The sequence below is a fragment of the Rhodococcus sp. UFZ-B548 genome (assembly GCF_903819475.1).
Taxonomy (GTDB): Bacteria; Actinomycetota; Actinomycetes; order Mycobacteriales; family Mycobacteriaceae; genus Rhodococcus_F; species Rhodococcus_F erythropolis.
Window position 1 is genome coordinate 1 of sequence record NZ_CAIJDS010000025.1, and the last position, 55,186, is coordinate 55,186.

At 61.8% G+C, this 55,186-nt stretch carries 62 protein-coding genes, 1 pseudogene and 1 riboswitch (1 of these 64 cut by a window edge); of the genes and pseudogenes, 20 read left to right on the top strand and 43 right to left on the bottom strand.

Annotation, left to right across the window (positions count from 1 at the left end):
* The 8 genes and pseudogenes from H7C86_RS36965 to H7C86_RS20775 all read right to left on the bottom strand — a co-directional run.
* Positions 1–311 (bottom strand): annotated as a pseudogene (locus H7C86_RS36965) (hypothetical protein); the annotation flags it as partial.
* Positions 308–598, bottom strand: a complete 291-nt coding sequence (locus tag H7C86_RS20745; protein WP_064445016.1) for a hypothetical protein — start codon at positions 596–598, stop codon at positions 308–310. The pseudogene H7C86_RS36965 and the gene H7C86_RS20745, both read right to left, overlap by 4 nt.
* A 323-nt stretch (positions 599–921) precedes the next feature.
* Positions 922–1,089 carry a hypothetical protein gene (locus H7C86_RS20750; RefSeq protein ID WP_156423061.1) on the bottom strand — a complete coding sequence of 56 codons (168 nt, stop codon included), beginning with the start codon at positions 1,087–1,089 and terminating at the stop codon, positions 922–924.
* Positions 1,086–1,985: a hypothetical protein gene (locus H7C86_RS20755; RefSeq protein WP_125053226.1), complete on the bottom strand. Its 900-nt coding sequence runs from the start codon at positions 1,983–1,985 to the stop codon at positions 1,086–1,088. Before H7C86_RS20755 ends, H7C86_RS20750 begins: the two co-directional genes overlap by 4 nt.
* A complete protein-coding gene (locus H7C86_RS20760) occupies positions 1,985–3,031 on the bottom strand; it encodes a hypothetical protein (protein ID WP_064445014.1) in 1,047 nt (348 codons plus the stop codon). Before H7C86_RS20760 ends, H7C86_RS20755 begins: the two co-directional genes overlap by 1 nt.
* Before the next feature lies 1 nt (position 3,032).
* Complete coding sequence (locus H7C86_RS20765; RefSeq protein WP_125053228.1) at positions 3,033–3,974, bottom strand: alpha/beta fold hydrolase; 942 nt, start codon at positions 3,972–3,974, stop codon at positions 3,033–3,035.
* Positions 3,971–4,510 (bottom strand): hypothetical protein, encoded by a 540-nt coding sequence (locus H7C86_RS20770; protein ID WP_238592780.1) that lies wholly within the window; start codon positions 4,508–4,510, stop codon positions 3,971–3,973. Before H7C86_RS20770 ends, H7C86_RS20765 begins: the two co-directional genes overlap by 4 nt.
* Before the next feature lie 282 nt (positions 4,511–4,792).
* Positions 4,793–5,545 carry a HEPN domain-containing protein gene (locus H7C86_RS20775; protein WP_182262162.1) on the bottom strand — a complete coding sequence of 251 codons (753 nt, stop codon included), beginning with the start codon at positions 5,543–5,545 and terminating at the stop codon, positions 4,793–4,795.
* A 212-nt stretch (positions 5,546–5,757) separates the two neighbouring features.
* Between H7C86_RS20775 and H7C86_RS20780 the strand changes: the two genes are divergently transcribed.
* Together H7C86_RS20780 and H7C86_RS20785 are read left to right on the top strand one after the other, a co-directional pair.
* A complete protein-coding gene (locus tag H7C86_RS20780; protein WP_064445010.1) occupies positions 5,758–5,976 on the top strand; it encodes a hypothetical protein in 219 nt (72 codons plus the stop codon).
* Positions 5,973–6,647 carry a DUF6338 family protein gene (locus H7C86_RS20785; protein WP_064445009.1) on the top strand — a complete coding sequence of 225 codons (675 nt, stop codon included), beginning with the start codon at positions 5,973–5,975 and terminating at the stop codon, positions 6,645–6,647. The genes H7C86_RS20780 and H7C86_RS20785 overlap by 4 nt, the downstream gene beginning before the upstream one ends.
* 135 nt (positions 6,648–6,782) lie before the next feature.
* Here the strand turns inward: H7C86_RS20785 and H7C86_RS20790 are convergent, their stop codons facing one another.
* Entirely contained in the window at positions 6,783–7,307 is a 525-nt protein-coding gene (locus H7C86_RS20790; protein ID WP_241199216.1) for a hypothetical protein, read from the bottom strand.
* Between the two features lie 255 nt (positions 7,308–7,562).
* Here H7C86_RS20790 and H7C86_RS37305 point away from each other — a divergent pair, with 255 nt between their 5' ends.
* Positions 7,563–7,688 carry a hypothetical protein gene (locus H7C86_RS37305; RefSeq protein ID WP_259349259.1) on the top strand — a complete coding sequence of 42 codons (126 nt, stop codon included), beginning with the start codon at positions 7,563–7,565 and terminating at the stop codon, positions 7,686–7,688.
* Between the two features lie 83 nt (positions 7,689–7,771).
* On the opposite strand, the gene H7C86_RS20795 is transcribed toward H7C86_RS37305, so the two are convergent.
* Both H7C86_RS20795 and H7C86_RS20800 read right to left on the bottom strand, forming a co-directional pair.
* A complete protein-coding gene (locus H7C86_RS20795) occupies positions 7,772–8,503 on the bottom strand; it encodes a hypothetical protein (RefSeq protein ID WP_238592781.1) in 732 nt (243 codons plus the stop codon).
* A 90-nt stretch (positions 8,504–8,593) separates the two neighbouring features.
* Positions 8,594–9,493 carry a hypothetical protein gene (locus H7C86_RS20800; protein WP_164490672.1) on the bottom strand — a complete coding sequence of 300 codons (900 nt, stop codon included), beginning with the start codon at positions 9,491–9,493 and terminating at the stop codon, positions 8,594–8,596.
* 268 nt (positions 9,494–9,761) lie between these two features.
* Between H7C86_RS20800 and H7C86_RS20805 the strand changes: the two genes are divergently transcribed.
* Complete coding sequence (locus H7C86_RS20805) at positions 9,762–10,367, top strand: hypothetical protein (RefSeq protein WP_125053236.1); 606 nt, start codon at positions 9,762–9,764, stop codon at positions 10,365–10,367.
* Between the two features lie 31 nt (positions 10,368–10,398).
* On the opposite strand, the gene H7C86_RS20810 is transcribed toward H7C86_RS20805, so the two are convergent.
* From H7C86_RS20810 to H7C86_RS20910, 21 genes are all read right to left on the bottom strand, one after another.
* A complete protein-coding gene (locus H7C86_RS20810; protein ID WP_064445006.1) occupies positions 10,399–10,701 on the bottom strand; it encodes a hypothetical protein in 303 nt (100 codons plus the stop codon).
* Entirely contained in the window at positions 10,702–11,556 is an 855-nt protein-coding gene (locus tag H7C86_RS20815; RefSeq protein ID WP_259349260.1) for a hypothetical protein, read from the bottom strand.
* Between the two features lie 33 nt (positions 11,557–11,589).
* The gene (locus tag H7C86_RS20820) at positions 11,590–12,327 is read right to left on the bottom strand and encodes a hypothetical protein (protein WP_241199218.1); all 738 of its coding nucleotides are present in this window, start codon (positions 12,325–12,327) and stop codon (positions 11,590–11,592) included.
* A gap of 135 nt (positions 12,328–12,462) precedes the next feature.
* Positions 12,463–13,269 (bottom strand): CPBP family intramembrane glutamic endopeptidase, encoded by an 807-nt coding sequence (locus tag H7C86_RS20825; RefSeq protein ID WP_182262163.1) that lies wholly within the window; start codon positions 13,267–13,269, stop codon positions 12,463–12,465.
* Between the two features lie 267 nt (positions 13,270–13,536).
* Positions 13,537–14,388: a hypothetical protein gene (locus H7C86_RS20830; protein WP_256933101.1), complete on the bottom strand. Its 852-nt coding sequence runs from the start codon at positions 14,386–14,388 to the stop codon at positions 13,537–13,539.
* 39 nt (positions 14,389–14,427) lie between these two features.
* Positions 14,428–14,778 (bottom strand): hypothetical protein, encoded by a 351-nt coding sequence (locus H7C86_RS20835; RefSeq protein WP_064445003.1) that lies wholly within the window; start codon positions 14,776–14,778, stop codon positions 14,428–14,430.
* 89 nt (positions 14,779–14,867) lie between these two features.
* The gene (locus H7C86_RS20840) at positions 14,868–15,827 is read right to left on the bottom strand and encodes a hypothetical protein (protein WP_259349261.1); all 960 of its coding nucleotides are present in this window, start codon (positions 15,825–15,827) and stop codon (positions 14,868–14,870) included.
* Positions 15,818–16,444, bottom strand: a complete 627-nt coding sequence (locus tag H7C86_RS20845; RefSeq protein WP_064445002.1) for a hypothetical protein — start codon at positions 16,442–16,444, stop codon at positions 15,818–15,820. The genes H7C86_RS20840 and H7C86_RS20845 overlap by 10 nt, the downstream gene beginning before the upstream one ends.
* 11 nt (positions 16,445–16,455) lie before the next feature.
* Entirely contained in the window at positions 16,456–17,022 is a 567-nt protein-coding gene (locus H7C86_RS20850; protein WP_064445001.1) for a hypothetical protein, read from the bottom strand.
* Complete coding sequence (locus H7C86_RS20855) at positions 17,019–20,210, bottom strand: LysM peptidoglycan-binding domain-containing protein (RefSeq protein ID WP_125053246.1); 3,192 nt, start codon at positions 20,208–20,210, stop codon at positions 17,019–17,021. Before H7C86_RS20855 ends, H7C86_RS20850 begins: the two co-directional genes overlap by 4 nt.
* Complete coding sequence (locus H7C86_RS20860; protein ID WP_125053248.1) at positions 20,207–20,662, bottom strand: TadE/TadG family type IV pilus assembly protein; 456 nt, start codon at positions 20,660–20,662, stop codon at positions 20,207–20,209. The genes H7C86_RS20855 and H7C86_RS20860 overlap by 4 nt, the downstream gene beginning before the upstream one ends.
* The gene (locus tag H7C86_RS20865; RefSeq protein ID WP_125053250.1) at positions 20,659–21,111 is read right to left on the bottom strand and encodes a pilus assembly protein TadG-related protein; all 453 of its coding nucleotides are present in this window, start codon (positions 21,109–21,111) and stop codon (positions 20,659–20,661) included. The genes H7C86_RS20860 and H7C86_RS20865 overlap by 4 nt, the downstream gene beginning before the upstream one ends.
* Positions 21,108–21,521, bottom strand: coding sequence for a hypothetical protein (locus H7C86_RS20870; protein WP_125053252.1), 414 nt, complete (start codon positions 21,519–21,521; stop codon positions 21,108–21,110). The genes H7C86_RS20865 and H7C86_RS20870 overlap by 4 nt, the downstream gene beginning before the upstream one ends.
* 39 nt (positions 21,522–21,560) lie before the next feature.
* The gene (locus H7C86_RS20875) at positions 21,561–21,875 is read right to left on the bottom strand and encodes a hypothetical protein (protein ID WP_125053254.1); all 315 of its coding nucleotides are present in this window, start codon (positions 21,873–21,875) and stop codon (positions 21,561–21,563) included.
* Between the two features lie 67 nt (positions 21,876–21,942).
* Positions 21,943–22,200 (bottom strand): hypothetical protein, encoded by a 258-nt coding sequence (locus H7C86_RS20880; protein ID WP_241199220.1) that lies wholly within the window; start codon positions 22,198–22,200, stop codon positions 21,943–21,945.
* 154 nt (positions 22,201–22,354) lie between these two features.
* A complete protein-coding gene (locus H7C86_RS20885; protein ID WP_125053257.1) occupies positions 22,355–22,609 on the bottom strand; it encodes a hypothetical protein in 255 nt (84 codons plus the stop codon).
* A gap of 116 nt (positions 22,610–22,725) precedes the next feature.
* On the bottom strand, positions 22,726–23,625 hold the full coding sequence (locus H7C86_RS20890) for a type II secretion system F family protein (RefSeq protein ID WP_182262165.1): 900 nt from the start codon (positions 23,623–23,625) through the stop codon (positions 22,726–22,728).
* The gene (locus tag H7C86_RS20895; protein WP_225320446.1) at positions 23,622–24,503 is read right to left on the bottom strand and encodes a type II secretion system F family protein; all 882 of its coding nucleotides are present in this window, start codon (positions 24,501–24,503) and stop codon (positions 23,622–23,624) included. The genes H7C86_RS20890 and H7C86_RS20895 overlap by 4 nt, the downstream gene beginning before the upstream one ends.
* Positions 24,500–26,146, bottom strand: coding sequence for an ATPase, T2SS/T4P/T4SS family (locus H7C86_RS20900; protein WP_125053261.1), 1,647 nt, complete (start codon positions 26,144–26,146; stop codon positions 24,500–24,502). The genes H7C86_RS20895 and H7C86_RS20900 overlap by 4 nt, the downstream gene beginning before the upstream one ends.
* On the bottom strand, positions 26,143–26,940 hold the full coding sequence (locus H7C86_RS20905; RefSeq protein ID WP_011331693.1) for a hypothetical protein: 798 nt from the start codon (positions 26,938–26,940) through the stop codon (positions 26,143–26,145). The genes H7C86_RS20900 and H7C86_RS20905 overlap by 4 nt, the downstream gene beginning before the upstream one ends.
* Positions 26,941–26,946: 6 nt before the next feature.
* Positions 26,947–27,651 carry an SAF domain-containing protein gene (locus H7C86_RS20910; RefSeq protein WP_125053263.1) on the bottom strand — a complete coding sequence of 235 codons (705 nt, stop codon included), beginning with the start codon at positions 27,649–27,651 and terminating at the stop codon, positions 26,947–26,949.
* 206 nt (positions 27,652–27,857) lie between these two features.
* Here H7C86_RS20910 and H7C86_RS20915 point away from each other — a divergent pair, with 206 nt between their 5' ends.
* Both H7C86_RS20915 and H7C86_RS20920 read left to right on the top strand, forming a co-directional pair.
* Positions 27,858–28,334, top strand: a complete 477-nt coding sequence (locus tag H7C86_RS20915) for a helix-turn-helix transcriptional regulator (protein WP_125053265.1) — start codon at positions 27,858–27,860, stop codon at positions 28,332–28,334.
* 266 nt (positions 28,335–28,600) lie between these two features.
* The gene (locus H7C86_RS20920; protein WP_125053267.1) at positions 28,601–29,383 is read left to right on the top strand and encodes a helix-turn-helix domain-containing protein; all 783 of its coding nucleotides are present in this window, start codon (positions 28,601–28,603) and stop codon (positions 29,381–29,383) included.
* A gap of 12 nt (positions 29,384–29,395) precedes the next feature.
* Here H7C86_RS20920 and H7C86_RS20925 read toward each other — a convergent pair whose 3' ends face one another.
* From H7C86_RS20925 to H7C86_RS20940, 4 genes are all read right to left on the bottom strand, one after another.
* On the bottom strand, positions 29,396–30,199 hold the full coding sequence (locus H7C86_RS20925; protein WP_125053269.1) for an alpha/beta fold hydrolase: 804 nt from the start codon (positions 30,197–30,199) through the stop codon (positions 29,396–29,398).
* A 139-nt stretch (positions 30,200–30,338) separates the two neighbouring features.
* A complete protein-coding gene (locus H7C86_RS20930) occupies positions 30,339–31,007 on the bottom strand; it encodes a TetR/AcrR family transcriptional regulator (RefSeq protein WP_256933098.1) in 669 nt (222 codons plus the stop codon).
* Entirely contained in the window at positions 31,000–31,638 is a 639-nt protein-coding gene (locus H7C86_RS20935) for a hypothetical protein (RefSeq protein WP_182262187.1), read from the bottom strand. Before H7C86_RS20935 ends, H7C86_RS20930 begins: the two co-directional genes overlap by 8 nt.
* 131 nt (positions 31,639–31,769) lie before the next feature.
* Complete coding sequence (locus tag H7C86_RS20940; protein WP_182262166.1) at positions 31,770–33,311, bottom strand: hypothetical protein; 1,542 nt, start codon at positions 33,309–33,311, stop codon at positions 31,770–31,772.
* A gap of 200 nt (positions 33,312–33,511) precedes the next feature.
* On the opposite strand from H7C86_RS20940, the gene H7C86_RS20945 reads away from it, so the two are divergent.
* Positions 33,512–33,964 carry a helix-turn-helix transcriptional regulator gene (locus tag H7C86_RS20945; protein WP_041814230.1) on the top strand — a complete coding sequence of 151 codons (453 nt, stop codon included), beginning with the start codon at positions 33,512–33,514 and terminating at the stop codon, positions 33,962–33,964.
* Positions 33,965–33,990: 26 nt separating this feature from the next.
* On the opposite strand, the gene H7C86_RS20950 is transcribed toward H7C86_RS20945, so the two are convergent.
* On the bottom strand, positions 33,991–34,356 hold the full coding sequence (locus tag H7C86_RS20950) for a hypothetical protein (protein ID WP_182262167.1): 366 nt from the start codon (positions 34,354–34,356) through the stop codon (positions 33,991–33,993).
* A 222-nt stretch (positions 34,357–34,578) separates the two neighbouring features.
* Between H7C86_RS20950 and H7C86_RS20955 the strand changes: the two genes are divergently transcribed.
* Together H7C86_RS20955 and H7C86_RS20960 are read left to right on the top strand one after the other, a co-directional pair.
* Entirely contained in the window at positions 34,579–35,376 is a 798-nt protein-coding gene (locus tag H7C86_RS20955) for a type IV toxin-antitoxin system AbiEi family antitoxin domain-containing protein (protein WP_125053277.1), read from the top strand.
* Positions 35,376–36,290: a nucleotidyl transferase AbiEii/AbiGii toxin family protein gene (locus H7C86_RS20960; protein WP_182262168.1), complete on the top strand. Its 915-nt coding sequence runs from the start codon at positions 35,376–35,378 to the stop codon at positions 36,288–36,290. The genes H7C86_RS20955 and H7C86_RS20960 overlap by 1 nt, the downstream gene beginning before the upstream one ends.
* 2 nt (positions 36,291–36,292) lie before the next feature.
* Here the strand turns inward: H7C86_RS20960 and H7C86_RS20965 are convergent, their stop codons facing one another.
* Positions 36,293–38,650 (bottom strand): FtsK/SpoIIIE domain-containing protein, encoded by a 2,358-nt coding sequence (locus H7C86_RS20965; RefSeq protein ID WP_225320448.1) that lies wholly within the window; start codon positions 38,648–38,650, stop codon positions 36,293–36,295.
* A 645-nt stretch (positions 38,651–39,295) separates the two neighbouring features.
* Between H7C86_RS20965 and H7C86_RS20970 the strand changes: the two genes are divergently transcribed.
* The 4 genes from H7C86_RS20970 (at position 39,296) to H7C86_RS20985 (ending at position 44,051) form a co-directional block, all read left to right on the top strand.
* Positions 39,296–39,541, top strand: a complete 246-nt coding sequence (locus H7C86_RS20970) for a hypothetical protein (RefSeq protein ID WP_064074688.1) — start codon at positions 39,296–39,298, stop codon at positions 39,539–39,541.
* A 138-nt stretch (positions 39,542–39,679) separates the two neighbouring features.
* The gene (locus H7C86_RS20975; RefSeq protein ID WP_064074689.1) at positions 39,680–40,555 is read left to right on the top strand and encodes a metallophosphoesterase; all 876 of its coding nucleotides are present in this window, start codon (positions 39,680–39,682) and stop codon (positions 40,553–40,555) included.
* A gap of 368 nt (positions 40,556–40,923) precedes the next feature.
* Positions 40,924–42,540 (top strand): MutS-related protein, encoded by a 1,617-nt coding sequence (locus H7C86_RS20980; protein WP_197486185.1) that lies wholly within the window; start codon positions 40,924–40,926, stop codon positions 42,538–42,540.
* Entirely contained in the window at positions 42,537–44,051 is a 1,515-nt protein-coding gene (locus H7C86_RS20985; RefSeq protein WP_064074690.1) for a MutS-related protein, read from the top strand. The genes H7C86_RS20980 and H7C86_RS20985 overlap by 4 nt, the downstream gene beginning before the upstream one ends.
* Before the next feature lie 82 nt (positions 44,052–44,133).
* On the opposite strand, the gene H7C86_RS20990 is transcribed toward H7C86_RS20985, so the two are convergent.
* The 3 genes from H7C86_RS20990 to eno form a co-directional block, all read right to left on the bottom strand.
* Positions 44,134–44,829, bottom strand: coding sequence for a phosphatase PAP2 family protein (locus H7C86_RS20990; RefSeq protein WP_064074691.1), 696 nt, complete (start codon positions 44,827–44,829; stop codon positions 44,134–44,136).
* A 356-nt stretch (positions 44,830–45,185) separates the two neighbouring features.
* A complete protein-coding gene (locus tag H7C86_RS20995) occupies positions 45,186–46,445 on the bottom strand; it encodes an MFS transporter (RefSeq protein WP_064074692.1) in 1,260 nt (419 codons plus the stop codon).
* Complete coding sequence (gene eno / locus H7C86_RS21000) at positions 46,442–47,707, bottom strand: phosphopyruvate hydratase (RefSeq protein ID WP_064074693.1); 1,266 nt, start codon at positions 47,705–47,707, stop codon at positions 46,442–46,444. The genes H7C86_RS20995 and eno overlap by 4 nt, the downstream gene beginning before the upstream one ends.
* Positions 47,708–48,004: 297 nt before the next feature.
* Positions 48,005–48,096: riboswitch (Fluoride riboswitch) on the top strand.
* On the opposite strand from eno, the gene H7C86_RS21005 reads away from it, so the two are divergent.
* The 7 genes from H7C86_RS21005 to H7C86_RS21035 all read left to right on the top strand — a co-directional run bounded on the left by H7C86_RS21005 (position 48,080) and on the right by H7C86_RS21035 (position 52,853).
* Positions 48,080–48,604 carry a CrcB family protein gene (locus H7C86_RS21005; RefSeq protein ID WP_064074694.1) on the top strand — a complete coding sequence of 175 codons (525 nt, stop codon included), beginning with the start codon at positions 48,080–48,082 and terminating at the stop codon, positions 48,602–48,604. It overlaps the preceding riboswitch by 17 nt.
* Positions 48,601–48,966 carry a fluoride efflux transporter CrcB gene (crcB, locus tag H7C86_RS21010; protein WP_064074695.1) on the top strand — a complete coding sequence of 122 codons (366 nt, stop codon included), beginning with the start codon at positions 48,601–48,603 and terminating at the stop codon, positions 48,964–48,966. The genes H7C86_RS21005 and crcB overlap by 4 nt, the downstream gene beginning before the upstream one ends.
* Before the next feature lie 10 nt (positions 48,967–48,976).
* Complete coding sequence (locus tag H7C86_RS21015) at positions 48,977–49,525, top strand: universal stress protein (RefSeq protein WP_064074696.1); 549 nt, start codon at positions 48,977–48,979, stop codon at positions 49,523–49,525.
* A 49-nt stretch (positions 49,526–49,574) separates the two neighbouring features.
* Positions 49,575–50,849: an MFS transporter gene (locus H7C86_RS21020; protein ID WP_371736607.1), complete on the top strand. Its 1,275-nt coding sequence runs from the start codon at positions 49,575–49,577 to the stop codon at positions 50,847–50,849.
* A 29-nt stretch (positions 50,850–50,878) separates the two neighbouring features.
* Positions 50,879–51,607: a phosphatase PAP2 family protein gene (locus H7C86_RS21025; RefSeq protein WP_064074697.1), complete on the top strand. Its 729-nt coding sequence runs from the start codon at positions 50,879–50,881 to the stop codon at positions 51,605–51,607.
* The gene (locus H7C86_RS21030) at positions 51,604–52,167 is read left to right on the top strand and encodes a histidine phosphatase family protein (protein WP_064074698.1); all 564 of its coding nucleotides are present in this window, start codon (positions 51,604–51,606) and stop codon (positions 52,165–52,167) included. Before H7C86_RS21025 ends, H7C86_RS21030 begins: the two co-directional genes overlap by 4 nt.
* Before the next feature lie 140 nt (positions 52,168–52,307).
* Entirely contained in the window at positions 52,308–52,853 is a 546-nt protein-coding gene (locus H7C86_RS21035; RefSeq protein WP_064074703.1) for a universal stress protein, read from the top strand.
* A gap of 625 nt (positions 52,854–53,478) precedes the next feature.
* Here the strand turns inward: H7C86_RS21035 and H7C86_RS21045 are convergent.
* Together H7C86_RS21045 and H7C86_RS21050 are read right to left on the bottom strand one after the other, a co-directional pair.
* Positions 53,479–54,351: a TniQ family protein gene (locus tag H7C86_RS21045; RefSeq protein ID WP_064074700.1), complete on the bottom strand. Its 873-nt coding sequence runs from the start codon at positions 54,349–54,351 to the stop codon at positions 53,479–53,481.
* A protein-coding gene (locus H7C86_RS21050) for a TniB family NTP-binding protein (protein WP_064233800.1) crosses the window boundary here: on the bottom strand, positions 54,348–55,186 show its 3' portion. The gene runs 202 nt beyond the window's last position; the window shows 839 of its 1,041 coding nt (coding positions 203–1,041); its start codon lies beyond the right edge, outside the window; the stop codon is at positions 54,348–54,350. Before H7C86_RS21050 ends, H7C86_RS21045 begins: the two co-directional genes overlap by 4 nt.

The window sequence follows — 55,186 nt, forward strand, 5'->3', positions numbered from 1 at the left end:
ATCTCGGGAAGGACTTCCACATGATTACCAAGCTTGAATTCTTGTTCAGAGAAGCAACTTTCTCCTGTGCCGCAACCTCTTTCGTAACCAGGGATGTTCGGCAACTTGTCGACGACAGTCACCGATCCGAGCAATTCGTCGAGGCGAGGTGTCGACTCGTCGGCCAGTTGTGCGACCACGAGAGGTGCAGCAGGTGCACTCGTCTCCATTCCCGTCCAGGGGCCGCCCTGAGCAACCGCCGCGCACCCCGAGACCGCGGCCATAAGCCCCGCTGCGGCAACACACGTAGCGACCTTGCGCCTCATCATCATTTCGCCTCTGCTGACGGCCACATCAATTCGGCGGCGTTAGGTGCGACGGACGAAAGGCTGACTCTGCGGGAGAAATTCGAGGCCACCTCGCTCGGATCCGCAGCAGGAGCAAACGCGGGGTATTCGTCGAGCATCACAATCAGTCGTCCACTGTCTTCGTCACCTTGAGTTTCGGAGCTGCCCTGCTCGTCCTTTTCGGCCGCGTTTCGTGCTGCGGTGGCAGCTTCCCTGGCTCGTGCGGCGAGCGTGGCGACAGTTGTATCGGGGGGTTCGATCGGCGTGGTCATGGTTCTCCCTTTCCTGGCGAGCCGATGCGGTGCGTCCGGCATCGCCGCACGCTAACTCCGGACCTGGACTGGATGACGCCGTGCACGCACCTCCGTACAGAACCTGCAGCTCAGGCTCCTTTCATTTCGTCGTCAGCCCGGGAAATTCAGCCGGCGCTCTGGTACACAAGTTTCAAGAGCCTGCCCCGATTCGGCACCGGCGAATGGCAGGACTGGCCGAGTTGGTCGATCGCGTGGGGTAGTGTCGGCGGCACTGAGAATGCACCGGGTGAGTCGGGGGCACACCATGTGGTGGCCTCCGACTTTTCTTTTGTGTGCGCCCTTCAGTTCTCTTGCGCGCCGATATCGCGGACTGCGTCACCGGCTGTGTCGGGGCCAGCTTCTTCCGCTCGGCGGGTGTCTACGACTCGGAACTGTGCCGGGATCCCGAGAATGTCAGGATGAAATGTCAGGTCCGGCCGGCGACGGCGCGACGTCTGGTCTTTGCTCATCGTTGTTCTCTTTCGGGTCTGTGGTCAGTCAGTTGCACGATCAGGCGTTCGCCAGGTTGTTGTCCAGGTCGCTCGTACGGCGCGAAATGTGCACCCACCACGTCCAATTGGATTCCTCTCGGAAGCAAATGATGTGAGTTGTTCATCCGTGAAGACTGCCCGTAGTACATTCCCCGTTCTGTCGAGATCTCGAAGACGACATCTGTCGGGCGAGTGGTGGAATCGAGCTCGTGTAAGGAGTGCGTCGCTGCAGTGAACCGGTCGAAGGACAGCACCGTGCCGGGTTGAAGCGTGGCAGGCAAGTCCGCCGGGTTGACCACAGCATTGGGAACGCTGACGGAGGTGTAGACGAGATGTCCGCGGCCGGATTCACGTTCGTACCTCTGGATGGCGCGGTCGATACGTTGCACCTGCTTACGCCGGTTGTCGTCGAGTTCAACGGCATCGCCGGCAACCGCAGAAAGCGCGTTGTTCGTTTCCTTCCAAGTGTTCGGGTCCGACGTCAATGCCGACAGGGCGTTGTACTGCGCCTGCGGCATCGAATCGAGCACCTGCCGTTTGGTGGCAGAGCGTGCGTTTTTCTGCCGCGCGGACAGCGAGCGACGCAGTTCGATCGCGGCCGGCAGTTCTCGGCGCAACCTGTGGTTCTCGATCGGTGCCGGCGTCGGGCGTGGATAGGCCCGGTTGAGATCTCGACTTGCACGGGTGAGGCCGGGCAAGTTCTCTGTCGCATGGTCGAGTTCGCGTGCTCCGCTGCGAATGTCGCCGCGAGTGTTATACGCGTGTTCCGAGATCAAGGCACCTTCTTTGCGGGTGGCGATGTCGCTCTCTCCCCGATCTGGGTCGAAGACGCCGTTACCGCGGTCCGGACTGATCCTGTCGTGACTTCTCCCCATCAGTCCCGCTCCTCGAATTCGGAGAGCTCTCCGCGTAGCTCCGCCAACGCGGACTCTCGTGCGCGCCGAAGGTCTGTGAGGTCGATCGCCAACTGACCTATCGCCGAAGCTGCCAAATCATCGCCGGCCGAGTTGACCAGAAGGCCCTCGATGGCCTGGTCCCCGTCGTGAATCCTGTCGAGAGATTCACCGGCAGCGATCGATTCCTGCAGCTCGAGCAGATGGCGACGATAGCTCCACAACGCAGCTACACGTGTGAGCAGCGAACGCTCGACCCGCTCGAGCCATCGGCTGCTCACCAGGTGAGCTTCCCTCGCTGAGAGGGCTTGCGGGCTGCTACCCGCCGCCGGGGTTCCCAAAGTTGCTCGCACTGTGGCGAGTTCACCGGCATGCGCGAGAATTTCGGCCAGTTGCTCGTCGAGATTCAGGCGTATGCGGCCTATGTCGAGATCCTCACTGGCCCATACAGGGACGGTGCGGATCTCGTCGACGAGTGCCGATGCCGCCAACGCCAACCGCAGCTCGACATGCGCTCCGCCCGCTGAGATCAACGTCTGCAGAGCTGTCACAGCGACGCCGATCTCGGTTTTGTCCTCCTCACTCAGACGGAGTGGATCGCGGCGGGTCCACCACCACAACCCCACCGCCTCTATCCCTGCGGCGAGACCAATGCAGACAAGTAATGCGACGAATGGGTTAGCCGGCGCAGTCACGCCCGCAAGAACCGGGACAAGTCCGATCAGAACCGGCGCGAGAAGAGCGAGCGGAATCTTCACCTCCTCACCGCCGGCGGTGCGACCGGTATGTACCGTCGTGCGCCACACATCGCGCCGAGGGTAGTAGTCGAGCGACGAATTTCCTTCCCATCCAGGCTCGTCAGCACTCCACGTCTGCTCACGCCTGAGCCCGACGATCTCCGCCACGCGCTCGCTGAGCATCTGCTCCCACAACCGGTCGAGCGCGCACAAGAATTCTTCGCTCTCTGGATCCACGTCGATGTCGGCGATCATGGACCGCACTGCGGTTACTGCACTATCTACGCTCACGTCACGCTCCGACCAGATCCGTTGTAGGTGAATGCTCCCGGTGATAGGTCTGCGCACGGACAAGCAGCCGATCGAGCGCTTCTCCGACGACCTGTGGCTGTTCCAGACCCACCATGTGGCGGCCACCGGCGACGGCAACGAGTTCGGCGTTCGGCAAAAGCGCGGCCAGCTGCTGTGAATGCAGGATCGGAGTGACCCGATCTCTGGTTCCGCACATGATCGATACCGGGATTCGCCCGAGCGCTCCCACCGCGGCAGACGCGTCGTAGAGACGCAGGTCCCGCAAGAATGCCGCCACCGTCGCAATCGGTGTCGAGTGGACCATCTCGTACGACGTCGCTGCGGCTCGGAGGCCCGAGCCGGGAGCCATGGGACAGGTCGCGCCGATGACGGGCGTCAGCAGCCGTCGCGAGAGACTCCAGCTGCGCCCCACCAACCTTGGTGCATGCGCGCACGCACCGCCGAGCAGTGAGACTGCCGGGGTATTCAACGCGCGCCCGATGCCGGCGCCAGCGACGTTGCTCAGGGCTGTCGAGATCAACCCCACCCCGACCACACGAGATGTCGAATCGGCGTGTTGTGCGAGGTACGACAACACCGCCATACCTCCCATCGAATGACCTACGAGGACAACGGGTCCGGTGGGCGCTACCGCACCAATGATTTCCTCGACGTCGCGCCCGAGCTGGCTGATCGTGTAGGTGCCGGCATCGGCACCCCCTGAGCCACCGTGACCTCGGTGATCGAAGAACACCAACCTCGCCCGCTCGCCCCACTGCCTACTCACAGAGCGTTGCTGAGGCTCCCAAGCACCGCCGTGTAGGCAGAAGCCGTGCACGAAGACCACCGTCAGCGGCGCCGTTCGGGATCCGACCTCGCGGACCGCGAGTCTGGTTCCGTCCGCGACAACCAGCGTCCGCGAGCGGCCCTCCTCGCGGTTCACAGCGGCCCGCCCAAAGTCCTGGTGAACTGTCTGCAGCCGGGGCTTTCACCGCTGTATCGCAATGTGCGGCACCCCGGATGTTCCCACGTCGGAGTATTCGGCTCTCTCACCTCGAAGCCCAACTCGCGCCCGAACTGCACCCGTTCCGGAAGGTCCTCCGTCGAGCCGTACAAGCGACCGTTGCCTGCCGTGTCGTCGGTGAGCTCGGCGATCAACCGCTCGATCAGCGCGGCCCGGACAGTGGTCGCGTCGGGAACATCCGGGTTGACGACGAGAGCTTCGACGATGCGGGTTTGTGCAGCAAGCCGCTCACAACCCTCCGGAGACCAACCTGCTTCACGCGCGGTACGAACCAGCCCATGAGGCGCTGATGCCAGCGCGTACCCGAGCTGCCGATATTCCGACGATGCGACAATGCCCACCGTTCCTGCGCCCCCAAGCCCCGCGGGAACGTCGGTGCCCGGCGACCAGTGCCGGTGGAGCCGGCGCATCTTCTTCGCTTCCGTCGGATGAATACGAACAATCTCGACAGTCATCAGGTTCACTCCTCGTCGTCCAAACGGCATGTGGGAGGACCATAGGTTCGAACCTGGACAGGACAGCGCCAACCACCGCGCTGTCCCTTTCCGAACCGTCCTTCTTTCAAGCCCGGTCTAGTGGGAAAGCGCGCTCGACGGGTTGGCTGTCGAAAGGAATCGGTCCGAGATGGCGGATCCCTCGGCCGGGCCGTCGGTGAGCAGTTCTAATGAACTCGCCCACAGGCGAGGGGGAATCCTCGTCTCTGAACGAAGCCTCGCACGACATGAAGAGGAGTTATATCAATCTATTTCGGCAGGATCGAGATCCTCCGCAAGCGTGTAACGCGCGGTAGGCGAATTTGGGCCGAATCGAGCCTCCGAGCTGTCGATCATCTGTTGAACCAGAGTGCACATCTTCTTGAAGCGTCCAGGTTTGAGTCTGGGCGTTTCAGCTCCGTAACGGACAGTTTTGCGCTTGGAAGCCAAGTCAGCAACGAGGTCAGCGTGTTCCTTGGGACTGTTTTCATGGTCCGTCCATTGCTTGAGCCACGCGCGCCTTTCTTGGTGACTTTGGGTGGTGTTTCCTTCTAGAAGCATTAGGGCCTGAACGGTCAATTCCGCTGCCGAGTGCAGATTGTCGAGCGCCACCGAAAGGTGGGCTTCGCTGGCGATCGCGACATCGAGGAACTGCTGCGCTTTGACGAGAAGACCTTGGGCACGGGGTTTGTACCGGCGGAAGTCGAAGTGCAGAACGAAACCTTCCTCGACTCGCAGATAGCAAACCCACCCACTGTCGGGATGGACGGCTTGTTCTTGAGGTCTGATGTTGACGATGTGAGTCTCTACCTCGTCGCGGTCGCAAATAACGTCTACGTATGCTTCCTCGCCCAGCCGAACAATCGCATCTGGTTGGCCCGGTTGGATTTCCACGAGGAATCGGTCGATCGAAGTGGGGTCTGTGTCGAGATCGCGCTTTTTGAGTTCGGGCGCAATGAAGCTGTCCAACATGCTCTTGAGGACGTTCTGGCTGAACTGTCTGCGCTGCGCAACCAAGTCGGGAGTCTCTGACATTCGCACCACATTAGACACAACACAGGACAGTCCTTGCCCTCTCGGAACTTCGACCTGCCGCGAAGAAACAATTCCCTGCCCACGCGACATCCGACTCCACATCGGCGGTCGCCGTCTGTGTCGGCCTTGTGGTGCACACTGAAACTCACAGCGACCGGTAAAGACGCCGGTACGCGAGCGATTGGACACAATCCATGACTGACCAAGAGAAGACATCGTCTCCCGATTTCACTTCCAAACCCGAACCACTCTCGACCGCCGACCAATCAGGTGCCGATTACGTCGAAAAGTCCCTCGATTCGTTGCCTGTGCCCGCTGCAGAGGTAACCGTTCAGCAGCAGGAAACGCCAGAGGACGGGACGCCCCGTCGGCCACTGTCGGACATTGTGGGCGATTTTGACGACTACTCATGACGCTTAACACGTGGTTCAGCATCCTGGCGTTCTTTGTATTCGCGGCGCCAGGCTTGCTGTACGACCAGCTCACCGCGAGAAAGGCTGTTCGGCGCCGGGAATCAACATTCACCGAAATCGGTCGAATCGCTTTGGTCTCAACCGTGTGCAGTGCCGTGGCCTTCGTCGTATTGCTTGCGCTCGCTGGGCTGGCCAGGTGCGTCAACTGGCATCCGATGCCAGACTTGTCCGCCATGATTCGAGGTGGAAGTAGCTACATCACAGGACACATTATCGCCGTTTCCATCGCCGCGGTGCTGGGTCTGACAGTGTCGATGTTGGCCGCGTGGGGCGCGTTCGCGTACGTCAACCGGAAGAACCCGGCCAAGATTACGTACACCTCTGCCTGGGCGAAGTTGATGCGCGAAGAACTACCGTCGCCGACGACGGCTGTCCATGTTCGGGCCACATTGGAGAGCGGAGCCATTTGGTACGGGAGAGTGGGCGCCTTCTCCCCGGATATGGAAGTCGCTGACCGTGAGATCGTGCTCTGCCCACCGCTCTCCGTGCAGAATCCTCGCGGGGAGTTGAGCGATTTGCCAGCGCAGTGGCAGCGGGTGGTACTCCGAGGATCGGAGATCGCCAGCTTGGCAGTCCACTACGAAAATCCGCCTGCCGCCAGTAACGGGTAGTCAAGAGAACACGAGAATGGGGCTGTACCCGCACGGGATGCAGCCCCATTTTGTTCTGCTTGGTCGACACCGCGTTCAGTCTCCGGGTCGGGTGCGAAATGCTGTTCATTCGGGCTCCGCCAAATCCGTTCGCAGTCAGTGTTGCAACGCCCGTTGATCAAACTGCGCCAGCGTGTTGCTGAACGTATACGGCAACGACGCCTTTGCTTGGATGATCATTCCGAACGTGTCCCGGTGTGGTCTCGCAATGCCTTCCTCGTCAGCGAGCATCCAGTGGGGGCCAAGCGAACCCGTAAACTTGGACATCTCCAAGTGCGCATCCTCCAGCCCCAATATCTGCAGTTTCAACGTCGCAGAAACACATGCGTAGTAGCGATTGTCGCGGTCACGGTAGGCATCAGAGTCCCGCTCCATGGTCGGGTTATCACTCGACACCAACTCAGCAGCCCGGTTCATAGCCTCCAGTGCGGACAAGAGAGCTTCAGTGACCTGCTGTCGGCGCTGAACTGCGCGATCCTCACCGAGTGTGGCCTGATGCAACGCTCTGTCGGATCGGGCCTTCACGAAGATCCCCAAGAACGCGATGCTCGCCGCACCCAATGCGATCGCCGCCGCGATGATCGTTGCCTGCCCCTGCGTCAGACCTTCTCCGAGCGCCATGATCAACACGCTGCTTTTTCTACCCTTCACAAAGTCTGTCGCGGGACCCATTCAACTGAATCGAGGAACAGGGATGTTACGTCCTACCAACGGCCACACGCCCTCAGCGGTCCGGCCGAGTGGAATCTCGGTGCTGACGATATCGGCTACCGAATAGGCGATACGCCCACATCGGCGGCATTGGCCGGGCAACTGCTGAAATCGGATCATGGCCCAATGTTCGTCGCAGAGTAAGTAGTCCACGGGGGCGTTGCCATGACAACAGTCTTTGACGACCGCTGCCCACCGCGCTGCGCGCACGAAACCGACAGGATCATCGGCAAAGTACTGCGGGTGCTCGGCGCAGAACTCACACGGAAGTTCGGTGTGAACGATGCCTGACTTCACGTCCCTAGCTCTCTCGTCCATCCTCTTCCTCTCCTCCACTTCCCCATTCGATATTCATCCCGGTTCAAGACGACTTACTACCGCCGGATGCTTCTGACTCGATAGAGATGCCACGTTGCGCGCTCGGCCAATTCACACACTGTCGCGTGTTCGAGGACATGCGGCGCCGGCAACGCGTCCTGCCCAGTCTTGGTCAGTCTGGCTGCGTACCGCTCGAAGAACGCGACCAACACACGGGCACGCACCACCGGCATCCGCAGCCCGATCGGGCCCGACGACTTGCCCGCCACGCGTTCGAAGTGCGCGACCAGCCCGCGAATGTCCCGATCAGGGACAGGGACGTCAAGAAGTGCACCGAATCTCCCGACCTCACGCACATTCTCGACATGCGCCGGCGTCATGTCGCCGCTGTGAGCTCGTCGTACCAACTCCGTCAGAACCTTGATCCCTTCCGGAGAAGTAGGCATCCGGTGAACGTCGACGGTGATCCCGGTGGCTGCTTGAACAGCATGAAATTCATCCAATGCGGCAAGTCTTTCGTCATCGCGCTCCGGAGTGTCTTCCGCATCGAGATCCGCAGCGAGGCGTGTTGCGCATCCGTGTGCGGTCATCACGTAGAACTGTCCCAAACTGACCGACTCGACTGTCGTGCTTCCGATGGCGTTGTCAGTGCGCATGTCCTCCTCCAGCTCACGGATCATCGTCGACACCACATGCAGACGCCGCACACCGGCCGATCCCGGAGCATCCGATGCCGGCAGAGTGCGTTCGGCGACCTGGTGAACGTGATCGAGTAACTCATCCACCATTTCCACCCGGTTCGGCGAGTGAAAACGATTCCGCCGGCGCCAGCGCATTGTCCAGTTCCTCTCCTCGGTACGGCCGCATTTGCGTCAGATTCACAACATCCACCAGCCCGCGGGCAAGGCAATAGCGAGTGCTGTGCCGACAACGAGGTACGGAGCGAACCCGAACTCCACACCCCGGACCTTTCTGCCTCCGAACACCTTGGCTACCGCCACCCCTATTACCGCCAGGATATTCGGCAGCAGCACTGCCGAAGCCACGTTCATCCAACCGACCCATCCGACAGCTGCAGTGAGAATGAAGCTCAACCTCACATCCGCCAAACCGGGGTGACCGCGCGTAATGATCGCGAATACCAGGTAACTGGCGAATATCGCGGCGCCGGCCACCACAGCACGAAGACCCGCGGCAGGGTCCTGATCGATCACCACTGCCATCGCGCCGAGCAGCAGACCCGCCGCGGTGACTGCACGGATCAACGGCAAGGGGAACCGCAAGGTGAAGTGGTCAATCCACGCGGCCCAGACAGACAAAGCCGCCACCGTGAGCCATGCCGGCAAGATCGCGTCGCCTCCGGCGGCCATCACCGCCCCGAACCACAATCCTGCTGTTGCCACTGCCGGGACGATTGGGCGACTGGTCGGCCTCACGGGAATCTGCACGAGTGCACACAAACTTGCCATCATCGGACGCACCGCCACGCTCACCACCGCCCCAGCCAGAGCAGCCAACGCGGCGACCGACCACAGACCAGCCTGCTCGTGACGACCGAACGCCCAGCGAGCAGCGATCCACACCGCCACACTCACAGCAATGACACCCAGGATCGGCAGATACGTCGAGAGAGGGGGTTTCCGCCTTCCTGCGTCGGCGGCGGTGACAAGCCCCGGTCGATGACCAGGGCCGGACGCTGTGGGCTCGGCCTCCTCCGCGGAGAGAGAAGTCGAAGCACCGTCGGCAGTATTCTCCGACTCCACATTCGATTCGGCCATCTCAGAAAAGCTCCTTCAGCGCGTCCATCACCCGTGGTCACAGGCAGAACCCGACCCTAACCGCTCTACCGGACAGCGCGGGCTTCCGAACTCATCGGTTAGCCGCTGGGGCGTGCGCTGTCCATGCCATGGACTATCACTGACCGCACATCTCAGATGCCTGAAAACCCGCTCGCGCTGCTCTCGAACGACGATGTTCCCGCATCGTGACCGGACTCGCCGCCGCCAAAACCACTCGAAAACTCACCAGTAGAGGCAACATCACCCTATGAACGCCCCCATCGGAAAAGCTGCCCACCACCGCGCTCGACTCCAGCCGGCACGTTCCTCCCGTCCAGCATTGATCGTTCACACCTTCAGCGAATACACCCACCACATCCGCAGCGGCGCCAAACGACTGATCATCGACGCCGACCCTGACCTGTGGTTCGACCTCGGCCATGTCCCGCACGGAGTCGATGTGAAGATCATCGGTCAATCGTGTGCCGGAATCAGCGGAGGATCCATCGCTGCCGCCGGTCGATGCTTCCTACAGGCCTCCCACCGCGCCCGTGTCACCGCCTACGAATTCGCGCACGTCGAAGCATTCGATGGCGTCACCATCGAAGCACGCGGGAAAAGCCACATTGTCGGTACCGATCACGCCAAGATTCGCGCCGAAGATCAGGCTGTCGTCTTCGCCCACTCCCAGTGCCACGTCCAAGCGGCCGGCCACACTCTCGTCGCAGCGACAGACACTTCCTCTGTCTCCATCAACGGCGACGCACACGTCCGCGCCAGCGCCGGAGTGCACATCATCGGAGTTCCTCAGTCGAAGAATCTGAGCATCGAACCGCGCCCGATCAGTCGACTGGCCAACCAGCTCAACATGTAAGGCCCCGCAAGCGGCAGTTAATCGCAGAGCCTCAGCCAGCCGACGACCGATACACCGTGAGATCAATCGACTCCTGATCGCGGAAACTCGACGCCAACAATTCCACCGCCGGCACAATCACTTCACTCTCGATCTTCCACACCACCGACGTCGTCCACCCCACCAACCCGCCAGGCCCCGGCGTCGCTTCACCGAACAAACCTTCCAAGGCGTCCCGCCGGTAACCGAAGATATCCACCAGGTCATCAGCGGTGTACCAGTACTGCCGCAACGGATCCGGGTCATCGGCGTGCAGAGCGCTGCCTTCGCTGATTCGACATGGTTCAGTACTCATCTACATGCCCTCTCTGTGGTGCGGTCCGCCCTGCGCCGTCTTCACGTCGACAATCCGCACGTGTGCATAATCCGGGTTCTCCACAACGTATTTCGAACGCTCGATGCGCCAACGAGCGACAAGCATCTCCAGCTCCTGAACCTCCCGTGGATCCTCGAGATACTCACACGCGAAGTCGAGCCACGGCACATAATGCCGCAGGCTTTGACCGATCCGTCCGGACTGGCCACCGATCACGCTCTCGAGCACGATCAGTTGTCGCTCGTCCTTCATTCGTCGGCGCAACGCTTTCTGATTCACTTCGACCAGCGCGAGCTCCGCCGCAGCCACCGACTCGCCTACCCCATCGACGCGGGAGCCCATCTCGTTGCGATGGACGACCGCATCGACGAACTCGCGACAGACCGACGCTTCAGCCCCTTCCGGGAGCATCGCCATAAGGGCAAAGCCGCGTTCCTCAAGGAGCTCGAAACCGTGTCGATTACCTCGGCCATACCAACAACTCATGACCAGCGACCGCTCCCACGCCAACGCCAAGCGCCTCTCGAGAAAGGGAAGCGCCCGGGCGGCCGCCACGAACTGAAAATCACACTTCCCAGCGATCTCACGCGCCGATTCCCAGTCCACACTTCCTGCAGGAGAACTCATCTCACGTACAGCGCGCATTCGCCCACGAAGATCCGCAGCCGCGGCGGCGGTGTCTACTCTTACCGCGTACTTGTTGGATCGAGAGCGCAAGAACCAGAGGGTCATGCGGCTGAGCCTAATCTCCGCATCTCCAAGCAGGGGTGCAGTAGCATCGTCAGCGGCGCATTGCTGGCGTAGTGTGCTCCGGCTCACCGCATCGATGTCCATCGTCGATGCGGTGAGCCACCTTCAAAGAATGGCTCAGACGCGAACGGCTCCATCGCCGACAACCCGTTGATCCTGTTGGCGACTCCGCATTCGTTCCGCGTGCCGTTTCTGCCACCGCGCGTGTTTGACCTTGAACCGCTCGTCGAATTCCTCCCACAGCGGCAAAGCCTCTGTCTTCCTCGCGGCGAGAACATCGACGGGTTCCGGTCCGGACGCAAGCGCTGGAACCACATCGCCGACTTTGAGGCGATCGACGAGCTCCGAGAACAACCACGCCGGGCAACCCTCCCCCCGAAGCGCGTCGACTGCGTCTGGTTCGTCGTCGATCCAGGCAACTATCGGGCTCGTCTCTGCGTAGTGGTTTTCCCATCGCCACCAATGCCGTCGTTTGACATCGAGCGCCCGCCGCACAGTTCCGTCCACCCACAAGCTCCGTGATTCGATGTGACCGGGCGGCAACGACTTCGCCCGGATCCACCGATCAGATGTCCGATTGAACTGGTCCAAGCGGGTTGTGCTGTATGCAATGGTGAAACCTGCACTGTCGAGCGCCCGAACCAACTTTCCGCCTGCGCGGTTCAGGGAAGCTTCACCGAAATGGGTATGAAACCGCTTCCAATCTCGATCGGCGTATGACGGCGCGGCGATCAACCCCTCGAAATTGTGCATATCCGCAACGACGCCATCGATGTCGACAACGACAGTCGGCCCCGGGCGGGGAGCATCCAGCCACGGTTTCGGACGATCAAGAAAGCTTCGATTCTCCGTCATATCCCCAACGATATGGGCAGAGACAGACATTGAGCACGGTCCCGCGACCCACCCGTACGAATCCTCCGATGCATCTAGTTGGCAAAAGGCCCTGTTCACGCACTCGAACAGGGCCTTCTTTGATGCTTCTGGCCTTTAAGGCTCACCGGTCAACACAACTGACCGCGATTGCCGATCGCCCACGTTTACCCCACCCTCAGTGCCCAAACGAGAACCGCGCGACCTCTCGATCTCTGCGATGTAGACAACAGCAAAGCCGACCACTACGACCGCGACGGCCACGACCAACCATCGCTGTCCCATCCAACCCGCCGCCACGCCAAGATTGAAAATACTGTGAGGCACAACTAATCCCAAGAGCGATCGATAACGGTAGTACGCGAAAACAGCAAACCCGCCCCACAACATCGCCCCGACTGCCAACTCCCACCCCTGATATACGTGTAAGGCTCCACGAAGAATCGCTGAAATGCCGATCACCACGATGAGGTTGATCCGGAATCGCAGACCTACCAATGCCGCTAGCCCGGCAAAGAAGACCTCTTCCATCAACCCCGCCAGCAGGACCGGCTTCACGACGTCCCAGGAGAACCAACCACCCTCGACCGAGGGACTGCCAGTTGAGCCCTCACCGACAAATGCCCGAAACGCAATTGCCAGAGCCTGACCGACCGCCCAAATTCCTGCAGCTCCGAGGAACCGCCGACGACGGCCCACACCTGCGAGCCACGGCGCAGATCGATCGACCGGGCCCCAGAATCTGCGAACTACCAAGAACGTGAACCACCCGCACGCCACCGCCACGCTAGTAGCGATAACGTCCTCCGCAATCCCAGGATCGGGCGAAACATCCACTGCCGCCCCGGAAGTCGGATTGAGATACTGGTCGATCGACGTCCAAATTACGTTGGACCAGAACAACAGCAGGATTGGCGGGGACACCGATCAGCAGAACCAAATGCATCCGCTCGCTCCACCACGCCCACCAACGGCCCGTCCCCCCATCTGAAGCGCTCTCCTCCTGAATCGAAGTCGGCAGCTGCCTCATCCAAACTCCCCCACCCGCTCGAATTTCACAATATTGACACCCACAACTCAACCAGACTGACGCTCCACAGTTCTACACCGCCACAAGGTAATCCAACACGCAACACAAGCACGCAACTGCAAGCAACGCGAGACTGCGATGGCCGCCCGGGAGAAGACCAATCAGGGCGGACTGTAGTCAACTACCCAAGCGCCCTCGGTCCGGCGGAGAGGCACCAGCCATCGGTGGCGATGATCTCGCACGACCACCTCAGCCCCCAAGAACCCCAACACCAGCGAAGTCGAAAATACAGCCGACAACGGAACCAACTCAGCCAACAAAATCCCCTCACCGTCCCTCGCGAAATCCGAAGCAACATCGAGGTCGGTCGTAAACGACGACAGAGGCTGCGCGCTGTAATCATGAGGTACCCGGCGCGCCGCCAGTTCAGGCCAAACCTCAGGCCGCGGGCTTACCCCGAACTTCCCCAGCCCCCGCCACAACAAAACATAGCGACCCCGAACACCGATCTCGGCGAATTCGCTACGCACCACCATCGGGATCGCAACTGCCAAAGCTGCAGCCAATCGCGTCTCTCCACGATCGACCCCCGACAGGCTGTCCAAGGCCAGATACCTGCTTGTGCTGTCAACGGCCTGGTGCATCAACATCGGCCACGGAAGGTCGACTCTCGCATTCCAGTGCACGGCCAGTTGGTTAATCTCAGCACCAACCGAATCCCCGAATTCAGATCTGAGTGCATCCTCAAAGGGGTTGGGGTCGGGAGATTCTGCGTATGGGTTCAACGTCGCCGACAAGTCCGAAATCAGCTCCGGATCAACCGCATTCACACAGGCTCGCAATGCCGAGACGCGGACAGCAACATCAGTCGCCTGCCTGTAGTCCTCAACCCTAGCTGCATTGCGGGATGCCTCACGAATATGAACCGACCACGCACCCAGATACGAGAGCTTTTGTCTCGCAGTCAGAAATGACGATTGCACTATGGCCCTCCGGATTTCACCCAATGACAACGATGTTTCCTCGCTCGGATCCCCGGTCAGCACGTGTAGTTACATCCCCTCGACAATGATGTTCGGACAAGCGGCGTCTGCTTTGCCTGGCGAGCTGGCCGGTACCAGGTGAGGAAGTTCAGGTTCGTCATCAAGGGACACCGGGCCGTCCCACGGAGCTACCAGTGACGAGTCGTATTCCCAACCGTCACAGGACAGGTCGTCCACCCAGATCACCGTCAGGGAACAGTCGAAATACTTCTCCGCGAATGCCATGATGGCCGGGAGCCGATTCTGATCAAACCAACCTCCCCTACCGACCTTGATGTCGCATCCGAATGCGCTCGGCCTTATCCTGGCGACGTATTCGCCTGGCGCCGAGCGTAGGACCACGTGATGATAGGTGCCCACCTATGATTCCCTTCTCGTTCTGCCGACAAAGATGCCCGCGTCACTCGAACTGGACAGTTCAAAATGACGCGGGCATCCATTGGCTGAATTCAGTTCGGTGTGACCAAGACCTGCAATTCGCCTACCCGCCGGTCGTACATCGACGTCAACGGAGTGGGGGCTACACCGCCCATCGTGCCGCCTGGCCAAGTGGCAGTCCACGTGACCACCCAGTTGCTGGTGGCGCTGACCTTGAAGACGTCTTGCGGCTGTCCAATGGACGATTTTGCGAGACGATGTCCGCATGTGGGCGATGGAGTTCCGCTGGCGGGCGAAAGAGGGCTGGCGTCAACAGCATCGGTATACGGAGTGAACGGCAGCAATGCACCCGGGCACAATTGCACGTCTCCATCGCCGTGATTGATGAGGACACCGGTGTTGATGGCGTTCGCGGTGACGGTTACCACACCCGAGGTGGCTGCTCGGTTGACCGGGCCTGTCGTGGATTCGCGAACGTCGTTGGGGCACATGAAAGCCCAGCTCTCCTTACCCACGAGACCGGTACGTTGACCTCCACCTGAGTTCGCAGGTTCAGGTGTCCAGCACATCGGAGGCTTTTCGAGCTGCATAGCGGTGATCGCCATAGACACCGTATTCATGATCTCCGCCATTGAGGGCGGCGTCGGCGGGATCTCGATACCGGGTGCCGCAGGCGGTGCGGGGCATCCCCCCGGTGTGCCGAGACATGCGCCTTGCAGGATCGCGTTGAGGGTCCCGGACGGAGGTGCAGCAGCGGGGCCGGCGCCGCCAGTACCCGCACCGCCTCCGCCGCCTCCTGCGTTGCCAGCCGCGGCCCCCGCGCCGCCTCCCGCGGCCCCCGCGCCGGCGCCTGAGCCCGCGGGCGCACTCACGTAGCCGCCACCCACTGTCACATTCGCACCACCGGGCGAGGACGATACGTCAACTCCACCTCCACCTACGCCTGGCTGCGCCAACGCTGATTGACTCCCCGTGACCAGAACGCCGCAAACCAGTGTCGCAGTGGCGAAAATTCTCATTGCTAGTCGCATGATTGCACCTTCTCAACTGTTTGACTTGTGACGCGCCAGCCATTCGAATCAGGCCACGCGGGGTTCCGAACGGTGATGTTGGTGGACTCGAACTGGCCGCGGTCGGGCTTCATCGCACTTGATCCGTCCGGAAATACGGCATTCCAGCCGGAGATATCAGTGCAGGCCTGAACGTGAACCCACGCGGCTTCCGCGCGGGGTTTTCCCTGATCATCTACCGGTGCGCTCAGATCCGTCACCGAGGATTTGATGACGGAAATGGCTCCGGTACTGGTGATGCCTTGCGACCGTCGAAGCATGATGTCCCCGACTCGGTCGTTCAAGACTGGGTCCCCAGCCACACCGCCGATCGCATCCACAGAAGCTGTTGGGTCAGCTTCAATGCTTCCGAGGGCAGCATAAAACTCGTTGACCTTGGCGATCGCTTGGCTCCGCGCTTGCTCGTCGGGCGTCTTCGCCTCGGTCTTGCCGTCTGGACCATCGAAAGCGGGGTTTCCGGTTGCAGTGAGAGTGACGTTCGGCTCGTCGGAATTGCTGGAACAAGCTGCGACGCCGGCTAGTAGGGCAACAGCTGCGACTGCTGCTGCTGTGGTTCGTCGAATTCTGTTGTGGGCCATGTTGTTGTCTCCTAGAAGCTTCCGGCGCTGCAGGGTGTTCCGGGTTGTGTGTAGTCGGCTGTGACTCTCCATCCTGCTGGGTCGGGCCATGACGGGTTCGTCAGGATCGGTTTTCCGAGTTCGAGTTTGTCCACAGGCTTGCTGATGCAGACGTCCATTTGGAGCGTGGCAGTTCCCGCTGTCGGTGCGCCGGTCTCGTCGATGGGGATGTCGTGTTTGGTAATCACGTTCTTGAGTACTTTGAGATCGCTTGGTGGCGTCGGGTTTCCGTTGCGACTGGTTGTGATCTCTTTCTTGGTCCTGTCGAGGAAACGGCCGGCCGCGACGGCATCGAGGTCAGAGAGCGGGGCAGCGGGGTCGGAATTCAATCGTGCGAGCACGGTGTAGTACTCGCTGATCTTGGCGAGGGCACCTTCTCCTGCTTGCTGTTCAGGTGATTTTCCCGATCCAGGGGGGCCGGTAAAGGTCGGGCCGCTGCTGGTGTCGAGGGTGCCGGGCTCCGGGCTGAGGATGCTGCAGCTTGCGGTCAGGCAGGCCGCCGCAGTGAGGGTGAGCATGGCTGCGAGGCGGCGGTTCATGATGCGGCTCCGATGCGGTAGTCGGTGGTGGTGTCGAGCTGTCTGAGAAGTTCGTTGGTCTCCGGGTGTGCGTCGACTTGCAGTTCGTCGAGTTCGCTTTTGAGGGTGTCGATGAGGGTTTGGGTAGTTTCGATGTCCCCGGAGAAGTGGGTGGCGATGATGGCTGCTCGCCAGCAGCCTTCGTGAGCACTGTCGACCGTGAGGCCGGCCCGGGCTGCCTTTCCTGCGGCATCGAGGTCCTGGGTGACCTGTTCGCCGCGGATGTAGCGGCCGGCGAGCTCTTCTGCGACGTCGGTGATCGCGGAGATCATTTCCTGCTTTATGTGATCTGCCCACCGGTAGGCAATCGGGTCGTCGCTGGTGAAGGGCTGACCGGTCACCAGCGCGAGAGCGGATTCAAGGCGTTCGGTTGTCGTCGTCGCAGGGTGAGCGTCGACGAGCTGGTTCCAGTAGTCCCAGTCTGTGGTCACTGAAGGGTGGAGGCGAAGTGGCGTTCGGCCGGTTCGGTCTCCGGACTTGATGAGCGCTGCGTCCCCGGTGTCGGTATCTCCCATCCAGCTGCGCAGTCGTGTGACGGCTTGGTTGCGGCGGCTACGGAGCCGCGCGTTTGCCGTCTTCGCTTCTTCGGCAGTGCTGGCCGCATTGACGAGTTCAACGTCGTGCGGCCACATCTTTGCGGTGAGCTCAGTTGCGGGCACTCCGCCGTCGCTGAATGCCAGTAGAGCTGCGATTTCGGTGAGGCTTCGCGAGTTCTCGCGGTCCGTTGAGCCCGGAGTAAGTGGCGCGAGGGTGGGCTCTCCGAGGACGCGAATCCAAATGTGTGGAGCCGCGGGAAGCTCGGGATGGGACGCAACAATCTCGGTTTCGGTCTCAGCCGCAGAGTCGGTGTCGATGTCGATGTCACCGACTGTCTCGGAGTTGATTTCCTCAAATACGTTGTCGTCGTTCCGAACTACCGTGAAAGCCGCAGGGTCGGTACTGGTGATGAGATTCTCGGTCGTGATCTCGCAGTCGAGACGTGCCCCCTCCCAACCGAAGTCCGAGGCCTCCGGTTCGACAGCTGGGGAAGAATCATGGGCGGTAGTGGCATACAGACTGACAATGCTCTCGTAGCCGGCTTCGTCGAGTGTTGTGACAGTGAGCTGTGCTGATGCGATACCAGGGCGGACCAGTGTTGCGGTGCCGTCGTCGGCGACATCCAATGTCCAGTCGGAGCGAGTGTTCGAGTTCTGCGTTGTGACTGCAGCGAACGCGATCCGCGGGGCGCTATGGGCGATCGAGGTCAGGATTTCTGTTTGTTCAGCTGTCAACGGGTCGGAGATGAGGACGATTTCCGGAGCAGTCAGCTCACTGGTCTCGTACACGCTCCGTGCCTGTGCGATGGATGCAACCTCGTTCTCGTCGAGGATGCCGGCGTCGCGTTCGAGATGGCGAGCCAAGCGCGCCAACACCTCGTCGGTGTTGTCGGAGTGCGTGATACGGCCAGTGTTCACTGCGCCTGCGAGGTCGCCGCAGTATCCGACGACGTTGAGGTGAAGGGAATCTGCCAGCGGCGATACGGCAAGCTCGACGGCCATCGCGCGAAGCACATTTGCGGTGGCGGTAGGTGTGCCGGTGATGGAGAGATGCCCTATTTCCTCCAAATTGAGCATGAGCTCTCGTCCATCGTCGCTCGTTCCCATCGCGGTCAGGGCTGGGTATGGGCTGACGTCGATGTCCGGGACCGAACGAGGGAACGCCCGTGGGTCGACCATCCACGTGTCGTCGTCTGATTGCATCCATGGCTGGGGCAGCGAGATCTCCTCGAGCAATCCGAGTTCGATCGTGTCGTCACCGATGAAAACCGCAAGGAGACTGGGGATGGAGATCTCGTTCGCTCGGCAGTACTGCGCGAGGTTCCGCAATGCAGTGTCGACATGAGCGGTGGTCAACGGATCGACAGCGGCCGTCAAGGCCTGTTCGGCAAGGATTGCTTCCTTGGCGGGCAGGGCGATGCGCTCGCCGCGGCGGCGGCGATGCTGCTGTTGCCGACGGCACAGCGCGAGATGGCCGGTCAGGCCGGCGGCGGCGAGCGCGGAGATACCGAGGGCGATGTAGACGACGCCGGACGAGCTGGAGGAGTCGTCTTCCGCGTCGGCGGTGATCACGGATGCTTCGGCATCAGGGGCCATATTCGCAGGCATCTGGGGCTCGATGGGGTCGAGTTGCCAGTTCGGTGTCGCTGCAACTTCTGGGAGGGGGTCCGGTGCCGCGTCGGGCACCTGCGCCTGGGGGGCTGGCACCGGCGCCTCAACCGGCGCAGGTACGGCCGCCGGCTGGGGGGCTGCCTCCGCTGCCGGCACGGGTGTTTGGGCGGACGCGGACGGAATGATCAATTGCTGTCCGACTGTGATCAGGTCTCCGGCTGGCGACCCGTCCGCAGTGGTGATCTCAGAAAAACGCAAAGGATCGCCGAGCTCTCGATCGGCGATGTCCCAGAGTGTGTCTCCAGCTTGGACGGTGTAGGCCCCTTGTACGACGTCCTGCACTGCCGCAGGGAGTTGCAGCGTCATTCCCTCTGCGAGGAATCCCGCTTCGGGCACAACGTCTTTGTTCAGTTCGAGCAGTTCGGTGAACAGCCTCCCGTCGCCGAGGTGAGTTTGGGCGAGTCCCCACAGGGTGTCTCCGCGGACGGTGGTCACGGTCGGGCCGGCGGGTTTAACCGCGGGCCGTGCAGCGCGCGGGTCCACCTGAGTGTGGGCGGGGCCGCTCGGGTCTTGCTGTGCGGCGATCGGTGCGTAGGGCGCAGGTGATGCACTGTCTACTGGTTGCGAGAGTGCAGGTGTCGCGGTTGCGGTGCCGGCTGTCAGCAGAAGCAGTGCACCACTGACGAGGAAAGTCGCCGTTTTCTGTTGCGACCCGAGAAGCCGGATCTTCGGTGCCTTGACGCCCCGGAGTGTGGCTGCGAGCTCGACAAGGATCGGGAGGGTAAATGTCGCCCACGCGACCCAGCCGACGAGCGGCAGAAGTGCGACGAGGAGGCTGCCGTCGTCGGGGCTAGAGAGCAGACTCTCGAAATCCGAAAAGGGGATGTCGAGAGGATTACCGCGCAATGCCCACAGTGCTGCGGGGATCCCTGCCACGAGCAGAAGCAGGATCAGGAGGTACCCGAGTCCTGCGAGGCGGGATCGGACTGTGCGAGCACTCATGGCCGGTACACCTCCCCCGCGTTGGTGCGGTTGAGGTTCACCGTTGCACTACCCGTGATCACTTTCGAACCAAGGGGCAAAAGCTTGTTGTCGTACACGATGCGGGTGGTGATCAGCAGTGTGCGAGGCCCTGTGGGGATGACCTCGCCCTCGACCCCGGCGTCGGCGAGGTAGCGTTTCGCGGCCGCCACTGCGCGTACGGGGTCGACAACCGTATCGATCCCTCGCGCACTGAGCGATCCGACGATCTGCTGTCCGGACGCGCGGGCGGCGTCTTCGGCGACGTTGTCCGCGCGTTGAGCTGCGGTGTGCATTCCACCGCCGTCGACGATGAGTCCCCACACGAAGAATATGAGGATGGGAGCGAGTATCACGGTCAGCAGCGTCACGGCGCCCTTATCGCGTTCCTCGGGGAGCCTGGAGGTGAGTCGCTTACGCAGGGTGGTGATCATCTGGTGCGCTCCCGGAAAGTGTCGATGGGTGAGATTGCAGTGACCTCGATAGTTCGTCCTCCGCTGACGCCGGGCCATCCGAGGGCGTCGTAGGAAACTTCACAACTGACGGTGACTTCGACGGTTGCGGATACTCCTGGGCGAGTACGGAATCCGGAGGTGTCAGCGCTGACGTTCATGGTCGTGCATTTGAGTCCTTGACCATCCATGGAGTCCAGGGCCGCTTGGTATGCGAGAGGGTTGGCTTGAGTGGCGGTACGTGAGAGTGATGCTGCCCGGGCGGCTTCTCCCGCGGCGTGCTCGACCTTTTGATGCGCCTGACGGTTGATGCCGTATGCGTACATCCAACCGAGTAGGACGAGGAGGACGATGATCGCGAGGCACAACTCGATGGTCACATCTCCTCGATCGTTTGAGCGGGCGCGAGCGATCCACTGGCTCAGCTTCATCCGACACCTCCGGGATTGGTCACGCGCTCAGTGGGTTTGGTGTGGTCGACGGTGATGGCGAATTCCAACCCCGGTACGAGGGACGGGGACTTTCCGGTGATCGTGACCGTGGTCTCGCGGAGTGTCTTGTTCACCGACACGACCGGCGATTGAAGGTCACCCGATCCGGATTTCGCGATGCACGCGTTCGCTGCGGCGAGGCCGAGCGCCTGGTTCCCTTGCTGAGAACGCGTGGCTTGCAATGCTTTTTCGGCGCAGGTGTTTGCGACGTCTCGTCCATGGAAGAACAGGGCGGTTTGCAGCATCACGGAGAACATCATCAGGAAAGCGACCATCGCGATGACGGTGACGAGCGTCGTGGGGCCCCGGTCGTCGTGGCGCCACCGGTCGATCAGCTGTTCCAGTGTCATGACTGTCCGTTTCTCTGCGGTCCGGTTGGCGAGGGTGGGCTAGGTGGCGAGCCCTTTTTGGGCTGCGGTACTGCGCTTGGTGTCGACGCGATTGCGCGCGAACATGGCAGTCCACATCGCGGCAACGACGAGGGCTATGGAGAGAGAAAATGCGGCCGCAAGTATGCCGAGCTGGGCTATGCCCGAGGTCTTCTCGTCCGTGATTACATTGAAACTCCCGAGCGTCAACGTGGGGACGGCGAGCGCCGCAACCATGGGCGGCAAATAGAACTTCAACCCGTCATCCGAGATGTAGAAGGCCCCGAACACCAGGAGATAGCTCGTCACTGCCAATACGATGATCGTGATAATCATTGGCCTTCTCCTTCACCCCTCAGGGCTTGTAGGTCTGTGAATTCTGTTCGTATGACGCAGATCCAAATCACTCGTTCGGCAACGAACGATCACGACGGAAGGTGGCGTAGCGATAAACGTAGGAAGCGCCCCCCGCGAGTGCGACGACACCGACTGCGGCCACGGCTCCCCAAAACAGGCCCAATACGCAGAAAGAAAGTGCCAGCACCATAACTGACCACCCCGCCCACAAAATCACTTCCTCCAGCGGTGACCCATCTAGAAGGATGATGAGGAGCAGCATTCCGAACAGCAAGAGAACCGCTACCGCTGTCAAAATCGTCATCACAGCATTTCCTCCTGTCCCATGCGGTTACCGCCGCCTGAGGTCGTGCATCGATAGCGCCGAGCACTGGAGAGCGACGTTGCACTCCATGTCCTCAGCGCTACCGATAGGCCCATGGTTTTGTTCTCCAGCATCCGAACTGCGCTCGGCAGTTTCAGTCGGGGATGGAGTCCGCGCGGGACTGGATCTTCTGGACGACTACAGCGCCGGCAGCGATGGCCGCGACGGCGAAGATTCCGGCGAGGATGACGTACTCGAGGGTGGACGGACCACGGTCCGAATTTTTACCGCCTGCACGCTGCAGAAGGCTGCCTGCGAGTGCGGCGACGAACATCATCGTGAGTGCGAGGTACGAGGTGATGGCAGCGCGGGTTGCGCGTCGGGTGGTGGTGATGGCCTTGGTGGTCATGGCGTGCTCCTTATTGGTGTGCTGGATGTGTAGCAGTTGTCCTGGACTGGATGAGTCCGGTCGATGGGTCCTTCTTTGTTTTGCCTGTTCAGAGGGCATTCCTTTCTTGTTGTTGGTTAGCCGCTGATGACGGTCACGGCCGGGATCAGGAGTAGTGCCATGAACAGGCCGGCGAGGCCGGCGAGGGGCATGGCGAGCTTCTCTGTTGCCTCGACGGCGGCGGACTGTTCAGCGGAGGTTTGTGCGGAACGCAGGCTGGCGGCTTTGGCTCGCAGTGAGGTGTAGACGCTGGCGCCTTTGTCGCCTGTCATCGTCATGATGTCTGCGAGGTCGCCGAGTTCTGCGAGTCCGAGCTGCTGAGAGACGCGAGTGAGGGCACTCCAGGGCGCTTCGCCGGAGCGGCCGGCTTCGTACAGTTCCTCGTCCAGTCGTAGGAACACCCAGCTGTCTCCGACTTGGGCGGCGATCTCGAGGGATTGCGTGGATCCGATTCCGCCTCGTCGGCATAGCGCGACCAGGTCGATGTAGGAGCTGAGGGCTTGTGCGAATTCGGCGCGAGCCGCAGCTGCGCGGCGCCGAATGTCGATGTCGGGAATCACGAAGAGGAAGACGGCGGTCGCGAGTGAGAGGATCGCCGGCATCGACCATGCCAATCCCAATCCGCACGCGGTCAGAACCAGATTCAGTATCGGGAAGATCAACAGACCGAAGAATGCCGCGACAAGTTTTTCGCCGAGTACGTGCGCCGGATCTTTGTGCAGCAGTGAGAGGTCCGATGTGGGGAGGGTGAGGAATCGGCTGTCTTGTAGGTAGGGATGTACGCGCAGGCCGAGCTTGTTGGCGAGCCCGTCGACGAGTGATGTCCCTGCTGTACTTGCCTTCTCCGGCGCGGGTCCGGACATCCTGGACATCACGTCGGTGAGGGCAGGTTGGGTTCGCAGGAAGTACAGGGCGACGAGATAGATGCCGATTGTGCCGACGCTGGTATAGACGATGATCGTCATGGTGATACTCATCGCTGCGCTCCTACAAGGTCAGTGCGTTCGACGCGGTCATTGGTTCCGATGAACCGCGGGTAGGTCGGCGGCTTGGTGGCTTGTTTCATCCAGTACAGATCTGCAGCGAAGAGCGTCAGCAGGATCAGTAGGACGATCTGCATGCCGCCTGAACGGTATGGCTCCATGAAATTCGTGAAGGCGAAAGCTGCAGCAAGGACGGCGATGGTGATGATGGTGACCCATTTGGCTTGTGTTCGAGTCGATTTGCGGTCCGCTTCGATGCGCCGGCGGCGGGCGACGGTATCGCCCACGTCTTCGGCGAGGCCTTCGAGAACATTGGCCAGACCGACACCACGCAGTTGCATGGCAAGGAGGAGGGCGCCGCAGATCTTATCTCCGACGCTGTCGTTGAGGTCGGATGCAAATCGTGTGACCGCTTCGGCCGGTGGGACATTGTTGCGGAGCCTGTTGATGAAGGCAGTGATCTCGTCTTTGAGCGTTTCCGGGATAGGAGTCGAGATGATGGTGTGTTCGATTCCGGAGCCAGCTCGCATGCTGCTCGACAAGTTGCGCGTCCATTCGTCCATCGCGGACAGACGGCGGATCTGGTGTTCCGCTTCCGGTCGGCTCAGGAGGTAGGGCAGACCCACGAGAAGGGCCGGGACGAGGAAGAGCGTGAAGAGCCATCCACTCAGGTAGTAGACGCTGGCACCTGCCACGATCCCTACCGCCAGGAGCATTTGGGTGGTCCCGGATATCTTTACTCTTTCGCCCTTACGTGGACGCTGCCGAGTGGGGGCTGTGGGATCGCGGCGGTCCCTCCACCCCAGGACAAGGCAGCCGACTCCCGCGCACAGAAGCAGGACGAGGAAAACGCCGATTTGCTGGTACATCATGCAGCTCCTTCGTCGTCGAAGAGTTCACGTTCTTCGTCGAAACTCCGAAGAGTGTCGGAGGGGAGGTTCAGTCTCTTGAATCCGCCGGCGAGAAGCTTGCGTAGCAGCGGCTGTGGGATGGTGCCGAATACCCCTGTGCCGTCGGAGTATCCGCGGTAGATGGTGGAAAAGCTGGGTAGCTTGTCGTCGCCAGGTTCGACGTAGACGACTTCGGAGACATACCGGACTGCGGTTGTGGTGCCTTCGCGGTTGACCCTGACCTTCGTCGCCAACTGAACGATCACATCGACGTGTTCTGCCAGCTGCCGTTCGATGTATTCCGCGGTGGCGTTCATCGGGGGCTCTTGGGCGAGGTTGGCGAGTCGGTCGATGACGCCGCGGGCGGTGTAGGCGTGGGTAGTGAAAAGGCCACCATTGGCTGTTTGGAGCGCCTTGACCAGGGCGAGGATCTCGTGGCCGGCGATTTCGCCGACTACGAGGTAGTCGAGTCCCTGGCGGACGAACTCATAGAGAATTGCGCTCAGGCTGAAGCCGCCGGCGAGCTGTCCGTCTGGACCGCGTTCGCCACCGCCCATGATCATTTCGGCGTCGACGACGAAGTCTCGCCGGCCGGGCAGTTCGTCGAGGAAGAGTTCTCGTTCGGTTTCGGCCACTCCGATTCGTGTGTGAACGGGGAGTGCGTTGGCGAGAGCGCGGGCGAATGTCGTTTTGCCGAAACCCATTCCGCCGCCGACGCCGGTCGACGCTCCGCCTCGCATGGCGCATCCGAGGATGTGCGCAAGTTCCGGAGGCATCATGTGGTGATCGAGCGATAGCTGCTCGAGGGTGATGTTGGTCAGGCGGTGGATGCGGATCGCGACGGAGGGCCGGATGGTGGTGTACCCCAGGACCGAAAGTCGATGGTTGCCTTGCATGTTGAGTCGAAGCGAGGGATTGATTCTGGAGAAGGGCCTGCCACCGTTATCGGCCCTGGATGCGAGCAGGCTCATCCACTCGAGAAGTTCGTCGCCGCTGTCGACGACGGAAGCTCGGTATTCGTAGTGTCCGTCGGGGTATTTGACGTATACGGCGTCACCGTTGAGGTAGATGTCGGTGATGTCGGGTTCTTCGACGAGATCTTGGAGGGGCCCGAGGCGGAACTGGGCGTCGAAGATCGCCTTGATGAGGGCATGTTCTTGGTCGAGGTTGAAGGCTTCGCCGCCGGAGCGGATCGTCTGTTGGACGTGGTTTTTCACCAATCCGGTGATTGTTTCTCGGCCGTATTCGCGTTCTTCGTCTTCGGTGAACGGCACGACGAGTTTGGTGTTCTTCGGATCGTTGAGCTCTCGGTCACGCTTGGTGCGGTGTTCGCGCAGTAGCTCGGCCGCTTCTCGCTGCAGGGCGCGGACGAGTTGTCGGTCGACCGCGATTTTCGGGGGCGTACTCCGCCGCGACCGCACGGCCTCGTCCGGAGGACTATGCCGTGGTGCTGGAGGTAGGTCGTGAAGGTGGTTGGTGCGGAAGAAATCAGCGGTCTCTGCCGACACCGGGGTTACTGGTTCGGGGGAAGCCGAGTGCTGATCGACGGAAGGAAGCGTCGCGGAGAAGAACGGGAGATCGGTGATGTTCTTGTGCGTACTCTGTGCTGTCTCGTCAGTTGTCATCGTCGGTCTCCTGTCACGGCGAGGCTGGACTTCCAGTCGGCCTGGTGGGTGGCCGCGAACTTTTCGATCTTGGGCCACGTGGTTCGGTGCAGCGCATGGAGATACAGCGATCGGCGGCGGCGCCACTTGGTCAGCACCTCGCCGTCGGAGAAGACCTTCGCGTCCTTCGAATCCGGGATGACGGCGATGACATCGAGTCCCGTGACCTTGGCTACTTCGTCGGCGTTGTACGGAGATTCACCGATGAGGATGAGTCCGAGGCTTGCCGTGGACTGTGTCGCTGACAGTTGTTGACGCAATCCGTTGATCGAAGCGCGCAGCGCCGCCAGTGCCGGACGGGTCGTGCGGGTAACGATGGCAATGGTCGTGGCGCTGACGATCATTTCGACAGGTGAGCCGTGTTGTCCGATCCGGCCGGCGTCGACGATGACGTTGGCATCGTCGACGGCAAGTCCTGCGAGATGGATTCCGAGTGGACTCCAGACGCCGCGCATTGCATCGACTTGAGCGGAATGTAGAAGGCCAGGGAGGACAGAGACCGTGGTGTCGGGGAAGGTGATCACCTCGGAGGCCAGCGCTGATTTGAGGCGTCCGTGGCGGTTGGCGTCGACGAGGTTGATCAATGATTTGTCGTGGTAGCGGCCGCCGAGGAGGTATCCGGCCAGCACGGGCGAGGATCCGATTGGATCAGCTTCGACCAAGAGCGTGTTCTTACTTGGTGAATTCAAGGCCAGAGCGAGTGCTGTCGTGGAGACTCCTGGTGCCCCGGATGCAGAGATGAGTGCGAGGTACATGGGAAATCACCGCACTCGGTTGTCGAGGACGATGGACACGCGCTTGGTCGCAGCCCGCGCGGCGACCCAGTTTGCTTCGGCTTCCGGGACCAGGAGGTTGAGAGTGGTTTCGCCCGCTTCCGCGATCGTGGTCGTCGAGTAGACCTGCGCCTTTGTGTTGATAGGTCCCGTAACCGGCGGGTCATCGCCTTCTCGGGGGGTGTCTACGACGCGAATCATGTCTCCGGGAAGAATTGCTTCCGACGGTAGGTGTGGGTATCCCACGGTGATGCCGACCATCGTCAAGCCTTCTCCGGGCACCACCTGGTCGGTGACGGCCGCGGGCATCAGCACTGTTCCTGCCGGCAATCGAGTGCCGGCACTCATTCCGATGACACGACCTCGTTCACCCGCCGAGAGGGCACCCAGGTCGGCGTCGACGTTGACGGTTTTCACCGCGAGGTCCTTCGATTCGATGATTTGGCCCTGTTGGACGTCGCGCGCGAGGACGAGAACGTCGGTCGTGGCGCGCATCGCGCTGACTGCGGCGAGCATGCCGATGACGGCGACGACGACAAGGGCGACGCCGATTGCAAGGTAGATCGGGCGTCTGCGCACTCGCGCGCGGGTAGTCAGGTCGGGTGGGCTATCCGGGTCTGCGCCGTTATGTGCTGGTTGTTTGTCACCGGACGAGCGGATGGAATCGATCTTTTTGGTCAGTAGGGATGCCATGTGTGGTGGTCCTTCACAGTGGACGAGTGGACAGGGTGGGCAGGTCGTACGGGGACAGTAGGTCGGGACCTGGACTGGCTGGCGCCAACTGCGCTGCAGAACGGTTTGCCTCGGCTTTTCGGTGGCGGTACGTTCGCCGCAATCCCTGTCAATCTTGGTGACAAATCTAAAAGCCAATCTGGATGGCATATTAGAAGGGTTGCGGCATGGTGTCTAGCGATGGACGGACCAATCCGATGAGCCGCAACGTCCTGCGCGGCTTCGATAAAGACGCATTCGCAGCTGCCCGAAAGGCAGCTCGGATGTCCCGTGGCGATGTCGCCCGCCTGGCGGACACGACCGCCGCGACCATCCGCAACTGGGAGATCGGCGCCGTGTCTCCTCAGATAGATTTCCTGGCCAGAGCCGCGAATGCGTTGAACATCCAAGTCGGCGACGTCGTCGTCACGGATCCAGAGGAGCGCTTTCTCAGTGACTATCGATGCTTGGTCGGACTTACCCAACCCCAGCTCGGCAAAGTGTGCGGGTTGACGACTACGACGATCACGCGCATCGAACGCGGTGAGATCGCCCTCACCGACAAGATCCAGACTGCTTTGGCGGAGGCGTTGGGGATTTCTGGGGAACAGGTGAATCGGGCGTACATGAAGGCCAAGCGGCGACCTCCTGGAACGCCTGCTTGAGCCTCGCCGTAAACGTGGCATGGCTATCCCCCTCTGGAGCAACTCCGAGGGTCTCCCCACCCCGGTGTTGACTCGCCTCCCTGCTGGTTTCACTCTCCTGCCTGCCACGCAGCTGTGAGTCTTTCGCGAAACAGCACAGCAGGTTTGTGTTACCGGCGCGAGTCTGGTCGGTACCACTAAAGAGTGTTACCTGCGAGTATTGACTTTTCGCCGTAGGTCAGCTTTTGGGTGTTTGTCTCGTTACAGATACTCACGAAAGGTCATGCATGGATACCGTCCGACCGCCCAACCTGGGCGATTACCTGCGCGCGTTGCGCACCAGATCCACACCGCAGCACCCGGACGGTCTGACGAGGAGCGAATTCGCGGCGAATATTTTCTGGAGCGTGAGCCATATCACGCAGATCGAACGTAACGAATCGCCGAACCCTTCAGTCAAATTTCTGGAAGCAGCATCACGGGAACTCGGCCTCGATCCGGCCCAGCGCCGACACCTGTACAACCTTGCTCGCCGCACTCAAACGGAACGGGAAACATCGACCACCCCGTGGACGATCGAGCAATACCGATCACTCATCACACCCGAGATGCGCACGGTCATCACAGCGCTCAATCCACATCTGGTGGCTTATCTGGATGAGCGATGGAATGTCATCGAATGCAACGCTGCCTATGATCGCGCCTTTCCAGGCCTTCTCGACGACGGCAATGTTTTGCGCTGGTTCTTCTCCACACCGCAGTCCAAGCAAGTCATGGTGGAGTGGGAAGCCGAGACGACCTTGACGGTGAACTGGTTCCGCGCATTGATGGGACGCTATTACAACCCTGAATGGGCGATCGAAACCCTGGAAGAACTGAGCAAGTTCCCTGCATTTCGGCGCCTGTGGGGCAAAGAGGATGTTCGATTCGGCCGACACCAGCCATTCATGCATCTGCGCGATGCCGACACCGGCGAGGAATACCGCGTTCATGTCCAGGTACACACGGAAATGCGTGGTGACTACCCCGTACAGATGTACCTAGGCGTGCGAATCCCGGGAACCGAATAGCTGCTCAAACTTCTACAGCCAGCCTGTTTCAACCATCGTCACGAAGGCCGCGATGGTCTCGTTCACGGGCTGCGGGTGGGTCCAATTGGCTGCGTGACCTGCGCCAGGAATGGTGAGGACTGGAACTGCGAGCGGTAAATGGTCGTACAACTGTTTTGCTTTGGCCGCAGGCGCGGACATGTCGTGTTCGCCACGGATGATCAACGCCGGCACCTCGATAGCACTCAACCGGTCGACGACATCGTCGCGTTCGATCAAGCACTCTGCGGCCGGTCGAATCGCTCGACGATCGCTTGTCGTCCATTTCTCGATCCACGGCGCCCACGACTCTCGCGAGTCACCGCCGATCAATTGTGGTGCCAGAGCTTCGACAAGCGGTTCGATCGGGGCATCGCTGCACCACTGATCGAACATGGCCTTGTATCCGGCTTTCTCGCCATCGGTGCAGGCAGATGCTTCGGTGTCGAGTAGCAGGAGCGCTTGGACTCTCTCGGGAGCGAGCAAAGCCGTCCGTAGCGCGGTGTAGCCGCCCTGCGACATTCCGCCGACGATTGCTGTCTCGATCTCGAGATCGTCGAGGACCGCCAGGGAGTCTCGAGCCAAATCCCAATACGTGAATGCGGCGCCGTGATCGGTTGTTCGTCCGTGTCTGCGCGAGTCCCAGGCAACCACCCTGACATTGCTGGCGAGGGCATCGATCTGCGGGGCGAACATCGACGAATCCATGAAGAATCCATGCCCGAGCAGCAGGACGGGCCCCTCTCCCCCACTGTCGGTGTAATAGATATCGGCGTCGGGCGTTCTCACGTTCGGCACGAACCCGATACTAGGGGTGACCTTTTCCGACCGGGGATTCGAGTCCGCTCACGTGCATACAACACGGGCGCGGTAGATTTTCAGGCTCCGTGGGAAGATCCAGGGCCTCTGCGGGGCGGCGTAGAAGGCGAGGTTTCGGCTAGTCCGGACCGCCGGTAAGTCCGTCGAACACGTCGACTATCCGTGTTCGCAGATTGGGTGAGCCCACATCAACCGAATGAAGTTGAGCCCCGCCAATGAATGTCGCGCACACCTGATCAGATAGTCGGTAGCTTGCGGGACGGTCGCTTATCTCGCCTGACTCTATGGAGCGGACAACCAATTCATCAATGCTCTTGTGCCACTTCATATATGCAGTTTTCCCGCCCGTAACGGATGGTTCGACAGTGAGAAGTAACCCAGCACGCAGGATGGGATCGGCATCGATACGGTGCGCCATCTCGCTGCAGAACCGCACCAGCTGGCGGTAGGGGGACCTATCACCAGCCTCTCCGAGAGCCACGTACTCGTCATTCACCATATTTGACCATCGTTCGATAACCTGTTGTGCCAGTTCCTCTTTGGAAGAGAAATGGAAATATATTGCACCTTTGGTCAGGTTCCCGTTTTCGATGATGGTGTTGATACTTGCCGCGGCAAATCCACAAGCATCGAACTGACGTGCGGCGGCGTCGACGATTTTCTCGCGAGTAATCCCCGCCCGTTTCTGCCGTCGCCTTCCTTTGACCGCGCCCCCGACGACGGATGGGCTGGGTGAACCGAAATGACCTGGACTCATCGGCTCTGATTGGACGACGGTTTCACGCATTCCCTCTCACTTTCAGCAGTGTCTTCTCGCTACATCCTGCAGAAACAACGGAAGCATTTGCAATCTGCCTATTGTCAGCGTTAGTGCGCGATTGTGCAGATCGGAGGCCTGACTGATCCGATTCTGTCCTCGCGACCCATTCTCCGATTGCAGTCAGAATCCAACTTCTGGACACCTCGCGGTCGACGGCCACCACCGATGTCAGCGCTTCGAATGCCAGCGTGACGGCGACCGAAAAATCAGGATGCGGAGTGTCCATTGCTTCCAGTGCGATGTCGTTGGCTGCGGAGAGCGCGAGGTGCAGGGCGTCTGCTGAGATCACCGCAGGGTCTTCTACCAGCGCTGTTGTGGATTGGTATGCCGATATCCAGACCTGCGGGTCTAGCGGATGCTGTGCTGCGGCGTGGCACATACGGGCAGCTTGCTCCAGTTCGGACATGACCGGCTCGGTCACGATGGGCGCGAGCCTGCCGGTTAACCCCCATTGCGAGTCGAGGAGATCGGCGAACCAGTGCCAGCGCATTGATTCCGGTGCGTCATCGAGAGCAAGCTCGACCGTTCCGGCAGCAAGACACATAACAGCGTCGCCGGGTGTCATGGTGTTGAGCGCGGAGGCGAATGTCGTGTTCATGAGCAGGTCCCGTCTGGGGTCTCGGGTCGAGACCGGAGATGTCTGTATATGAATAGAACGTGATGCGATTTTGTAATCCGCTGTCAAGAAACGCTTTTCAGCGTCCAATGGAGATCTTGCCGAGATGTACTTCAGCCGGTGTCGGCAATGTCGATCGGGCGCAAGTATCCCTGCGGTTGACTGCCACGGTTTACCTCTCGCCGCAGCTGACCATCCACCGGGCCGTATGTGAATGCCCTCCCGCCGGCCCCTGCGAAGAAGAGACCTCGCCGCCGCGAGGCGCGTGCGGGCGCCGATGGCGAGCGCAGCATTGCATCGTCTACATGTTGATTTGGCTTGATGGATCGATCAATCGGATTGGGACGCAGTATGTCTCGGCTGGATGTGTGGCGGGAAATGCCGCCAGGGCCTACACGGGGGCACCGCGTACTCAGAGTGCGCAGCATGTGGCGCGGCGGGCGGAGCGGTGTCGCGCCATTCCTATGTCCCGACCGAGAACCAGACAACTGGACTCGTTCGACCCTCCGGTTGAGCGCGGCGGACGCGCGAGCGCTCGATGTCGCATCTTCCAGCAATTCCTCGTCGAGCGAGATCGGTTCCAGCTCCCGACCCGACAGGGGCTCGACAGGAGACAGTTCGTCGGATTCTTCGCGAACACCAAGGACTTCAGCGGCCGTTTCCTGTGGGCCACTCTCTTCTGTCGATGAATCGCTGTTGGCCGCTGCATCACGTGCAAGTGCGCGCCGGTAGCGGCTCAATTCGGTGACTGCCGAGTCGTATTTGATGGAAAGCCGTGCCGCGAGCTCGGAAGGAGACCAACCTCGTTCGAACGCAATGCGCACGATCTCGCGTCGCTCGCAGAGGCGTAGCGGCAACTGCTCCCCACCGAGCCGGCGGATCACGACTGCCTCGTCAACGGGAACACCTCCCCCACCGTGTCGCGGTTGAACTCGTTCCTGACTCCGCGCCTTGGGGTTGTCGATTTCGTCGTCGTCCCACCCGAGCGGCGGCACGATGCCATCCGCGCGTGATCGGTCACGAATTTCGGCATCCGGGCCCGGGTGCATGGACAGCTCGTCGTAGATACCGGCGATCGCCTTCCATAGCCCACTGGAGATGAGGCTCTTGGTCGGCATGCCAGTGACGACGTCGATGTCGACGCCGAGACGAGCTGCCAGGAGACCGTCTCCATAGCCCATTGCGTTGAGTGCACGCAGACGTCGGTGTGCTCCCACCGCCGGCGTGAGATCGCGGCCGCGGCTGGGGCGGAAGGTGATTGAAAGGACGGCGTCGACGACACGTTGTGGTGCTGACGTCGTGGAAGTCTTGCGCAACGCCCGGATGATTTCGACGGGCAGTGATGCAAGTTGAGCGATCAGCTCGGTTGTCATTCCGGCGCACATCAGAGCGTTGACGTGGTAGCGAACGTCTGCGAGGTCGACTGATGTATCGACGTGACGGGCAGGTGTCCAAGCCTGCCCGTCACGTCCCCCTGAACCCGATTGTCGCGATGTCTGGAACCACCCGTCGTCGCGACTGGGTGTAGTAGACCGGGCGGGGATTCCGGCTGTATTCAGTCTAGCTACCGACGCTTGGCGTGCAGAGGAACGGCAGCCGCGTCGGCTGCTGGAGATTTCGGACGTGCGTTGTGGTGCTGCGGTGCTGGTGGTCATCGGAAGCTCTTTTCCGTTAGCGGCTGGTCAGGCCGCATGTACGTGTGAACAGTTCGTACTCGAGCGCACCGGGTGGTCGAGAACAGCGAATGGTCGCTGGTTGAGGCCGTTCTGGTGTTTATCACTGGAATCTAAACCCGGTATGCAACGATGGTATCTACATCTTCAATAGGATGTCCAGCGATGAACGGACAATCCAGGTGAGACTGCCTTTGAACGGCTTCCAGCCGAAGGCCCTCGAAAAGGCTCGAACCGCGGCCAAGATCAGCCGTGGCGACCTCTCCCGCGCAATCGGCGTGGACCCGACCACCGTTCACAATTGGGAAACCGAACGATCGCAACCGTCGCCTGACCATCTGGCGCGCGCCGCTGAGCAACTCGGCATCCCTCTTGATCAACTGATCGTCGTGCCAGAGAAGAACAGGACGATCGCTGACCTGCGCAATCTCGCGGGAATGACCCAGAAGGATATCGCCGGCCGCACAGGCCTGAGCACCACGACGATCGGCAGGATCGAGCGCGGCGAAGGGACTCTCGCCGATCGCCACGCCACCGCACTGGGCGAGGCTCTGCATGTGGAGATCCAGACGATCCGTGCCGCGTTCATCCGAGCCCGAACCAGACCTCTCCGCCCCCTTCCCAAGACCAGCTAGCGCGCATCCCGGACCTGCGAGTTTCCTCACCCTTGATCACCCACTCGCAGCCGCTGCTGACGACGACGATCAACTGCCTGGCGTAAGCCGCTGACCGCCAGGGCTACCGCTACCGCAAGCACTGCGGCCACGACGATGAGCCGGCGGATATCGAGGCCAGCGCCTTCCGCTCCAGGAAGGGCCAGCAAGGGCGATTCCGCTGCGGCGATGATCATGTTGTGTTCGAGAAGCCAGGCCGTGGCCCTTGCCGACATGGCCGGCATGGCGCCGACGACGATCCCGAAGATCAGTGGGGCTGCCATCAGCAGGGACATCTGATCCGCGTCAGACAGTCCTGCCGCGTTCGCCGTACCCGCGGTGGGCCGCTGGGGTTCTGACTGGCTCTCGAACATGACCGATCTCCTCGTGTCGCCGGAATTGGGCTTCTACGAGTAGGAAGATCCGGTCGAGACGTCCTGTGTGACACGAGTCGGCAAACAAATTTCGGCCCCTGGGCGGCGCACGTGACGGGCAGGTGATTGACACGCTTTCGGTCTGCGTCCGATGCGGGGCAGTATCACTAAAACTCCGTTTTGGGTCGTCGATAATTACACCTAGAGTGATATTATTGGTGCATGAAAGGTGATGATCGATTCCTGGCGCTGGCTGACCTCGCCCAGGACCAGTGGGGTATGTTCACCTCAGCGCAGGCCGCCGAGTCGGGCGTAAGTGCGCAACACCTCAAGCGGTTGGCAGACCGATTCATCCTCACCCGCATCAGACATGGCGTGTACCGGCTGACAGGGACGCCGATTCACCCCACCGATCACGTGCGCGCCCAGTGGCTTGCACTCGACCCGACACGCTCGGCGACAGAGCGCATCGGCAGTGCCGATCCCCGCGGGGTCGCCTCTCATCGAACGGCTGCCGACTTGAGACAACTCGGCGACATCGATGCTGACATTGCAGAGTTCACCGTTCCGCGCCGGCGCAACACACGTAGCGACGGAGTCCGTTTCCACGTCGCCACGCTGGACCCCACACACTGGTCTCTACTCGATGGCCTGCCCGTCACGACGACAGCAAGGACGATCGTCGACCTCGCATCTTCTCGAACAGACGGTGGACACCTCGCTGGCGTGGTGTGGGATGCATTGCGCACCGATCAGGTCTCGCGGGGGCAGTTGGAGTCCGAACTGCGCCCATTTGCGCACCTCTACGGCGCACCCCTCGGTGACGGAGCAGGGTTGATCGCCGCCCTCATCGACGATGTCGCCGCCTCGGACCTGAGGTCCGCACCGACCGATACGAGAGCCTCTCGCCAGGAGGAAGCCGCTGGCGAGGTCGGGCACGGTCCCGGCGTCCTGAATATTCTGCGTGATCCCGCCCTGCCCGCCGCACTTCGCGCGCTGCGTAAACAAGGAATCGTATAGTGGCACAACACTATCCGTCGGCAGCAGCATTTCACCGGGCACTGCTGGCACGCCTGGGAAGCCAGGCAAAGACATCCGGTCGCACGACTGAGGAACTTCAACGCGAGTACTTCACCCAGCGGTTCCTGGCGAGGGTGTTCTCGTCACCTGATTCGCGGTGGATCCTCACCGGAGGCGGTGGAATGCTCGTTCGCATCCCTGGGGCCCGTCACAGCCAAGACGTCGATCTGCTTCATCCCGGAACAGACATCATCGGTGCCGTCGACGAACTACGAGCTCTAAGCGTCCGCCCGGACCTGGACCGGTTCACTTTCGAGATCGAGGCGAAAGGATCACTGACCGGCGTCAGTCGGGGTGCTCAATTGAAAGCAACCGTTTATCTCGGCACTACGCGCGTAGGAAACTTTCCGATCGACATTGCGATCGAACGCACCTTGATCGGACCGGTGGAACGACTACAGCCCCGCCCTGCCGTCGAGATCGCAGACGTCTCGACGCTGCCGGCCTTCACGGTCGTACCTATCGCTGACCAGATCGCTGACAAACTGTGCGCGATGTACGAACTTCACGGGCCTCAGAAGGTCACTCCCTCAACGCGATTCCGTGATCTCGTTGATCTGCTACTCATCATCACCTCATGCACGGTCGACGCCAAAGACACTGTGAACGCACTACGGGCCCAACAAACCCGCCGCGTGCTCACACTCCCCCACACGCTTGCATCTCCCGGGCCGAGCTGGGCCGCCGGCTATCGTGCACTCGCGTCGAAGACATCGTTGAAATCCGAGCTTCATACGCTCGACGACGCACTCGCCGAGCTCAGCCGTGCACTGTCTCCATTGCTGTCGGGGCGGAGATCCACAGGGACATGGGACCCCGCCGCGCGGCAGTGGGTGCCGGCCGAGCTCGACTGAGGTCACACCAGTTCAGGTACCTGAACAGGCTTGCGGATCGAGACGTAGGAACTGTCCGGAATCGCAAGATCGCCCACCTCGTCGGTGTCACTGCGCCAGGTCAACGAGAGCAACGAGTCTTCGATGATGTCGGGCTCGGGTTCGGTGTCGACAACGACCCACTCGTCGGTGTCCTCCATCAACAACAGATCACCCAGTGCCACGTCAGCGGCGCGAACATCCTGGACAGGTCCGTATTGGTCCTCGTGTTCGTCTCCACTGGCGAATGCATAGTCCGATTCCTCGCTTAGAGCCGCATCATCGACCGCCTCCTTGACGACGGTGAGTCTGGTTCGGGTCTGGTCGAGGTTCGACTGTTCTGTTCGGATTGCAGGATCGGCCAGTTTGTCGAGAAACGCCGCCGCAGCTGCGGGATCGTTTTTCGCGAGCGTCGGTCTGCGGTAGGTGTCGAGGTCGACGAAGTCCGCCATCGCTGGTCGCTTCGTCGGAGTTTCGGGCGCCCCCAACAGACCCAACAATGCGGTCGGCGATGCGATTCGGCGATCGGTATCGCGGTTCATCCGTGCTCGCTTGAGTACCGGGTCGAGGTCGGGCCGGTCACTGGCAAGGACCCAGTCAGCGGCGACGTAGTCGAAATAGGTCAAAGGTGCGGGTTCTGACGTTTCGTCGGAGGCGTCGATGTCCGGGAGAGATTCCGGAGGAACGATCAGCAACCGCGGGTGTCTGGTCACCGGTGGCCGGAGCCTGTCGAGGAGATCGGCGTCCGGAGTACCGTCACGGGTCTTTCGTGGATCCGGCACGCGGTAGCACTGGATTTCGAGCGGCTGATAGTTGTCGGTGACAGTGGTGCCTCGCCCGCGGCACTTGCGCGGAACGCTCGTGCCGATCGTCGGAGACTGCCACATCATGGTGGCCGCTTGAGGTGAGAGCCGTCCCATGGAGATGCGCATCGCGAAGTTGTCGCGCATGTCGCCGAGGAAGTAGATCGCGTCGGGACGCTGAGTACCGAAGACCAGATGCACTCGCGAGGTACGCGCTTTGCGTGCCATCGACGCCAGCATGGCGAGCACCGGTGGTTGTCTCGGGCCGCCTTTCGGTTTGACCGAGGTGTACCAGTCTTCGACATTGCCGCGGAATTCCGCCCACTCGTCGAGGAACACCAGCACCGGTTCGAAATCCGCTTCCGTTGCCTCGCCGGTGACGATCTTCTGGTAGCGGTACTCCATCAAGTCGCGTGCACGATGCACCATCGCAACTTGCTGCTCGATGGTCGTGGCGACCACTTGGACGTTGGGCCAGTCCTGGAAGCCGAGGAATTCGACATATTTTCCATCGAGCACCCAGATCGGCCATCCGCGGCGCGAGAAGTTGACCAACAGGTTGTGTGCCGTCACTGTCTTGCCGCTACCGGGAGGTCCGATCAGCATCAGATTCGGATCGATCGCGGGGCGCCACACCACCTCGTTGCCGTCTTCGTCGACCCCGTAGGGGATCTCCACTGAGTCGTAGCTGGCCAACAAATCGACATCCGGGTCGATGTCCGGGGCGGGCAGCCAAACGCTGTCGGGGAACGCAGCACGTTGCTCGAACGTCACCTCGTCCGTGTGATGGTTCCACTTTGCACGCCAGCGTCCGGGGAACATCGCATTGATCGCGCGTTCGACACGAGTGCGATAGCCATCAGACACGAGCTTCGATCCGATTTCGTGCCGCACCATCATGGAGGTGACTTCACCTGTCTTGGTATCGACATCAATCGCAGTCACTGTTGCGGTCGGTCCCAGCAGTTGCCCGACATAGCGTTTTGCACGCGCCACCGCTTCACTGTCAGAGGGCTCTCGTTCCGGCTCCGCTGCGGGCGTGAAGATCAACCGCCGACGGTTGGGATCGTGCTCGGCGAGTGCAAAGAACCCCCACCCCTGGTCTTCGAAAACCTCGCAAATGTCGTCGAACCATGTGTCGTCGTTCAGCGGCTGCGCCGACGTGTAATACACGGTGAGTTTTCCCGGCACGCCCGGAGTCCCTCCGCTCCACTTCGATACCGACAACACCGCCCGCGTCGCTTCCGGGATTCCCATGACTGGGCAGAGTCGTTCGATTACTTCGTCGACCTCGACATCGCGCAGTTGTTTTTTCTTCCCCGCGACTCCGGCGTACACCGCGCCTATCGACAGTCCTGCGGCCGCCGGAACTGACAAGGCGGCATACCCGAACAGCGGCGCCCCGGCGCCGACACCCACTGCCGCGCTTCCGAGGCAGAAGCTGTCGCGAACCCAAGTCCGCGACCGCGCCGGCAGTGAACTTATGCGAGGGGTACGAGCGAATCTGGCGGGAGCCTTTTCCTGCGCAGGACTCGTCATCGCCGACCCCCGATCACCCGACGGCGATCGAATCCGGTCTGCATCTGCATGGCGCTCCTCCTGTGGTCGGCCAACCGCGCGCACGCGCAGTTGCCTCGAATGGTTCTTCTACTCGCAGGAAGATCCCGCCAACCCGAGCTGAGTGACATCGCGGCCGAAGAAATCTCTCTCCACTTTCACTCAAGCCGGAACAGCTACGTGTAAATCCGACACCGCCCCGCATCAGATGCACCACGAGTGAGATGTTCATGGGAGGCATCCCATGGCACTCCCACGGCAACTCCCCTTCGCGGAACTCGTAGAACAACTCGCGCTCACATCAATAGTGTTCAGACTCATTGAATCTGATGTTTCTCCGCGGCATCGACCTGGGAGGAATCATTTTGGTTGAGCCGGCGGGATTCGGTGCGGCTCAAAGTACCTGAGGCGCGTAGAAGCGCCAAGGCCGTCCTTAAGGTGCAGCGAGTTCCGTCGATCCTCGCCACATCTCGACACCGGGCCACATCAAGGTTTTCGAACTTGCCGGGCGGCGGTTCAACATGCGTTGCCTGTACTCGTGGGGTTGGGTAAGTGAGGTCTCGTCGAGAACGTCGGGTACAACCGAGACGAGGTCGGGGAGACATCGGTAATTTCACGCTCGGTTAGATGGTGCCGCACACCACACCTGGCTTGGTGACGATTCGACGGTGGCGTGTCTACATCACCTTCGAGTTCGGCGGTTTCGTCCACACTGCAGTATGGGAACGTACGCCGGCGGGAGTAAAGTTGACCGGAACAGTGGTGGTGGGGCCCACCACCAAATGCGGTGTTCGCGCCGCCAACGGTCCCTACCTCGAATCGAGCGACGTATCGCTCGGAAAGGTAGGCCGCTCTGCCGCATCGCATCGGTGAAGGCACCGGAAAATACCGCGACGGTGTGGCTGCCGATTCTCGGCATCGTCGACACCTTTCGGGGCGTCGTCGACGCGCAGGACCGCTCGGAACTTCACCATTCTTCGAACAGCAGAGATCACGGCCGAAGGTTCCGCTATGTACACAGCTCACCAGCCCACGACGGGACGATTCCTCAACTCTCCCAACCGTATTGCGATTGCAGGGGACTGGCATGCCGACACTCGATATGCGGTCGAGGCGATCGAACATGCAGCCAAACGCAATGCGAACGTGGTAGTCCATCTCGGCGACTTCGGGTATCGCTTCACCGACGCCTACCTCGATGCACTCGACGCTGCTCTCACCGAGTTCGATCTGGTCCTGGGTTTCGTGGACGGCAATCATGAAGCGTTCGACGCGCTGTTGGCGCGTCCCGTCGCACCGGACGGTCTTCGGTACCTGCGAGAACGGATCGTGCATCTGCCCCGTGGATTGCGGTGGTCGTGGGGATCGACGACATGCCTGGCGATGGGTGGCGCGTACTCCATCGATCGGTTCTTACGGATCGAGGGCACGTCGTGGTGGCCGCAGGAAACGATCGACACCGGCGAGATGGACGCGGCGATCACCGGTGGCCTCGCGGATGTCATGTTCTGTCATGACTGCCCGGCCGGAATTCCGGTTCCCGGAATGCAGCGCGATCGGTACGGCTTCCCACCACGGGAATTGGCCGCGTCGGAAGCCAATCGGCAACGATTACGGGAGATCGTCGATCACGTGCAACCGGCACGCCTGTGGCACGGCCATTTCCACCACCGTCACCAGGCACTGCTGCACGGCACAGGTTATCGAACGCTCATCGACGGTCTGGGCCGCAACCATGATCCGATCGACAACAACATGGTCGTGGTGAACCTCGCCGATCTCGGTCGTCACCGGTGGAGTTGTCGAGGGCAATCCGCGGCGTCGGCTCCCGGGTTTTCAACGCCGGAGGACCTTCCCGACGGTGTCCTTCCGTCGTATACCGCGTGAGGGGTGCCGCGGCGATCGAACCGCCGCCATAGCAGTCCTCACTTCCGATGTCCGCCTGCTCGTGTGCCTCGGAATCAGACAGGGTCGGCTCGTCCGCGCATCCTGCGCTCACATGTGCTGTTCTTCTGCACGGCACGGGATTTCGAGTTCTTCGACGCGGGTTCGGTGACCGCATGCTGGTCAGGCAGGATCGACACGGAGTATTCTGATAGTTAGCTTGCATGGCGGTGGGACTCGCCACAATGTGCGCTCATCCGGCATCCGTACGGGTGGAGCCAACGGTTCCTGGTCAGATATTCGATGCTGACCGGGGCCGCACTGATCACGAGGATCTAACAGCTCGGTCGACTGACCGAGAGGAGATCCGGATGAACGTCCGACCGCCCCTTCCAATGCACAATGTCGACGCCATTCATCGCACGTACGCACCCGACGACGACGCGGCAGCTATGACAGCCGAGAGTTTTCGCAGCATCCTCTTCGAAAACCCCGCAACCGCACCACCTCTCGAGACGAATCCGCCCGAGTTCTTCGGCGATCTGAACCTCGAGCAGGTCGTGACATCGATCGTCGCCGGCCACGAGGAGTACGACCTCGAGCAGTTCTTCCACACGGCCCTGACCGATACCGCGGCGATCACCTACCGACACGAGGTCTTCCGCGACGTGCAGATGGAGGAGGTGCGGTCGGCGGTCGACGAGTTCGCGGCCGGGATGCACGAGATGCGCACACACCTCGCCCGTGCCCGTAAGCGGTACTACCCCCGCGAACAGCAGGCCTGGTTTCTCATGGCTGTCCGCGTTTTCGCCGTGGCCACTACCCGCTTGTCCGACAACCTCACTGTTCTGTCCCTACGATCGTCGGGTCTGCGTAGATTCCGCGACTACCTCGCCGATTATCTCCAGGGCCCGGAGTTCTCCACGCTGCGAGGTGATCTGGACAATGTCGAGCGGGCACTGTCGGGCATCCGGTACTGCCTGATCATCAAGGGTGACCGCATCACGGTCCGAAGATATGACGGCGAATCGGACTACAGCACTGAGGTGGAGAGAACATTCGAGAAGTTCAAGCAAGGCGAGGTGCGTGAGCACCATCTCCGCAACACCGCCGGGTGGGGGTTGAACCACGTCGAAGCGCACGTACTGGATCTTCTCGCCCGACTACATCCCCGCGAGTTCGCAGAACTGAACCAGTTCTGTCAGCACAACCGTGGATTCCTCGACCGGGTCATCGACGACTTCGACCGCGAGATCCAGTTCTACCTCGTCTATCTCGACTACCTCGACCGGTTCGAACACGCCGGCCTGCAGTTCTGCTACCCCCACGTCACCGATCGGTCCCATGAGGTCAGCGCGTTCGACACATTCGATATCGCGCTCGCCGAACGCCTTGTTCCCGAACGAGCGGTGGTGTGCAACGACTTCGCACTGACGGGCCGAGAACGCGTCATCGTGGTCAGTGGACCCAATCAGGGCGGCAAGACCACCTTCGCGCGCACCTTCGGACAAATGCACTACCTGGGCCGCCTGGGCTGCCTTGTCCCTGGCCACCGGGCCCGATTGCATCTCTACGATCACCTGTTCACACATTTCGAACGCGAGGAGGTCATCACCAACCTCAGCGGCAAACTCCAGGACGAACTCGAGCGGATTCACGACATTCTCGACCAGGCCACCAGCGAGAGCATCGTCATCATGAACGAAACCTTCACCTCCACCACCGTCAAGGACGCCCGTCTTCTCGGCGGCGCCGTGCTCAACCGGATCATCGACCGCGGCATGCTCGGTGTGTACGTCACGTTCGTCGACGAGTTGTCGAGGCTGAACGAGGCCACCGTCAGCATGGTCGCCGCCGTCGACCCCGACGATCCGGCGCATCGCACCTTCACCCTCGTCCGCCAGCGCGCGGACGGCCTGGCGTATGCCCTCACGCTCGCAGAAAAGTACCGCCTGACCTACCAGCAGGTGAAGGAACGTCGATCATGAAAGCACACCTGATGTACCGCAGCCGCGACTTCGCCGCCGGAACCGAACTACCCTCTCACGCCACCGATCTGAGGAAAGACCTCGAACTCGACACCATGCTCGATGCAATGGCCGAAGGTGATTCTTTCCTGCGCGGTGTGGCCGACGCCGCGCTGCTGACGACAGTGACCGACCCGGATGCCATCATCTACCGGCAACAGATACTGCGCGACTGCTTCGCGCAGCCCGCCGTGGTCACGCAGATGTACCAGCTTGCCGTCGAGGCGATCGAACGCGAACACAAGCAGTACTATCCACTGCTGATCCATTCCCCCGATCCGGTCCTGCACCGATCCATTGAGGTACTCGAGATGTTCCTCGACATGCTTGCCCGACTCAAGAACATCGGAGCCGAACATTCCGCGGAGTTCACATCGGAGGGGTTCACGACACTGTTCACCACGCTCGCCCGTGAACTCGACGACACCTTCTTCCGTAGCGCGCGGGACCAACTCGAGCAGTTGCACTTTCCTCAAGGTGCGCTGCTCAGTGCCACCCTGGGCGAGGGCAACAAAGGTGAGAGATACGTTCTCCACGAACCGCCTCATCGGCGGTGGTGGGAACGGATTTTCGCGATGCAGGAGCCGGTCTCCTACAGCTTCGAGATCGCCGACCGCGATATCGCCGGCGCACAGGCACTGGGCGATCTGAAGGGACAAGGGGTAATCCTCGTCGCTAACGCCCTCGCCCAATCCGCCGACCACATCCTGAGCTTCTTTCGGATGCTGCGCACAGAACTCGGCTTCTACATCGGCGCCCTGAATCTCGCCCGGCACCTCGCCGCACTCGACGAACCCATCTGTTTCCCCGAACCCACGCGCCCCGGAGAAACCGTGTTCACCTGCACCGGAATGTACGACGTGGCACTGAGCCTGACCGCCGAAGATCGTGTGGTGGGCAACGACATCGCCGCCGACGGGAACACACTGGTGATGATCACGGGCGCCAACCAGGGTGGGAAGTCGAGATTCCTGCGCAGCGTCGGGCTTACCCAACTGATGATGCAAGCCGGACTGTTCGCGCCCGCACAATCGATGCGGGCCACTGCGCGCCCCGGCGTCTACACCCATTTCAAGAGGGAAGAAGACGCCGCCATGCAGCGCGGCAAACTCGACGAGGAACTTCACCGGATGAGCCGGACTATCGACCTGATGCCGACGAACGCGATGTTGCTGTGCAACGAATCCTTCGCCTCCACCAACGAACGTGAAGGCTCGCAGATAGCGAGTTCGATCCTTCACGGGCTGGTGGACACCGGAACCACCGTCTTCTTCGTGACCCACATGTTCGACCTCGCCGACAGCCTCCACACCGAGGCCAGCGACACCACTCTCTTCCTCCGCGCCGAACGGAGACCGGACGGGGAGCGCACCTTCCGGATCATCCCGGGCGCACCGTTGCCCACCAGTTTCGGCGAGGACCTCTACCAGCGAATCTTCGGAGTGCGCCTCGAGCATTCGTCTCTGATCTGACTGCTACCTGACACGAAAGATGCGATTCTCGACGGGAGTGGCGTGCTCTTACCTGGGTTTAGCCGGGTCGGCGAAGAGTTGTTCACTGTTTAGTCGGGCCCACTGCTCGACGCCGACCTTGCATCGTGATGGTGATTGCGTTGTGCTCCGGTTGTTCGGGCGCAGTGGCCCCTGAAAGTAGAGGACGAAGCGGCCCGGTCGAGAGTTTTTCGACGAGTGCGGTCACATACTTGCGCAGTACTAGTGCGGTGACCAGACCAACGACGAATCCCACGACAAGACCGGCGATGACGTCGTGGGGGTAGTGGGCACCGACGTAGACGCGAGAGAAGGCCATCAAGGCGGCGGCCACCGCTGCCACCGTGCCCCATCGCCAGCTGACGAAAAACAGGGCGGCGGCGACCGCGGCGGCGACGACGGTGTGGTTACTGGGAAACGAATAGTCCGCCAGAGGTGGACACTTTTCGAGAATGAACGCAGTTGGATAGGAGTTGCAGGGCCGCGGCTCCTCGACCACCCCTTTGACCGCGTCGTTGACCAGGTACGCGGCGACCGCGGCGATGGGTGCGGCCACGACGGCGGCCATGGTCGCCGAGTCTTCGCGCCGGGCTTTCCACCACGCAGCGATGATCAGCACACCGAAGAAGGCGATGCCGATGCTGGTGTACAGATACATCGGCTCGTTGAGCCACGGTGTGTCTCGGGCGAAATCGGTCACGTCGATATACGACGATCCGTCGATTCCGGATCCGTCGAGCGCAAGATTGTGTGTGTTCATGTCCTCGTTCGTCTGTCGTCGTCAGTCGGTTGCGCCGGTTTGTCGCAGCACCCGGTCCGGCGAATCGGCCGCCGGAGAACTCGACTGCCCACTCCCGTGGCGGATCGTCCACGATTGCCCATCCCGGTACGCGATGCCGTCACCACTGTGTGCACCAGCCGCCCGTCACCGGCCTCTCCGTGCGCAGTCTTCACCGATGGCGCTGTGTATTTGCTGAGAACCGCTGCCCGCCGGTGGTTCGCTCTTTTCGGAGTCGCTTGTCGCGCAGGGGTGCGGCAGATCGTCGATAGCTGGTGTACGCGGCCCTCGGTCCTTGTCTCAGCGCATGATTCGAGTACCTGCGCAGCGTCGCCCGGTCATGCCGTTGTCCAGTTGCGGCGGTCACGGGGTTGCAGCAGCGGCGATGCGAGCACCGACGCGAACATCCACGCCGCCACGTACCCGAACGCCACCATCGGCGAGATCAGCGACCACAAGATCCCGGCGATGACCGTCGAACCCATGTCACCGAACGCCTGCACCAAGCCGAGAACCCCGAAACCGTTGCCGCGCAGACCCTCCGGCAACGTCTTCGCGACCGCTGTCGATTCGGCCGTCTCGGCCGCGCCGATCCCGAGACCTGCGAGAACGAACCCCAACAGAAGCAGTGGCCACGCGTGCGGACCGACAGCGAACACCAGATACCCCGCCACGTAGACGAGCGCGCTACTCGCGAACACCAGCCGCGGGCCGATGCGGTCCGAGAGTTGCCCGGCGACAAGCGAACACACCGTAGCGGCGGCGTTGTGTGCGACGTAGAGCAGGATCGCCAGGCTGGTGGCCGCAGTGAGATCCCGACCTCCGCTCTGCAGGAGATCCGTCGCCCGCAGGATCAGCAGGGTGGTGGCGAGATTGCCGAGTTCGAACATTGCCACCGGCGTCAATGTGCGGGCGAACCCCACTTCCCGCAGCTCCCGCAGGTTCAGTGTGAGGGTCCGCCGGCCGGCTGGTTCACCGAGGGAGCGTTTGGCTTCGCGGGCGGCGATCAGGATCGCCACCGCCGCGAGGATGCCCGGAACGATCGAGAGGACCATCGCATGCCGGACACCGACGACGGCGACCAGGATCGATGCCGCCAACGGCCCGATGATCGCCCCGGCATTATCGCCCGCACGCTCGACACCGAATGCCCGCCCGTACGAGTCGTCACGCGAGAGCGAGGTCAGCAGCATGTCGCGGGCGGGTGAACGCACCCCTCGTGAGATCCACGCGAACGAGCGCAGGAACGCCACCTGCCACACCGCGGTGGTCAGCCCGATCGCGGCGGTGGCGATCGCAGTGCCGACATAGCCGGAGGCGGCCAGCCTGGACCTGCGGGCAGGGTCGTTCGACAACGGGCCGCCAGCGAGCTTGGCGAGCCCGGTCAACGCGTCCGCGGTGCCGTCGATCGCTCCGAGCGCCCCCGGGCCGGCATGCAGGGTGGAGGTGAGGAACGTCGGGAGCAGGCTGGTGACCAGTTCGTGGCTGGCGTCGCTGAACAGGGACGCCCCACCCACCCCGAGCACTCCCGGGGTCAACCAGCGACTGTCGGTCGGTTCGGAGTTCGGTGGGTCGGCAGGTCGAGACGCCTCCGTCACGACGGTAGCCCGTAGCGCAGGCGGGGGTTGGCGTCGGCGATCTGCAGGAGGCGGTTGTACTTCGCGACCCGTTCCCCGCGGGCGGGCGCACCGGATTTGATCTGGCCGCATCCGGATGCGACGGCGAGGTCGGCGATGAAGGTGTCGTCGGTTTCGCCGGAGCGGTGCGAGATCATCGCCCCGTATCCGGCGTCTCGACATATTTTCAGCGCCTCGAGGGTTTCGGTGACGGTGCCGATCTGGTTGACCTTGATCAGGGCCGCGTTGCCCACACCGGCGGCGATGGCGTCGGTGATGATGGCCGGGTTGGTGACGAAGTTGTCGTCACCGACGATCTGGATCCGATCGCCGAGGGTGGTGGTGAGGTGTTTCCACCCGTCGAGGTCGCCTTCGCTCAATCCGTCTTCGATGCTCCAGATGGGGTATTCGTCGACCAGACGTTCGTACCGGCTGATCATCTCGGCGCTGGTGACGTGTTGCCCGGAAACCTCGTAGAAGTCGTGGGTGTGGAATTCGCTCGCCGCCGGATCCAACGCGATCGCCACGTCGCCGAGCCCGGGGATGTAGCCGGCCTTCTTGATCGCATCGACGAGCAGGGTGAGCACTTCTTCCGGCCATGCCACCTCGGGCGCGAAGCCGCCTTCGTCGCCGAGACCTGTTGCGAGGTTGCGGTGTTCGAGCGAGCTTCGGAGGTCGGCATAAATTTCCGATCCGGCCCGCACGGCATCGGCCATCGATGGGGCACCGAGGGGGGCGATCATGAATTCTTGGAACTGCAGGGCGTTCGGGGCGTGGCGGCCACCGTTGACGACGTTGAAATGCGGTACCGGTAGCCGCGGCTGCACACCGTCCGGGGTCAGCGCGCGCCACAACGGTTGCTTCGCACTGGCGGCGAAGGCGCGGGCCGCGGCGATGGAGACACCGACGATGGCATTGGCACCGAGATGTGATTTGTCGGCGGTTCCGTCGAGTCGGATCATCACACGATCGACGTCGGCGAGTGTTTCGAAGACTCTGCCGGTCAGCGCATCTGCGATGGGGCCGTTGACGTGGGCGAGCGCCCGCGAGACTCCGCGGCCGTGGAAGCGGGCGCGATCGTGATCGCGCAGTTCCACCGCTTCCCGGGTTCCGGTCGAGGCTCCGGAGGGGACACCGGCGCAGACGACGGTCCGATCGGAGAGTTCCGCGGTCACCGATAGGGTCGGATTTCCGCGTGAATCCAGGATTTCCACCGCGCGAATGGTCGAGAATGTGACAGACATCGGGTCCCCCTCGGGATGTGGTTGCCGCTGACCGGCTACCGACACCTCGTGGGTAGGAGTCCCGGCCAGCGTTGTGTGCTGGACCAGGGACCGTTGGCGTTCCGCTCCGTCGGGTGCGAAATGCGGTTATGGCGAGCCCCACCGCCATGATCGTGGATTTCACGTTACGCCGCGATGGGGGAATGGAGCGAGCCGAAGCCGGCACCCGCCGGCGACGAATTCGTTCACGAGAGGAGTGGGGTCGTGAGGCTCGAGTGTCCCGGAGGCGACAGCCGCGGCCCAGTCAGGATATATTCATCAATGACAGGCGATGGATCTCCGCCTAGACACACCCTCCGGAGGGTTGTCTGAACCGCCCCACTCCCGGGGCTGATGGCTCCTTCCCACCGTGGAAGGACTGTGCCTGTGACCCGCCCCACCGATCCCGCACCGACGCTGCCGGTCGACCCCGATTCCGTTCCCCGCGAGCCGGGGCCGCTGCATGTGCGCCCCTCGGCCATCGCCGCCGTCGCCGCAGGTGGGCTGCTCGGCGCGCCGCTGCGCTACGGACTGGGCGTCGCGTTCCCCACCTCGGCCGGACAATTCCCGTGGACGACGTTCGCGATCAACATCGCCGGCGCCCTGCTGTTGGGATTGTTGCTCGAAGCCCTCACCCGCCTCGGTGAAGACGCCGGGTGGCTCCGGCGGGTGCGGTTGTGTGTCGGCACCGGTGTGCTCGGCTCGTTCACCACCTACAGCACCCTCGCCGTGGACACCGATCTGCTTCTCCGTGATCACCACCTGTGGTCCGCGGTTCTCTACGCGGTGGCCAGTGTGGCGGTCGGTCTCCTCACAACCGCCGCCGGAATCGCGGCCGGGGCACGGATCCAGACCCAACTCAAGGAGGACGGGCGGTGATCACACTGTGGATTGCACTCGCCGGTAGCGCCGGCGCGGTGAGCCGGTTCGTTCTCGACGGGGCGATCCGAACCCGGCGTAGTGCCGAATTCCCCTGGGCCACAGTGATCATCAACATCACCGGCTCCTTGATCCTGGGACTGGTCACCGGAGCCGTCCTCTTCCACGGCGCCTCGCGCGAGCTGCAGTTGATCGTCGGAGTCGGGTTCTGCGGCGGGTACACCACCTTCAGCACGGCAAGTTTCGAAACGGTGCGGCTGATTCAACGCCAACGCTATTGGCCCGCTTTCGGTAATGCGGTCGGGACTCTGGCCCTGACCGTGACGGCCGGCGCCGCAGGTCTCGCGTTGGCGGGACTGTGAGGAGAACACGATGAGCAAAGACGCACGTCACCGGTTCACCGAGAACTTGAGGTCACTCGAACCGCTGCATATCGACGGGCCACCGGCAGTGCCTGCGCCGGCGTGTCATCTGGTGGTCGGCTTCGACCGCAATGCCGGCTCCCATTCGGCATTGCGGTTCGCGGTCGACTTCGCGCTGCGCATCAATGCCGGTGTGCACGTGGCGCACAGTGTCGACCCGAACGATCTCCCCATCGATCCAGATTCCCCCAACTACGAGAGGGAACTCGCCGACGGACTCGAATCCGAACGTAGCGAGGCGTGCGCGATGCTCGCACCGCTGCCCGGGAACTGGTCGTACGACTGCACCCACGAGGATCCGATGCGGCTACTGATCTCGATCGCCGAGCGTCACGACGCGCTGATGATCATCATCGGCACTCCGCGGCGCGGCTTCGTCTCGATGATGGAACGGGTGTCCGGTGAGTCGGTGTCCGCGCACCTGATCCACAAAGGCCACCGGCCGCTGTTGATGATTCCGGCGCAGGCCCGGTTCTCCGGATGGACGGCCACACCGTGATGGCTGCTCCGCCATCGAGGACAGAGAATGACGGAAGGACACACACCTAGTGCCTGATCGGACCGATGGGCAGGAAATAACCAGCACTGCTACCCGCATACCGTTGACACCGTGGCGATTCATCGTCGCGTTCGGCACGGTCAGCTTGCTCGCAGACTTCGTGTACGAGGGCGCCCGTTCGATCACCGGGCCGCTACTCGCCTCACTCGGTGCCACCGCCCTGGTCGTCGGCATCGTCACCGGTATCGGTGAAGCCGCAGCCCTGATGCTCCGACTGGTTTCAGGTCCGCTAGCGGACCGAACCCGCAAATTCTGGACATGGACCATCTCCGGCTATGCCCTGACCGTGGTGACAGTTCCGTTGCTCGGCATCGCGGGAACACTCTGGGTGGCATGTGCATTGGTCATCGCCGAACGCGTCGGCAAAGCCGTCCGAAGCCCCGCAAAGGACACTCTCCTCTCCCACGCCACCGCTGCGACCGGCCGCGGTCGCGGTTTCGCCGTCCACGAAGCACTCGATCAAGTCGGCGCGCTGATCGGTCCGCTGGTGGTCGCTCTCGTCCTGGCAATCACCGGCGGAGACTACGGGCCTGCATTGGGGATTCTGGCGCTACCGGGCGTGGGAGTAATCGCGATGCTGGTGTGGTTGCGAGCCCGCGTCCCCGACCCGGTGCTCTACGAAATTCCCCACCGCACCGAGCCAGGTGAGGAGACCAACCCCGATCATCTCGCCCACGCCCCTCGAACCCACTGGTGGCAGTCTCTGCCCGAATCGTTCTGGGTCTATTCCGGGTTCTCTGCCGCGACGATGATCGGATTCGCCACCTTCGGGGTGCTCTCCTTCCATCTGGTCGCTCGCAATATCCTGCCCGCGGCTGCCGTCCCGCTCGTGTATGCCGCGGCGATGGGCGCCGACGCTGTCGCTGCACTGGTAACAGGATGGGCATACGACAAGGTCGGCGCGAAAGTACTCGGTAGTCTTCCCGTCCTTGCCGCTCTCGTGCCTGTGCTGGCATTCACCGACTCCGTGGTCGCGGTGATCGCCGGCGCGCTGGTATGGGGAGCGGCCGTCGGCGTGCAGGAGTCGACGCTGCGCGCGGTCGTCGCCGACCTCGTCCCACCACCTCGCCGTGCCACCGCCTACGGTCTTTACGCCGCGATCATCGGAGTCGCCACCGCCGTGGGCGGGGCCTTGACCGGACTCCTCTACGAAGTCTCGATCCCGATCTTGATCGGCACCGTCGTCACCATTCAAATTCTCGCTGTCGTGTGCCTGATCGGCACCACACACATTCGATCTCACACCAGTCGTTCCCCTTCCTGAATTCATCCTCCGATCGGACGGTTCCTTTCGTGTCCCACCACCCCGATACCCCTGGCCAACCGTGGATCCGGCCGCTGATCGCGGCGATCACCTGTTTTGCCGTGTTGCTCGTCGTCGGTGTCTTCTCGAAGACGTGGGTCATCGAGCACGGACTGGATCTCGACGAAGGGATCGAACGCCACCGCACATCGTGGGGCGTCGTGTTGGCTGAGGTGGTGACCGATTGTGCGCAACCTGCGGTCGGAGTCGGCGTCGTCTTCGTTCTCGCAGCCTGGCTCGGGATGCGTCGGCGCCGCTCGGACGCGATCCTCGTTCTGGCGATCATGGCGGGAACACTGATCGTCTCGACCGTCGCCAAGTATGCAATCCGGGAGCCCCGGCCTCCGGTGTCGTTGTGGGCGATGACGCCGGACACACACTGGTCGTTCCCCTCTGGACATACCGCCGTGGCAGCGGCGGGTGTCGGCATCATTGTTCTGCTGACCGCACACTCACGCTCGGCACTGCGCAGGGGCGCCCGTCTTCTCGCAGTCCTGTTCGCCCTCACCGTCGCCGCATCACGCCTGTATCTGGGGGTGCACTACCCCAGCGACGTGATTGCCAGCTTCCTCGCCGCCGCCACCGCCATTCTCGCGGTTCATGTCGGCTCTCACATCCCTGCCGGGTTCCGCTTGGTGACCGGCCGATGGCTACGTAATGGCATCGACGCGCCGAATGTCGTTGACATCGAAGAACCGATGAGAGAGGACTCGTCATGACCTCGCAGCTCTACCTCGTCCGCCACGGACAAACCGCCCTCAACGCCGAAGGCCGCCTACGCGGCCTGGCCGATCCACCGCTCGACGAGATCGGCGAGCGACAAGCCGCCGCCGTAGCGAGGGCCCTGAGCGATATCGGAGCGAGCCTTGTTCTGTCCAGTCCACTCCGCCGCGCCGTCCGCACCGCGCAGATCATCGCCGAGGCGCTGGGCATAGAGCAGCGCATCGATGCACGCTTGAACGACCGCGACTACGGGTTCTGGACCGGGCACCGTAAGAGTGAGGTACTAGCAGAATGGGGCACCGTCGATGCAGCGCCCGGGGTGGAGACGTCCGAGACGGTTCTTACCCGTGTCCTGCCCGCACTCGACGAATTCGCGGTACCGGGCGCCGATTCGACACCGTTGATCGTCGTCACCCACGACGCCGTCATCCGGCCACTGATGCTGCACATCGACCCGGACGCAACGACGATCACCGTCCCCACAGGGTCCTACCAGGTGCTCATCTACCTCGAGGGGAGGTGGAGAATCGATCTCATCGATCAGCAACCCCTCTGACCATCACCTCGGATGAAAAGCGTCACCCATCCCGTCCCGGTGCCCGGCAGTGCGACTGCCCTTGCGAGCCTGCGAATTCCGGGCGAGCCTGCGACTTCCGGCACCAGATGCGATGGTCGTCCACCGTTCCAGGAGACCCCATGAACAGCCAGCAGAAGATTTCGCACGCGGCGCACTCACCACTGACCTGTCATCTGCACGAAACCCGCTCACATCTACCCGTCGCAGGTCACATCGTTGCCGGCCTCGGTTCCGGCGCCCCTAGCAGTAACGCACTGACATTCGCCACGGATTTCGCAGCGAAGCAGGGCGCAGCATTGCATATCGTGCACTGCATCGACGTCGAAGACATGCCCGTCGAAACCGATTCCCCCTATTACGAAGATCGCTTCCACCAGGCTGTCACCGCCCAACGCGATCGCGCACTCGCGATACTGCACGCCTTCCCCGGTAACTGGACCTACGACTGCCAGCGCGCCGAACCTGCACAATATTTGATGACAATCGCCGACACATACGGGGCCTTCGTCATCGTGATCGGCGCTCCGCGCCTGGGAGCGGTATCGGCCGGCGGCACTCTGTTCCACACCTCGGTCTCGAGCCGACTGGCCCGTCAGAACCGGTATGCACTGCTCCTGATTCCGGCTACCGTCTCCGCTGCAGCGTGGCCGGACAAATCCACGTGACTGTGTCGGCATTTCGCGCGCCCCGCCGTTCCGCGATGCGATAACGACGGACTGCTGTTCACCTGGTGACGACAGAGTACTGCGCTGATGCGAGACCGCTCAGAGTAGAGATTTCTCCGTGACGACACGCTGCCCGCGGAGAAGAACGCACATAAACTCATCCGCCAATCGGTAGTACATCTGTCGACCGTCTCGTGTCCGAAACAATCTTGCGATCATGAAGCATACGAACAGCATGCGAGACCGCCGATGCTGTCATTCCTGTCCACGGCCATGTCCGTGACGCACAGGGGCCCAGTGCTCAAGCAGCACAGTATTCGTAGTCTATTCGGATCTGCCATCGCCTCGAAGCGGTTGCGCCACAAGTCGATGTCGCATCCGGAGAAGAGGCCGGGTTCAGTCTGCGCATAGGTCTGTCTGCGAACCTCGCGTAAGCCGTGAATACTTCGGATCGCGCCCAGGCCCGCCCGCAGCATCAATGAATGGTGCCAGAATTGATATCAATTTGTTTGCATTCGACTTTCGCAACCCCACAATGTCCGATTTCTGTCTCATTTTCAGGCGATGGCGGCATCAGACACGCCGGCAAGCTGCTCTCTAGTGCAACAAGTCAAGTCGACAGTGGTCAGAGCATGTTCCAGTCGATGCTGGCCCGGGTGAGACCCTCGATCCATTTCACGATGGGGTCGCTTTTGCCCTGTGGCCAGTAGGGATGCCGTTCGCCGCTTGTCCGCCATCCGAGTTCGGTGAGGAACAGATTGCATGTGTGCTGTCTGGAAGCGACCCGCCGCCAGTGCGGTGAGACCAGCAATGCGGCGGTGTTGACGACGTTGGGGTAGCTCGCCGCCAAATATTCGCAGTCGTCGAGGGCGATGAACCGCCTCGCATTCGGCTGGAGGATGCCGAGTCTTTCCTTGACGCCGCTGCACGCGGGAAATGAGACGAGGTTGTTCCACACTCCGCGAGCGACGTCGAAGGCGTATTGGGTCGGTTGCGGTCCGCGTCGTTGCGCCAAGCGCCGATGTCTGGAATGAGCGGCCAGGACTGCTGGTGTGTCGCTGACATCGAGCACGCGGCCGCGATCGAATTGCCCACCGCTGAACCAGATCTGGTGCATCGGGCAGGCATGGACGTACGACGGGTAGTAGCGGGTCACTGGGCCACCTCGGTGACGGTTCGTGCAGGCAGGGCAGGCCGGTCGCGGCCAGTCCGCGAAGCGGGCAGAGTCGGTGTGCCAGTTCGACAACTGAGGAAGCGTGCGTGTGAGCTGCTCGCGTGAATAACCGGTGATGGCGACGAGCCTGGCGAGGTTACCGAGCCGGATGCGTAATCCCAGCCGCGTGGGGTCGAGCCCGAGGTGACGCTTCAGTGCGTCGTTGCTGATGTGGTTGACGACGGCGAGTCTGCGTAGGTAGGACTCGATCGTCTCGTTCATCGAGGGCGGGATGGGAATGGGCAGCGGGCGCGCTTGCCCGCTCAGGCGCCGCCGAGAGGTCATGCAACGCCACTTCGCTTGGCCGAACCCTTGCCGGGAGCCAACTCCGGCTGAATGTTGGCGGCGCGGTCGAGTCGCTGGGCGTCGAGATGAGCTTTGGTGACCTTCTCGCTGCCATCGAGGATTGCGTCGATGGCAGCTCCCCGGATGAGGTGGGACAGGCTCCCGAGCATGCCGTTGGTGCGCTGGTAGAGATATTGGCCCTGACGGGCGAGGGTGCCGGGTTTGTGCCGATGCAGGCGGAGCGCTTGCTCGAGTGTGACGATGAGAGCGCGCCAGTGTTCGCGCTGCGCGGTGCTGCCGTAGGCGAACGGGTGGGTGGAAATAGTGGCGAAGCGGCCGGCGATCTGGCGGCCGCGGATGCCGGAAAACAAGCCTGCATGTTCGACGTCGATTCCGGCGTAGACGAATGTCGCCGGGATGCGCTCGGAGAAGTATTTCAGTTGATCGGAGACCTCTGCACCCGCTCGGGTGGTCAGCGAAATGTTGTGGATCTCATCGACGAGGACCAGATCGCAGCCGACGTCGCAGAGGACCGCGCAGACGGAATTAGTGATGTCGGTGAGATTGGCGCGGCCCGTGACCGGGAGACCGAGGAACCGCGCGAATTCGACCGCGACCATGCGCGCAGTCGCAGCCGGGGGCAAGGTGATGTAGACGACCGGAATCCGTGTCCCCCGAACCGGATTGCGCAAACGCGTTCGAAGCTCATGGGCCAGCCCCAACTGGGTCAACGCGGTGGTCTTGCCCGTACCCGCGCCGCCGGTGACGATCAGCCCGCGCCGAGCCGATATCTGGCGGCGATTGAGAATCAACAGCCGCCGAACGGTTTTCGTGA

Bases quoted from the DNA above. Each gene is read 5' to 3' on its own strand.
- H7C86_RS20745 (WP_064445016.1), bottom strand. From the start codon at position 598: ATGACCACGCCGATCGAACCCCCCGATACAACTGTCGCCACGCTCGCC.
- H7C86_RS20750 (WP_156423061.1), bottom strand. From the start codon at position 1,089: ATGAGCAAAGACCAGACGTCGCGCCGTCGCCGGCCGGACCTGACATTT.
- H7C86_RS20755 (WP_125053226.1), bottom strand. From the start codon at position 1,985: ATGGGGAGAAGTCACGACAGGATCAGTCCGGACCGCGGTAACGGCGTC.
- H7C86_RS20770 (WP_238592780.1), bottom strand. From the start codon at position 4,510: ATGACTGTCGAGATTGTTCGTATTCATCCGACGGAAGCGAAGAAGATG.
- H7C86_RS20780 (WP_064445010.1), top strand. From the start codon at position 5,758: ATGACTGACCAAGAGAAGACATCGTCTCCCGATTTCACTTCCAAACCC.
- H7C86_RS20785 (WP_064445009.1), top strand. From the start codon at position 5,973: ATGACGCTTAACACGTGGTTCAGCATCCTGGCGTTCTTTGTATTCGCG.
- H7C86_RS20790 (WP_241199216.1), bottom strand. From the start codon at position 7,307: ATGGCGCTCGGAGAAGGTCTGACGCAGGGGCAGGCAACGATCATCGCG.
- H7C86_RS37305 (WP_259349259.1), top strand. From the start codon at position 7,563: ATGACAACAGTCTTTGACGACCGCTGCCCACCGCGCTGCGCGCACGAA.
- H7C86_RS20795 (WP_238592781.1), bottom strand. From the start codon at position 8,503: ATGGTGGATGAGTTACTCGATCACGTTCACCAGGTCGCCGAACGCACT.
- H7C86_RS20800 (WP_164490672.1), bottom strand. From the start codon at position 9,493: ATGGCCGAATCGAATGTGGAGTCGGAGAATACTGCCGACGGTGCTTCG.
- H7C86_RS20805 (WP_125053236.1), top strand. From the start codon at position 9,762: ATGAACGCCCCCATCGGAAAAGCTGCCCACCACCGCGCTCGACTCCAG.
- H7C86_RS20810 (WP_064445006.1), bottom strand. From the start codon at position 10,701: ATGAGTACTGAACCATGTCGAATCAGCGAAGGCAGCGCTCTGCACGCC.
- H7C86_RS20815 (WP_259349260.1), bottom strand. From the start codon at position 11,556: ATGGACATCGATGCGGTGAGCCGGAGCACACTACGCCAGCAATGCGCC.
- H7C86_RS20820 (WP_241199218.1), bottom strand. From the start codon at position 12,327: ATGACGGAGAATCGAAGCTTTCTTGATCGTCCGAAACCGTGGCTGGAT.
- H7C86_RS20840 (WP_259349261.1), bottom strand. From the start codon at position 15,827: ATGCGACTAGCAATGAGAATTTTCGCCACTGCGACACTGGTTTGCGGC.
- H7C86_RS20845 (WP_064445002.1), bottom strand. From the start codon at position 16,444: ATGGCCCACAACAGAATTCGACGAACCACAGCAGCAGCAGTCGCAGCT.
- H7C86_RS20850 (WP_064445001.1), bottom strand. From the start codon at position 17,022: ATGAACCGCCGCCTCGCAGCCATGCTCACCCTCACTGCGGCGGCCTGC.
- H7C86_RS20855 (WP_125053246.1), bottom strand. From the start codon at position 20,210: ATGAGTGCTCGCACAGTCCGATCCCGCCTCGCAGGACTCGGGTACCTC.
- H7C86_RS20860 (WP_125053248.1), bottom strand. From the start codon at position 20,662: ATGATCACCACCCTGCGTAAGCGACTCACCTCCAGGCTCCCCGAGGAA.
- H7C86_RS20865 (WP_125053250.1), bottom strand. From the start codon at position 21,111: ATGAAGCTGAGCCAGTGGATCGCTCGCGCCCGCTCAAACGATCGAGGA.
- H7C86_RS20870 (WP_125053252.1), bottom strand. From the start codon at position 21,521: ATGACACTGGAACAGCTGATCGACCGGTGGCGCCACGACGACCGGGGC.
- H7C86_RS20875 (WP_125053254.1), bottom strand. From the start codon at position 21,875: ATGATTATCACGATCATCGTATTGGCAGTGACGAGCTATCTCCTGGTG.
- H7C86_RS20880 (WP_241199220.1), bottom strand. From the start codon at position 22,200: ATGACGATTTTGACAGCGGTAGCGGTTCTCTTGCTGTTCGGAATGCTG.
- H7C86_RS20885 (WP_125053257.1), bottom strand. From the start codon at position 22,609: ATGACCACCAAGGCCATCACCACCACCCGACGCGCAACCCGCGCTGCC.
- H7C86_RS20890 (WP_182262165.1), bottom strand. From the start codon at position 23,625: ATGAGTATCACCATGACGATCATCGTCTATACCAGCGTCGGCACAATC.
- H7C86_RS20895 (WP_225320446.1), bottom strand. From the start codon at position 24,503: ATGATGTACCAGCAAATCGGCGTTTTCCTCGTCCTGCTTCTGTGCGCG.
- H7C86_RS20900 (WP_125053261.1), bottom strand. From the start codon at position 26,146: ATGACAACTGACGAGACAGCACAGAGTACGCACAAGAACATCACCGAT.
- H7C86_RS20905 (WP_011331693.1), bottom strand. From the start codon at position 26,940: ATGTACCTCGCACTCATCTCTGCATCCGGGGCACCAGGAGTCTCCACG.
- H7C86_RS20910 (WP_125053263.1), bottom strand. From the start codon at position 27,651: ATGGCATCCCTACTGACCAAAAAGATCGATTCCATCCGCTCGTCCGGT.
- H7C86_RS20915 (WP_125053265.1), top strand. From the start codon at position 27,858: ATGGTGTCTAGCGATGGACGGACCAATCCGATGAGCCGCAACGTCCTG.
- H7C86_RS20920 (WP_125053267.1), top strand. From the start codon at position 28,601: ATGGATACCGTCCGACCGCCCAACCTGGGCGATTACCTGCGCGCGTTG.
- H7C86_RS20930 (WP_256933098.1), bottom strand. From the start codon at position 31,007: ATGCGTGAAACCGTCGTCCAATCAGAGCCGATGAGTCCAGGTCATTTC.
- H7C86_RS20935 (WP_182262187.1), bottom strand. From the start codon at position 31,638: ATGAACACGACATTCGCCTCCGCGCTCAACACCATGACACCCGGCGAC.
- H7C86_RS20940 (WP_182262166.1), bottom strand. From the start codon at position 33,311: ATGACCACCAGCACCGCAGCACCACAACGCACGTCCGAAATCTCCAGC.
- H7C86_RS20950 (WP_182262167.1), bottom strand. From the start codon at position 34,356: ATGTTCGAGAGCCAGTCAGAACCCCAGCGGCCCACCGCGGGTACGGCG.
- H7C86_RS20955 (WP_125053277.1), top strand. From the start codon at position 34,579: ATGAAAGGTGATGATCGATTCCTGGCGCTGGCTGACCTCGCCCAGGAC.
- H7C86_RS20965 (WP_225320448.1), bottom strand. From the start codon at position 38,650: ATGACGAGTCCTGCGCAGGAAAAGGCTCCCGCCAGATTCGCTCGTACC.
- H7C86_RS20970 (WP_064074688.1), top strand. From the start codon at position 39,296: ATGGTGCCGCACACCACACCTGGCTTGGTGACGATTCGACGGTGGCGT.
- H7C86_RS20975 (WP_064074689.1), top strand. From the start codon at position 39,680: ATGTACACAGCTCACCAGCCCACGACGGGACGATTCCTCAACTCTCCC.
- H7C86_RS20980 (WP_197486185.1), top strand. From the start codon at position 40,924: ATGAACGTCCGACCGCCCCTTCCAATGCACAATGTCGACGCCATTCAT.
- H7C86_RS20985 (WP_064074690.1), top strand. From the start codon at position 42,537: ATGAAAGCACACCTGATGTACCGCAGCCGCGACTTCGCCGCCGGAACC.
- H7C86_RS20990 (WP_064074691.1), bottom strand. From the start codon at position 44,829: ATGAACACACACAATCTTGCGCTCGACGGATCCGGAATCGACGGATCG.
- eno (WP_064074693.1), bottom strand. From the start codon at position 47,707: ATGTCTGTCACATTCTCGACCATTCGCGCGGTGGAAATCCTGGATTCA.
- H7C86_RS21005 (WP_064074694.1), top strand. From the start codon at position 48,080: ATGGCTCCTTCCCACCGTGGAAGGACTGTGCCTGTGACCCGCCCCACC.
- H7C86_RS21015 (WP_064074696.1), top strand. From the start codon at position 48,977: ATGAGCAAAGACGCACGTCACCGGTTCACCGAGAACTTGAGGTCACTC.
- H7C86_RS21030 (WP_064074698.1), top strand. From the start codon at position 51,604: ATGACCTCGCAGCTCTACCTCGTCCGCCACGGACAAACCGCCCTCAAC.
- H7C86_RS21035 (WP_064074703.1), top strand. From the start codon at position 52,308: ATGAACAGCCAGCAGAAGATTTCGCACGCGGCGCACTCACCACTGACC.
- H7C86_RS21045 (WP_064074700.1), bottom strand. From the start codon at position 54,351: ATGACCTCTCGGCGGCGCCTGAGCGGGCAAGCGCGCCCGCTGCCCATT.